We start from the raw sequence: 42,391 nt of genomic DNA on the forward strand, positions 1-42,391 counted from the left end.
CCGTTTCCATCTTTTCCTTTTCCGTCAAACATTTCAATGATACCAATACTCTGGTTTTTATGAATGTTCCCTATTCCAAACCACATCTCGGAAGGAATTTCAATGGAAATCACTTTCTCAGGATCATCACTACTTTGTGTATTGCGTTCAAAGTTGTCAATAGCAGCAAAGTAATACCAAGGAATTTGAGTTAATGCTTCTGTTTTTTTAAAAAGACTCATTCTTTTCTCATAAATCGTTTCTTCATCTTCTTTTTTCTCATCTGCATGCGTAATACCTATAGAAAGTATAAAGATGATGGAAATGATAGGGATGATCAGCTTTTTATTCAATGGATTCACCTCCCGGATTAACCATATATTTCGTAACATGAAATTTTTTATACTAGTGAATGGATACACCATTAAATTAAAAATAAGATGAACTCAAAGAATTTTATGTTTGATTATTATTGTTTATTCCTTGCGGTGTTTTTTCCATCTCTTTCTTTAACTGTTGAATCAGATTGTCATATTCACGATTGGTTGACGAATTATGCAAGCTTTGGATATCATACATTAATGATTCATTTTCCGATACATAAACGCTATAAAAACGTGGCATAGTAGATTCTGCTGTTTTCTTAGCGATGTCTGCCATTCTTTCTGAATCAGCATTTTCATCTTTTTGATAAGCGATGAAAACTTCTTTGTCTGTTACTAATGTTGCAGCTTCTTGAAATCCATCATTTCTTAAAATGAGCTTTGTAATCATTTCTGCCATTTCGGGGCGATCAATTTTTGCTTCATGATTATTTTCTCGATCAACATCTATTTCATCTTTTGAATATCTCACATAACCTAACTGTTGATTAATGTCTTGATTGGTTTTGGGTTCAACTTCATTTAATGGATTTACTTCATCAGCATTTTTTTCAATTTCAGGCATTGCTCCATCGTTCACTGTATTACATGCACTTACAATGAGAAAGCAACTTACTGTAATAATTAACATGACTAATTTTTTCATTTTTACCATCCTTTAATAAGTTTTATTGTATAGTGAGTGATATTCCGTTTGTTTTCCTTTTTATATTATGTTTTCTTTTCACTCTTAGTTTGTTGTGAAAAGAGGAAATAATGCACTGAAATTTCTGTTTCCAATGAGAAACATGTGGTAAAATAGATTCAGTCTTTAAGTGAGGTGTTTTCGGTTGATTGAAATACAGGGAAAGTATTATGAAATCATGGAGAACGTAAAAGATGGGTTTCAGGAAAGTGCATTAAAAGAACGTTATTCTGAAATATTAACTAAATATGATTATATCGTTGGGGATTGGGGGTATAACCAACTCCGACTAAAAGGATTTTATCAAGACAGACATGCCAAGGCTTCCTTTGATTCAAAAATAAGTGCATTAGATGACTATTTGTATGAATACTGTAACTTTGGATGTGCATATTTTGTAATAAAGAAGATTAAAAAATAGAAGCAGCAGTCTTATTGAACATACTGCTTCTATTTTACAAGGTAAGACTTTACGTGGAACGGAACACCTGTCATGGCTAGGGTGCAGTCCGTACGTCATTAAACGGTCGTTTACCCTTTGGCTCTTATTCATCATGGAGTGGATGTGCACCAGGGATTTGTCTTGGAAGATTATCATGTTGTTCTTCATCTGGAAAAACAAAGTTACTCATCCGTTTCTGACCTTTTTCCCATGGTGTTGATTTACTTCTAACACGTTCTTCTTTATTTATGGCTGAACCAAATGCTCCTTCAGGAAATTCTTCAGGAATTAGTTCGTTTTTCATTCTTTCTACATTAGAAAAGTTGGAAAACTTTTTATTGTGCTCTTTTGGCATCGTGTTTCCCCCTTTCCTTTCTAGTTTGAGCTAAATAGCTTTTTATATGATGCTCATTTTTTGGCGTACTTATAAAAATAATTATGGGTTTATTCCCAATTCGTAAGCATGTAAAAGGGAGGTGAATAAATTGGCTATATCGACTATTCTTAAATGGATAAGTGGCGGGTTAGAAGCTTTCTGGGGAATTCCACTAATTGGTGGAACCATCATTTTTGCCTATGCATGGTTGCCTTTGGTCTTTATGCTAGTCCTTCATATTATCACACTCATTTTTTCTGTAAAAGAACAAAAGAAAATTCATGGAAGCATTCTTGGAATTATTACCTCTAGTATAGGATGGATTCCCATTGTAGGAATGATCATGCATATCATTACGGCTGTATTCTTATTAGTGGATGCTTATAATCATTCGAAAAAAAATACAGGTTATATGCAGGATTAGATGAAGCCTCCAACTTCTATAGAAGTTGGAGGCTTCATCGAAATCTGTAGAAATAACCTACTTTCAGAATTTCTTCATATATAAGGAAACTAATCAATGGTTTTGCAACGGACATAACCACGGAACCTTTTCTCGAGGATCCTTCCTAACTGAAATATCGCATCCTCATTTCCTATAGAACACATCACTTGAATACCTATAGGCATATTATTGTAATCCGTACCAATAGGTATGGATAGGGAAGGCAACCCCCAAACATTTGCATAGGCTACATACGGCATAAATTTAAGGTAGGTTCTACGGATGGAAAATATTTCTTGATAAACACGACCATGTTTGGGGGCACTGCGATGGTATATTGGGAAGATGAGTAAACGATTTTGTAAATATTCGTTTAGTCTTTTATCTCCATCATTTAATTTTTCCTTTACACGAAGCAGTCGTGTTGCTGAAGGTTTAAATAATTTAGACCCAATAATCCCCCAGGATAGATATGGATGAATGGATGTACGTTGTGTCAATTTTTCCCTTAAAAAGGCATAATAGACCCCTGAACGATCATTACTAAATGCTTCCTTTTTTAATAGATTGCTTCCTTCACTAGAAAGGATATCTTGCCAGAGTCTAGCACTTTCATCAAAGAAAGGTGGTATACTACGTTTGACAAAGAAGAACTTTTCTAAGTAATCTTCCAACGAATCAAGGATATTCCTTATTTCCTTTGATAAAGGGTAATTTATATAATTTGGTAATATCTCTATTTTAAATTGCTGTAATGTACGTTTCGATAAAGTTTTACCTGATAAAATTTGATACAGTAATTTCATATCTCGAACAGATTTACCCATTGGTCCTGAAGTAAACATCCTCTTTTGAAGTGATGTTTGAGGTGATGGAAAATGACCATCATCAGAAACTTGGTTCATACCTGGCTTAAATCCAATAATGCCGTTAAAATGAGCAGGTATTCGAATAGAACCGCCAATATCTGAACCAATTCCAACAGCAGAGCCTCCAACAGCAATTAGTGCACCTTCACCACCACTAGAACCTCCTGCTGTTTTTGAAATGTCCCACGGATTATTTGTACGACCATACAATTTATTTTCTGTTTCTTGGCTAAAACATAATGTTGGTGTATTAGTTTTCCCTATGATAATGGCTCCGGCTTTCTTTAACCTTTTAACAATAAATGAATCCTGACGTGATATTAAATCCTGCCTATGCTCAAGTCCTCCCGTTGTTTTCATCCCTTTTACATGAAACGCTTCCTTAATACTAATTGGAACCCCAACTAATGGTCCATTTTTCTCTCCTAGGTTTTTATCAACCTCATTTGATTCTAGTAATGCTTCTTTAAAGCGATTTTCAACTAAAGCGTTGATACTTGGATTTATACTCTTTATTCGTTCTATGTAGCTCTGAACGACTTCAGTACTTGTAATATTTCCCTTTTTAATTGCTTCAGCAGTCATTGTTGCATCCAAGTCAATAATTGCCGTTGTAATCATTCCTTTCCCCAAAAATCATAATTTTTATGGTTTCTTTATCTTATCCTTATTTTATACGTATTATGATATGATAAAATGATAGTAAATGAATTCTAATGGGGGTATAACGATGTATTTTGTAGATAGAAGTAAAATAGAGGAAATTCTTATATATATGGAAACCATTTTAAGTGAAATGAAAGAGGGGCAGTTGGAAACTTTAACAGAAAAGTTAAGTCAAGAACGGATGACACATGTGCTTATTGAGTCTATTTTAGATGTCGGCAACATGATGATTGATGGATTTATAATGCGTGATCCGGGAAGTTATGAGGATATTATAGATATTTTAATTGATGAAAAGGTATTGCATATGGATGAAGAGAAAAATTATAAGGAATTTATTGGACTTCGTAAAATGTTAGTTAATGATTATCAAAATGTAAACCATTCCCATTTGCAGGTAGTTATTTCACGAAATAAGCCAGTATTATCGTCATTTAGTACTAAAATTAGAACATACCTAACCAATGAACTAGGAGTTGCAAACGCCTTTTCAAATGAATAATGGAGGAGAGGTACATGAGCAAACAAACACCACCCAAACAAAAGCTTTTACAAATCTTAAAAAGAAATCGCCCTTTGAAAATAGGCGAGATTATGAAATATTTTTCTATTTCAGAAATTGCTGTACGTAAGCATATCCATGAATTAGAAAAACAAGGTTTAATAAACAAGGTTTCCCATAAACAACCAATTGGTCGTCCGTTTCTTACGTACGAATTAACCAAAAAGGGACACGAGACCTTTCCAAACCAAAATGATCGATTACCTGCAGAGTTATTAAAGGATTTAGAGGAACTTCAGGGACCTGAAGCGGTATATGAATTATTGGAAAAACGTATGGAAAGAGAATTTGATTGCTACAAAAAGGCTATAAGCTCAAATGATAACCTAGAGAAACAAATAAATTATATCACGCACTTGCAAAATGAAAATGGTTATATGGCTGAAATAGAAAAGACAGATGAAGGGGATTTTATCATAAAAAATTATAATTGTCCCATCTCTAGTATTGCATCTACGTATCATCAAGTTTGTAAAAATGAGCATCGAATGTTAGAGAAGCTATTTTCTGAAAATGAAGTTACGGCGCAAGCCTTTATTACGAAGGGAGATCATTTTTGTAAGTGGGTAGTTAAAAATCCAAATATTAATGATTGAAATGAGGAAATAATTTGAAGCAATATAAAGGTTATTTAATTGATTTAGATGGAACCATGTATTTGGGAGAAGAGCCTATTGACGCTGCTAGTGAATTTATAGAAACGTTGTCTAAGAAAAATATTCCGTTTCTTTTTGTAACAAATAATTCAACCAAAACTGCAGCAGATGTTTCTGATAAGTTAAATAAAATGGGAATTAAATCCAAGCCGAGCCAGGTTGTGACGACTAGTCTAGCTACAGCTAACTATATAAAATCTCAAAAATCTGATGCAAGCTGTTACGTAATTGGGGAGCAAGGAATTATAGATGCATTAGAAGAAAGAGGTCTTACCGTCGTTGATGAAGAACAGGCTGATTATGTTATTGTAGGGTTAGACCGGCAAGTTAATTATGAAAAGCTTGCAAAGGCATGTTTGGCAGTTAGGAATGGCGCTACCTTTATTTCAACGAATGGTGACGTCGCCCTACCCACAGAACGGGGGTTGTTACCAGGGAATGGCTCCATTACTTCTGTCATTACAGTAAGTACTGGCGTAACTCCTATATTTATTGGAAAACCAGAAGCGATTATTATGGAAGAAGCGCTTAACACGATTGGTTTAGACAGGGACGAAGTATTAATGGTTGGAGATAATTATAATACGGATATTATGGCCGGTATTAATGCGAGAATGGATACATTAATGGTATTTACTGGGGTAACTGCATTTTCTGATTTTCCTCATCTTGAAGTTAAACCAACTTATCATGTGAGTAGTCTATATGAATGGATAGAAAAAATATAAAAATGAGCGGAAGAGCAGTATGCTCTTCCGCTTCTTAGTCGTCTTGATCTACTTGTTCGTAGGTGTGGGCTAATCGACTAGAGGCTGCTGCTGAGATTGCACCAACAATATCATCAAGAAATGTGTGAACCTCTCCAGAACTTTTATCATTCAGTTTCTTCAAAATTCCTGGTTTTTGTTTATCAATGTAACCATAATTTGTAAAGCCGATGGAACCATAAACATTAATGATTGAAAATGCTATAATTTCGTCAACCCCATATAACCCCTCATCCTTTTCAATGATTTCTTGTAAAGGATCATCTAGTTGTTTCTTTTCTGCTAATATATCTAGCTGAATTCCAGTAATGATGGCATTTTGTACCTCACGTTTCGTGAGTACTTTATTTACATTTTCCTTACATAAATCCATTGTTAAGTCATCATGGTATGCGGATTGCAGATAATAAACTAATTCTGCAATATTTTCAATCGTAACACCGCGTTCGGAAAGCAATTCTCTTGCCTTTTTTTCCAATTCACTTGTTTTAGCCAATAAAATCACCTTTTCCTTTTTAAAAGTTAAGTTATGCCTTGATCATACATATGATGTTATTAGAAGTTAAGTAAGTCTCCTTTTGTCTAATACTTGTCACAATGGAAAGGAGTTATGTCTTTGCCTTTAAGTGGATTTCTTTCTACGTATTATGGTATCCAAGTTGAAGAAAAATTATGGTTCGATAGTAAAGAAGCGTACAGAGATGGTAATTATTTCTATTTTATCACTTCTATTGACAACAGGGAAATAATTTTTATGGAACAGGCAAGTTTATCTTATTATTTGATGGATTATGAGGTGAAACATGTTACACTTCCAATTCCAAACCTTCAAGGGGAATGGATTACCCCATTTCACGATAAAAATTATTTAGTAATGAGGGTAAGTGAATTAAATCATGATCGCTATACATCAGATGGTATAGCACTAGCAAATTTTCATCACATCGGCTCAAACTATCAATATCAACCAAAGGAGATTTCAAGCTATGGTGCTTGGAAGACATTATGGATTAATAAGTTGACCATTTTTGAAACAAAGATTAAAGATGAGGCAAAAAATAACCCATGTGATTATTATAAACTTCTAATGGACTTATTGCCTTATTTAGTAGGCATAAGTGAAAATGCTATCCAATACATTCGTGAAACGGAAACAGAGAATAGGTTTCATGAGGTTGATCAAGGGTCTATTACATTTAATCGTTATAAAAATCAATTAATTCAACCTATTTTATGGTCTGAGGATCTCGTGTATGATCACCCTACAAGAGATATTGCCGAGTATATCCGTAGTTTCATGTTGGTAGAAGATGATGGGAATGATATATCTACATTTTTGCAAGATTACCAATACATTCGTCCTTTATCGATTTTTAGTTTGCGATTAATATATGCACGTTTACTTTTCCCGATACACTGGTTTGATTTAATTAACCGTGGATTTATGGAAGAAAATTTGGATCAATTATATCTTGATTTGAGGGAATTAGCTGATAAGCAAGTAACATATGAAAGAGCACTTAAGGAATTTTTTGAAATAAATGGGGTAAGAACTGAAGATTTAGATATTCCTGTGATAAACTGGCTATGATATGTAGTTCAAATAATAAGTGATATGCACAGGAAAGAGGGAAGAGTATATGAGAAAACCACTAATTTATATTTCTAGAAAGATTCCATCAGATGTATTGGAGCCTTATCAGAACCAATTTCAATTTCGTATGTGGCAAAAGGAAGATCCGGTTCCAAGATCAACCTTACTTCAAGAAATAGAAGAAGCGGAAGGACTCTTTTGTACACTAACTGAAAAGATAGACCGTGAATTACTTCAGAAAGCAACAAACTTAAAAGTTGTTGCAAATATGGCAGTTGGATTTGACAATATTAATGTAGAGTTAGCAAAGGAACATGGGGTAATAGTAACCAATACTCCAGATGTCTTAACAGAAACGACTGCAGATTTAGGATTTGCTTTATTAATGGCTACTGCGAGACGAGTAGTAGAGGCGAACAACTTCATAAAAAATAATCGATGGGATAATTGGGCACCGTTTTTACTTGCTGGTTCTGACATTCATCATAAAACAATCGGAATTGTTGGAATGGGAAGAATTGGTGAAGCAGTAGCCAAACGGGCGAAAGGCTTTGATATGCCTATTTTATATCATAATCGTACACGTAAATTAGAAGCGGAGAAGAAACTAGGGGCTACCTATGTGAGCTTTGATGATTTATTAGAAAAGTCCGATTTTGTTGTGTCTGTAGTTCCATTAACAGAGGAAACGAACCAATTATTTAATGAAGCTGCATTTCAAAAAATGAAGGATTCTGCTATCTTTGTTAATATCTCTAGAGGGAGAACCGTTGATGAGGAAGCTTTAATTCATGCACTGGAAACGAAACAACTTAAAGCGGCTGGATTAGATGTGTTTGTTAACGAACCAATTAAAGGCGAGCACCCATTGATGAAGTTAGATAACGTAGTATGTCTTCCGCATATTGGTTCGGCAAGTATGGAGACGCGTACAAAAATGATAGAATTATGCTTAGAAAACATTTCAGGCGTCTTACTAGGTACAGGACCAAAAACACCGATAAATTAAAATAGATGGTGCTGATTTTGATAGGTAAAATAAAAAAAGGCAGGTACGACTGATTCTCGTAACCTGTCTTCTTCTAAATGTGTTAAAATACTTGTTCTATTTCTTTTACACCGGGAACTTCAGAAGTCAATGCTCGTTCGATTCCGGCTTTTAAGGTGATGGTAGAACTTGGACAATTTCCGCAAGCTCCCATTAGTCGAAGAAGAACAATACCATCTTCATCAACATCAACTAATTCTACATCTCCGCCGTCACGCAATAGGAATGGACGCAATTTGTTTAATACCTCTTGTACTTGTTCATACATATCCATCTTCTCCTTTCCCTAATTTTATTATAAGATGTGTAAAGTGAAAAATCCATTGTATTTTAGCGATTTATCTTCTAAATAATTAGTTACTTTTATTTTATCTTTATATTAACATTTTGTAAAATAAAAGAAACTGAAAATGGGAGGATTCTAATTTTGAATGAAAAGAAAATAACAATTACAGTGTATGGGGCTGAACAAATTTGTGCAAGTTGTGTTGGAGCACCGGGTTCTGTAGATACGTATGAATGGATTCAGGCTGCGATTAGTAGAAAGTATGGACAAAAACCATATATAAATTATAAATATGTAGATATTAATCAGCCTCCGAATGAGAAAAAGCATCAGGAATTTATAAAACGCATTGTAGATGAGGATTTGTTTTGGCCGATTATCCTGATTAATGACGAAATCATTGCAGAAGGTATCCCACGTTTGAAATCAGTTTACAAAGCTTTGGAAAAACATGGGGTTGAACCATCATAGAGAAGTGGAAAATTTATAATAAACTAAGTATCTATAAAGTAAATTAGTTGAAGTTAAAGGGGTTAGTTTGTATACTTAATAGTAATAATGTGAATAGGGGAGGGTCCGTGATAATGATTATTAACTTAACTGACCAAGCAAGTGATCGCATTAAAGAAATGATGAAGGAAGAAAGTGAGAACGTACGTCTTCGTTTCGGTGTTAAGGGTGGTGGATGTAGCGGATTATCTTATTCCATTGGCTTCGATTATGAAGTAAATGAAGAGTTAGACTTAAAAGAGGAAATTAACGGAATTCCTGTCACTGTTAACTCACAGGATGTAGCGATCATAGAAGGAACAACCATTGATTACAAGGAAAATATGATGGGTGGAGGATTTACGATTGATAATCCGAAAGCGGTATATTCTTGTGGTTGTGGATCATCCTTCCGTACAAAAGATGTTGTAGGAACACCTGGCGATTGTTAAGATAAACTAGAATGCTCTACATAGAGTGTTCTAGTTTTTTTAGTTAGAACAAATGGTTATGAAATCCTCCTTATCATATAATGAATAAGTTATAATGAAGGAAAATGAAACAAGATGGAGGAGTAATTATATTGAGTGATGCTTGTAATCATGGACCGAGTATGAATCAACTATGTGTTTCAAAAGTACCCTTTTTTAATCACTTAACATACGACGAGATGCTAAAAATTGCTGAGATGAGCCGTCACTTGAATTTTAAGAAAGGGGAAATTATATACCATGATGGGGACCCATTAGAATCACTTTATATCGTACATAAAGGAACAGTGAAAATATATCAGCTGTTTGAGTCTGGTAAAGAACAGCTTTTACGTGTATTAGAATCTGGTGAATTTATGGGTGAGCTTGCCTTATTCACGAATAAAACGTTGGACAGTTATGCAGAGACAATGGAGAAAACCGAGATTTGTTCCATTCATCGTGATGATATGCAGGAACTGATGCATCAGCACCCAACAATTGCAGTGAAAATTCTGGAGCAATTTAGCAATCGTTTAGATGAAACCGAGAAATTAGTAGGAAATTTAAGTGCCAAAGATGTTGAAACAAGGATAGCAGATTATTTAGTGGAGCTTGTAAATAAGGCGGGGTCAATTGAGATTGAACTCCCGATGAGTAAGAAAGACCTTGCCTCGTATCTAGGAACAACCTCGGAGACAATTAGTAGGAGACTTTCCAATTTTCAAACCCACGGATGGATAGAGCAAAAGGGTCAGCGTAAAATTCGTATTCTAGACCAAGATGTTCTAGAGGAACTCTCTCATGGATAATGTATATTATATATTTTCAACTGAAAAAAGGCTACCTTACATGAAAATGTATGATAGCCTTTTTTGACTAGAAATATTTTTATGATTGGAATATCTCCATATCAGATGAGTGCTTCGGTTGCACTCTTGCTTTTGGATTGATATAGCGCATTGCATTATTAACTGCTGTTGGTCCCTCGCCAAAACCTGTTGCAATTAAGTTTACTTTTCCTTCATATGTACAAACATCTCCCGCAGCATAAATTCCTGGGATATTTGTTTCCATTTTTGTGTTGACAACAATGCTATTTTTTTCAATATTTAAGCCCCAGTCTTTAATTGGACCAAGTTTGGAAATGAATCCATAATTACAAATAATGGAGTCTGGTTCAAGCTCGATTGTTTTTTCCCCTTTTACTTCCTGGATGATCAAACGATCAATTTTGTCGGAAGTAGTAATATCAGCAGCTGCAAAAGGTGTTAATATCTCTGCAGATGACTCCTTAAGCTGTCTAACACTATGTTCATGTGCTCTAAATTGATCACGACGATGTACCAATGTAACTTTCTTTGCAATTGGTTCAAGCATAAGCGCCCAGTCTACAGCTGAGTCTCCACCACCTAAGAGGACAACATGCTGACCTTTGAATTGATTCATATCCCGTACATAATAATGAAGATTTTTACCTTCGAATTGTTCACTATCACCAATATTGAGACGGCGTGGTTGGAATGCTCCGTTTCCAGCCGTAATAATCATTGTTTTTGTAAGATGCACCTCACCAGTATTAGAAGTAAGCTTAAGTGTTTGATCCTCCAGCCGTTCTACCTTTTCAATTGATTGGTTTAGTACAATGGTTGGATCGAAAGCTCTTGCCTGTTTTTCTAAATTATCAACAAGTTCTTTAGCTCGAATCTTTGGAAATCCAGCAACATCATATATATATTTCTCTGGATACAGGGCCTCTAATTGTCCACCAGTGTGTGGTAAACTTTCAATTACTTTTACACTTGCTTGTCGCAACCCACCGTAAAAAGCAGTGAATAGTCCAGCAGGGCCTGCTCCAATTATGGTGACATCAAAAACTTTTTCAGACATGATAATACCCTCATTTCTTTATTGATTCCCTAGCTGTGCCAACATTATCGTACCACAAACCAGATTTGATTGGTATAAATATAAATGAAGTGTAAAATGTTGGGAGAACATATACGTTTACTAAGTTGATTGGGGGGAGGGTTAAAAATAATGTGTAGTAAATTGGTAAGACTGATGTTTGAGTAAATACCGCTAGGAAAATCAACAAGAGCCCATTTCTTGCACTTATAGATGAAGTCTCTTTGCTTTTTTGTCGAATTCATATAAAATAATACTAATGTAGATATCATGATACAAGCAAAGCAAGGGGGACCCTCCATGATTCAATTAATTGTTTCTATTCTTTTATATTTTGTTATGTTTTTCGGTGTTGCATTTATTATTAATATGCTTATTCGTAAAACCTGGCTTATGGCTGTTTTATATCCATTTATTGTTATTCTAATGATTGATAATTTATCAACATGGGAATATATTGCCAGTCCAGGACAGGCCTTTTCTTCGCTGGGAAATATATTAGGAAATCTAACCGCATATGATATCGTTCTATTTGTGTTTGGTTTTCTTGGGACGATAGTGGCGGGTTATGTAATGAAATTACTACGTAGAAGCGGTTATCAGATGTTTTAATGAAATAAGAATTCTATACCTATTATTTTTTAAGACGATACCATTAATATGGTATTGTCTTTTTGCTTTTATACCATAAATTTTATAGCAGAAATTTATGAATTTATGAAAAGGAAACTATAATTTGTATTACATTTTGTTTTAAATGTTTTTACTTATCTGAAATATAATAGTTGTTATGTATAAAACCAACTTTTTTGGAAACGCTGAACTGGTAGATAGAAAAAACCTTTGAATTTCAATATATTGGTATATTCCGATTTCAAATGCGCTCATCTGTTGTGGTTCTATTAGGTTTTGGCAATATACCAAACTAAAACAGCTTCAAAGGTAATTACCAGAGAGGTGTTAAAATGAAAGGAAAAGATATTTTTCGGAGAGTGACATTGTCATTTTTATTTTTAATAGCACTTTATGTGACAGTTGCCTCCATATCTAACTTAACCATTACAGATTTTAAGGTATGGGCAGTAAACTTGCAATCGAGTGCTTTTGATGATAATCATACTTCGAATTTACGTCCTATTGCTTTAAAAGAAAAAGAATTAAATGTTGCAGAATCGATAGAAAGATTAATTTCAAATAATGAAATAGAAGCGCCGGCTACATTAGAGGAAGCAGTAAATGTGGAACAATATCCTTCTAAGACAGTAGTTGCTACAGGCTATACAGCTGGTGTCGAGTCAACTGGAAAGACAAGCTCTCATCCTCAATATGGAATCACGTATTCTGGTGTAGAGGTTACGAGAGACCTATATTCCACCATTGCTGCTGATACAAGTGTATTCCCAATTGGAACCATTCTTTTTATCCCTGGTTATGGGTATGGTGTGGTAGCGGATACTGGTAGTGCGATAAAAGGAAACAAAATTGATTTATATTATCATACCGTTGAAGATGTCTATTCAGAGTGGGGTAAAAAAGAACTAGATGTATATGTTGTTAAACAAGGTGATGGATCATTAACAGAAGATGAGTTAGAACAATTGAATAAAAATGAAGCATTACAGGTTTTTAGACAACAGATTAACTCGAAAAGTGATAATGAGCAGGAAGACTCCTAAAAGGAAAAGGAGTCTTTTTTTATCGCTGGTTAAGGATAGTAAGGGATGAAAGAACCCCCCACTGATTGAGGATTCACTTTATAAAAAAAGTGGATAGAGCAGAAAAGCTACGATGACTCCGGTTACTCCCCCGAAAAAAACCTCACTTGGCTCATGTCCGAGTAGTTCCTTTAACTCCTTTCGCTTTTCATATTCTTCTTTTCGATTCCAGTCTTTCGCGTGTTCAAAGAATAATTGTAAATCATCTAACAGTCGATTAAGAACCACTGCATGCCTTCCCGCATGTCTACGAACCCCTGAAGCATCATACATGGTAATTACACTAAAGATTGCAGCAATAGCAAATAACGATGAGGAAACTCCCTCGATAATCCCAACTCCAGTCGTTAACGCTGAAACAGCTGCAGAATGACTACTAGGCATCCCACCTGTACTAAAGGCGATACTTGGTGTGAATTCTCTTGTAACAAAAAATTTGATTGGGATTTTTATAAATTGAGCGAAAATGATTGCTGATAATGCTGCCCATATCGGGAAGTTGTAAAATAATTCCATCTAATCCAAAACACCTTTCTGCTCAAAAATTTATTTTTAGATTATGTTTTAATTCATTTTTTAATATGGATTAATTTTGAGAGGAACATGAAATATCTTCCAGTATAGATGTTGTTATTTTACCACATGGACAATATGTGGTAAATAAAAGAAAAAACGGGGTTTCCCCCGTCTCCTCAATTATGCTTATTTAATAATTGCATCAAGTGCAATTTCCATCATTTCGTTAAATGTGGTTTGGCGCTCCTGTGCTGTGGTTTCTTCTCCGGTAAGAATGTGGTCGGATACTGTTAGAACCGATAATGCTTGTCGACCATATTTTGCAGCAAGGGTATATAGTGCGGTGGACTCCATTTCTATTCCAAGCACTTGGTAGCTTGCCAATAGTTCATTAATTTCTTTGGCATTTTCCCTATAGAATGAATCACTTGTGAAGACATTCCCTACTCGGAGATTTAATCCTTTTTGCGTTCCAATTTCATAGGCATTTCTTAAAAGCTTGAAGTCTGCTATTGGGGCGAAATCAATTCCGTTAAAGAGCATTCGATTCGTTTGTGAATCGGTTGTGGCACCTTGTGCTAGGATAACATCTCTTACTTTTACATCCTTTTGTAAAGCGCCACAGGTTCCAACACGAATCATTTTCTGAACATCATATTCACGGATTAACTCATTTACATAAATGGAAATGGAAGGAACTCCCATTCCAGTTCCTTGAACGGATACACGTTCTCCTTTATAAGTCCCTGTAAAACCAAGCATCCCACGAACCTCATTGTATTGGCTCACATTTTCTAAGAAGTTTTCAGCAATAAATTTTGCTCGTAATGGATCACCTGGTAATAATATTTTATCGGCAATTTCTCCTTTTTTTGCACCAATATGTACACTCATCCATAAAATCCTCCTTCAACTTTCCTTTTGTTCAAGGTAAACGGTACCATAATGTCAAATTAAAGACAAATTGTGGTACGATTTAAATCGTTTTGTTTTCAAAAATTGAATGGATTGTATATAATAATTATTGTTATACCGTACACACTATATATAGAAATTGTACGAGTACTTATTAGTAGTGGAAGGATGAATACAATGAAATCTCAAACATTTACAATCACAGCAGAAACTGGTGTCCATGCAAGACCAGCTACTTTGCTAGTAAACAAAGCAGGTCAATTTCAATCAGATATTAATGTGGTTTATAAAGGTAAAAGCGTTAATTTGAAATCCATTATGGGGGTTATGTCATTAGGAATCCCAAGTGGAGGAGAGATTGAAATAACTGCGGAAGGTAATGATGAAGAGGAAGCAATCGCAGCTCTATCAGAAGTAATTAAAGAACATTTAGGTGAATAAATAATGAAAAAATCGCTAGTGGTCTTCCTGGCAATTTAGATAATACCTAAGATTTTAAAAAGCTAGAGGGGAGTTCTCTAGCTTTTTATTTGATAGTATCGTTTTTCATAGTAATTTTTTTCAAGATCATTTAATTTTTGTAAAGCTGCTCGATTATACTCCGAAGGCTCCTTAGTAAGTTTCTCCTTATATATATTAACTGCTTTTCCTAAAGATTCCCCATAAGGAAGAACTGGTTCTTCGTATGGATGGACTGCTGCTTTTTTAACATTCATCTTTTCTTGGTAATATAGAGCCTTTCGTTCATGAAAAAAGACTCCTTCAACTTTTCCCATATTGTGTATATCCCCCTGTAATGGGTGTTTGTGAACAGCCATCACCTCAACGAGATAATGCATTCCTCTGTCTTCTTTGATTTTACCTATGTAAGTTCCTGAATTATAGTGAGCTTTAACTATGTCGCCAATATTTACTTCTGCCATCTATTATCACCTCTACTCGTATTGTGCCAAAAATGGAGTCAATAAGCTAATTTTTGAATTGAGTGATTTTCCATGTCTGATACTTCTGTTATAATTAAACTGGAAGGAAGTGATTCTAGAGTGTATATATTGATGCCTTTTCTATATTTTCCTGAGGATAAATCAGAATATATTCCGGCAGTTATATCATTAGTAATATTTATGACATTAGCCGGTGTTGCAATGTACTTATTTTACAAAAAGTCAAAAAGTGAAGAACAGGAATTTAAGCAAAAATACGAAAAGAGGTTGGACGAAACTGAAAATTCATCTTCATCAGAATCCCAAAAATAAAATCCTCTCCTAGTTGGAGGGGATTTTTTTATTAGAGATAGAGTGGTGAAGTACCCGAATAATTATGCCTGTTTGTTGGATAATAACAAAAAAGTGCTTAAAGGAGTTAGAGGCATGCGTTTATTTTTATTTGTTTTTTCTTTATTGTTCTTAGTAGCTTGTAATGGAAATGGAACAAATGATGAAACTACTCGTTCCGTTGATATGTATAATGGCGATGGGGATATGGTGGGATCGGCAACTTTGAATGAGATGCCTGACGGTGTGCAAATTAAATTGAAACTAGAGGGATTAGAACCAGGCTATCATGGTATCCATGTTCATGAATATGCAACCTGTGAAGGTCCCGATTTTAAAAGTGCTGGGAATCATTTGGATCCAGAAGGGAAAGAACATGGTTTAATGCATCCAGAAGGAGCACATCTGGGGGACTTACCAAACATAGAAGCAGATTCAGCTGGATTAGTGGATATAGAGTTGATGCTTGCTGGAGCCAAATTAACAGAAGGGAAAAAGTCCATTTTACGAGGAGAAGGGACATCTTTGATTGTACATGAAAAACAGGATGATGGGGTAAGTCAACCTGCTGGTGAATCTGGTGTTAGAATTATGTGTGGGGAAATTAAAGCAGATCCAAATGCAGATTCTGATTCAAATACAGAGAAATCACCAACTGATCCTACAGAGACGAATGAGAAGCAAAGTGAATAAAATTAAAAACCCGCATCATTTTTGCGGGTTTTTGATATTGATATTATTTATTTTTAACAGCATGAATAATACGATTTACTCCTTCTTCAACTGTTGCCTTAGGGCAAGCAATATTCATTCGCATGAATTGCTCACCTTCTTCACCGTAGTCAATCCCAGCATTAAGACCAATTTTCGCTTCTTGTACCATGAACTGTTTTAATTCTTTTGCACCTAAACCTAATGAACTGCAGTCAATCCAAACCAAATAGGTGCCCTCTGAACGAATAACTTTTAAATCTGTATGGCTTTCAATTTTCTCTGTTACATAATTTTTATTATCTTCTAAAACAGCTATTAATTCATCTAGCCAAGGTGCACCATACTTGTAAGCAGATTCCAATGCTGTATTAGCCATGGTATTAAGACCGTTTCCATGTCCTTGCTTGTTAAATTCTGCAATTAATTTTTTTTGTTTTTCTTTATTACTTGTAATGACATAGGATGCTTCTAATCCAGCTAGATTAAATGTTTTAGATGGTGCCATGCATGTAACCGTTTGCTCTGCAATATCCTCTGATAAAGAAGCAATCGGAATATGTTTCTCACTAGGGAATACAAGATCTGCATGAATTTCATCGGACAAAATGATGACATCGTATTTTAGACAAAGACGTGCCATTTCTTTTAATTCGTCATTTTTCCATACCCTACCTACTGGATTATGCGGAGAGCATAATATAAACGCTTTTACACCCGATTTTAATTTTTTCTCAAAATCTTCAAAATCAATGGTATAATAATTATCTTTTTTAATTAGTGGATTTTTAACAAGTTCTCGATCATGTGCGTCGATTACCTTATAAAAAGGAGAATAAACTGGTGTTTGGATAAGAACTTTATCTTTAGGTTCAGTAAATGCCTGTATAGCCATATGCAAGCTTGTTACAACACCTTTACTAAAGGAAAGCCAATCTCGATTAATTTTCCAATCATGACGTGATTTCATCCAATTAACTATCGTGTCCTTGACTTCATTATCAACAACGGTATAACCGTAAATGCCATGTTCCGCACGTTTTATTAATGCCTCATTCACTTCTTTGGGTGCCTTGAAATCCATGTCCGCAACCCACATTGGTAATACGTCCTCCGTTTGGAAAATCACTTTACGCATATCCCATTTCACAGAACGAGTGTTCAATCGATCATGTACTTCTTCAAAGATACTCATATGTAATTAATCCTCCTTACATCATTAGGAATTATTATATCAGAAAATAAACAGATTCATTAGAAAAAAGGCAAAAAAAAAAAGCAAAGCGTTTTAAACGCCTTGCATACAGGGGGAATACGAGAAAGTCTTACGTTAATAGTTATACCCACTGTGGAGAATTATAAACCTCATTTTTAAAAAATATATTTAAAGTTTTTAACTAGCTACATTTAATAGTGGATAATCATCAAAAAATTATGATTGGGAAAGAATATATGCCTAAAGAAAAAACATCTCAGCAAAAACTGAGATGTTTTTAATTTTTTATAAGCGTTTTTCTAATTCTTCTTTTTGATTTTCAAAGCCTGGTTTTCCAAGTAAAGCAAACATGTTTTTCTTGTATGCTTCCACACCTGGTTGATCGAATGGATTTACACCAAGAAGGTAGCCACTCATTCCACATGCCTTTTCAAAGAAATAAACAAGATAGCCAAATGTATAGGCATCAATCTTAGGGATTTCTACTATTAAATTTGGAACATCTCCATCGGTATGTGCAAGCATCGTACCTTGGAATGCTTTGTCATTGATTTCATGAATTGTTTTGCCTGCTAAATAATTCAGACCATCAGAGTTATTTTCTTCTGCTTCTAATGTTAAATCTTTTTTCGATTCATTTACATGAAGAACTGTTTCGAAAATGTTACGACGTCCTTCTTGAATGTATTGTCCTAATGAATGTAGGTCTGTGGTAAAGTTTGCAGATGAAGGATAAATTCCTTTTTGATCTTTCCCTTCACTTTCTCCAAATAATTGTTTCCACCATTCTGAAAAATATTGTAAGCTTGGCTCATAATTAATAAGGAGCTCGGTAACTTTCCCTTTGTTGTATAAAATGTTTCGTACAGCTGCGTATTGGTATGCTGGATTCCTATCAAGAGATGGTTCTCGGAAATCATTCATTGCATCCTTCGCACCTTGCATCATTTCGTCAGTTGAAACCCCACTAACGGCAATTGGAAGCAAACCAACAGCTGTTAGTACTGAGTAGCGTCCACCTACATCATCAGGGATTACAAATGTTTCATATCCAGCTTCATCTGCTGAGGTTTTTAATGCACCTTTTGATTTATCTGTTGTAGCAAAGATACGTGTTTTCGCTTCTTCTTGTCCATATTTCTCTTCTAATAGCTTTTTGAAAATACGAAAAGCAACAGCAGGTTCTGTTGTAGTACCGCTTTTAGAAATAACGTTGATTGAGAAATCCTTACCTTTTAGTATATCAAATAGTTCACTCATATATGTGGAACTTAAATGATGACCAACAAAGATGATTTGTGGAGCCTTTCTATCTTCCTTAGAAAGTAAATTTTGAAAAGAGTGATTCAGCATTTCTAAAGCAGCACGCGCACCTAAGTAAGAACCACCAATACCGATTACAAGTAAGACATCGGAGTTATTTCTAATTCTTTCAGCAGCCGCTTTGATGCGTCCATACTCTTCCTTGTCGTAGTTCTCAGGTAAATCAACCCATCCTAAAAAGTCACTTCCAGCACCTGTTTTATTATGTAGCATGTTATGTGCTGATTGAACAAAATTATTTAGGTTGTCTAACTCATGCTGACCAAAGAATGATAGTGCTTTATCATAATTAAATGATACATGTGTCATGTAATTTCCTCCTTTTAAAATTAATTACTATTTCTAGTATGTACATAGTTTACTTTATCGAAATCAATATGTGAAATCAAGAATGATTGTTCAATGAATAAATTAAGAGGGGAGAGGAGTTGATTTGTATGGGTTGGGAGAAAACTGATAAGTGGATATGCCAGTAAGTGGATGTGGAAGCCCAAGCTAGGTACTAAAAGAAAATAAATAAAAAGCATGCGCCATATTTTTGCACATGCTAAATAGAGGTTTTAGTTTTTAAACGTACCTTCACGCTCTTTAGATTGTTCAATCCATTCTTGTAGTTTATCTTTTAAGGTATTAAAGCCAGCTGTATCCGATTCTTGTTTTGGAGCTTGTTGTTTCTTAGCTGGTTTTGCTTGCTGTTTTGGTGCTTCTTCTGTTGCACGAATGGATAGAGAAACTTTATTTTTCTCTTCATCTACGTTTAACACTTTAACTTTTACTTCATCCCCAACTGTTAAATGATCGTTAATATCTTTAACAAATCCGTGAGTAATTTCAGAAATATGAACTAATCCCTGTGTTTCTTCATCTAAAGCAATAAACGCTCCATATGGCTGTATACCAGTTACTTTACCATCTAATACTTGACCAGCCTCAAATTTACTTGTCATGCTGAACATCTCCTATTCGATTCATTTCACACAATAAACTATTTTAGCATATAATAGGAATTCTCGCAAAGGTAAATAGAATCCCTCTTACCAATCTATTAAAGAGAGTAGAATATCTCCTTCCTTTAGTACAAAGCCCGGAGTTGGGTGAATTTTGTAGGAATTATCACGAATCACACCTAGTAAAAGATGACCTTGTTTAAGAAATATAGTGGAGGCTTCTAAAAAGTTTACGTCCATTAATTCCTTGGGACACTTTGTGTGAGAAAATTGTTTCTGGGTTAATAGGTGTATAATATCTTCAAATGGTTTGGACGTTTTCTTATGAGATAATTCATGGAAAAACAAAACACTCATGAAATCATTAGAACGAATAACCGTTGTGGCTCCTGCTCTTAGAGCGTTCTCCACCTGCGATTTTGATAATATTTCTGTAACAATCGGAATGTCTGGGTTATTTCCACGTACTGCTAATACGGAAAGAATGGTCCAGTTATCGGCATCCCGTTCATTTTTGTGAACATCCGCAGTGATAAGAACTTTGGAAGCATGATTAATGTTTGCCATTTTTAAGATTTCATCTTCTATTGCATCACCATGGATAAAATGGACAGGGAAATGGTGATAAAATATTTCTTTTTCCGTATGATCAATTATAACAATCTGTATTTCTGGAAATTTATCTACAACGGTTTTAATTAATTGCCTAGTTCGTTCATTCCATCCGATGATAATTAAGTGCTGGTTCCCTTTAAATTTTAATTTTCCATTTAGTAGATCTTGTTCTCTTTGAATGGTAGCAGAGGATATGGAGGAGATATAAAAAGCAATGATTCCTCCTCCAGTAAGGATCAAGGATATAGCAACGATTCGACCTGTGGTTGTTAAAGGTACATAGTCCCCATAACCAACCGTTGCAGCTGTTACTAATGCCCACCAAGTCCCTTCAAAAATCGTAGGAAATTGTGCTGGTTCCAAAAAATGTATAATGGTTCCAAAGAAAGTCATAAGGAGCACAGCTGCTATTAGTAATTTAACAATATTAGGTAATCGAAAATAAAGTTGTTTAACAAATTTTAAAGTCATTCCATTCACCTAGTCTAAGGGGATGAGTAGTTGTAGCATATATTATGCACAAAAACTGTTGCGAATTATACCTATAGGAAGGAAAGAGGAAGGATTGGCTGAATTGCATTAGGATGAAATCAAGCTATTGAGGTCGGGACAAGAGTATTTTCTCACCATGAAACCTTTACATGATTGATGCATAAAAAAACGCCCTTAGAAAGTGTCGTGTATTTCCAGAACGGTATTTACAATCCAACTACCGTATTACGTTATTGAACATAATTTAGAAACTACGAAGATAAATTTATAAAAAACCAAAAAAGAGGCCGGGACAAAAGTGTTTATATCAATATGAAATCCGAACATGGTCGTGCATATAATCCGCTACGAAAATACACTACGCGCACCTTAGGCCGCTGCTGAGCCTACTTCGAGCTATCGTTCTTCGTAGTCTCACCTAGGCTTTTCTTGCCGCAACTCTCCGTGTATTTCCTTCGCTAGTAAGCAATGTTCGGATTTGGGCTAAACACTTTAGTTATGTCCCAGACTCTCTTCCGTTTAAAGGCATTAGGATAGTCTCTCTTTTAAGCTTTCGTAAACATTGGTCCAAAAATCCGAATTTTCCTGGAAGGTTTTGTTTATGGAACCATACAGCTCTTTTGTTTTCTCTTGAAAATCGTCCGCATCTTTTGATGGTAGGGTATTTCGTGAATCGTCTACAAATTGTTGAACCTCTTTAGCACGCGGTCCCCATTTGGCAATTTCATTTCCGTTTTCATCAATAAAAATAAAAATTGGAATAGAGCGGGATTTTCCGTTAGTTAAATACTGATCCATTAATTCAAGGTTTTGGTCTCGTAATAGCATCCGTACTTCGATATTGGCCTTTTCCGATAGTTTTAAAAGAATAGGAACATTAAGCATAGCGTCTCCACACCAGTCTTCTGTTAGAACGATAGCTCTTAGATTTTTTGCTTTTACTTTTTCAAAAAATACTTCGTCATCCGGCAAAACGAATTGGTTATAGATGTACTGTAACCCTTCTTTATTAGTTTTCATGGATTTAATATATGTTTCTGCAGATATTGCCTTGTCAAACCATTGATTTAATTCCATCAAATCAACTCCTCCATTTTCTTTTTATTTTATCTATATCCATAAGTAAGGTAAATAAAAGTGCTTAACCTAAACTAAAGAGCTTTAAAAACACGGAATGATCTTCAAACGACACAATCTATAATCTATTTACTGGAATTTATATTTAATTCAGTGTAAAATGAGCTGGTATATTCATAAGAAAGTTCGTTTTGTAGATAGGGAATAAATCGTGTAGGAGGAAAGAGCTTTGAAAACATTTAATAAGGATTTCTTATTAGAATTATTGAATACACCGTCCCCATCAAGCATGGAAATGGAAATACAGAAGAAGTGGATAAATTATGTAAAGGATTTTGCTGATGAGATAAGAACGGATAATGCGGGAAATGCAATTGGTGTATTAAATCCAAATGCTCCTTTTAAAATTCTTCTAGCCGGTCACTGTGACGAAATTGCGCTAGTTGTTAATCGAATCGATGAAAACGGTTATTTGCATTTCGAAAAGATGGGTGGAATCAATCCCAAAGCAGCAGTAGGTATGCGTGTAACTGTTCTTGGATATAACGGTACAACTACTGGTGTGATCGGAGTAAATGCACAGCATCATGGTGGTTTGAAAAATGACTTTGACCTCCATGATTTGTTTATCGATTGTGGATACAAATCAAAAGCAGAGGCGGAAGAATTTGTACAAATTGGAGACCTTTGTGTATACAAGACAGAACCAGAAATTCTCATGAATCGATATGTTGCTGGTCGAGGCCTAGACAATCGAACTGGTGCCTTTATTGTAGCTGAAATATTAAAACGCTTGTCAGAAAGAGATATACAGGTTGGGGTTTACGCAGCTAGCACAGTGAATGAGGAGACAAACATGGGAGGAGCGTATTTTGCAGCAGCTGGAATTGAGCCGACTCTTGCAATAGCCTGTGATGTAACCTTTAGTACCGACTATCCTGGTGTCGATAAAAATAAGCATGGAGATGTCCGATTAGAAAAAGGCCCTGTTTTAGCTAAAGGAGCTCCTATTAATATTAAAGCCAATAAATTACTTGAAAAGACAGCTAAAAAATTGGAAATAGATTTACAGTATGAACTAACACCTAGAATGACAGGTACAGATGCAGACAAAATGCGTTTAACAGGAAAAGGTGTTCCAGTTTCCCTAGTATCTTTACCATTACGTTATATGCATTCACCAGTAGAAACAGCTAGTCTGAAGGATATGGAAGAAGAAATTGAATTACTTGTGACATTTATTTCAGATTTAACAGGAGAAGAAAGCTTAAAACCATTAGAAGACTAGTAATAATGAAAGGCTGTTTTTCGTATATTTTGTTGCTTCATGTGTCGTACTAGAAGGATGATGTGACGCAACTGATGAAATTTATTGGTACATGTCGATGTAACTTTACTAATTAGCTTAATACCAGTATGTGCGTAAATACCGATACGGGAATACACTGCGCTAGTATTGAGTTTTCTTACACTAAATCAATATTAATTAGCTGATAAAAGTATCCCACTATTAAGCTGGTTGATTGGAGCGAAGGGCAGTCGACTCCAGTGGGAATAGCACGTGTTTGAAGCCTCCGAAGTGGTGGTTTTCCGCTACGGTGGCTGAGGCTGTTTCCGTGGAAAGCGACTGTCCGTAGCGGAAATCAACGTTGCACCAATATGAAATAGAGTTAATACACATCATATCAATTATATGCATAAAACAAAACAACAATCTTTTAGAAAACTACCTAATGAAAAGAGTGGCTTAAAAAATTAAAAGAATTTTTTAACCCCCTTTTCAAATCTATTGATTTGTTGTATAATTATTTTGAAAATTAAATAATCGATTCTAATCTTCGGGGCAGGGTGTAACTCCCGACCGGCGGTAAATAGCTAATTGGCTTCAAGTCCGCGACCCACATTTTTATTTTAATGTGGCTGATCTGGTGGAATTCCAGAACCGACAGTTAAAGTCTGGATGAGAGAAGATGTCGAGCCTGATTGAGGTATAATTTCCCATACCTTCTTTTCTGAATATTACTGTACTACCCTAAAGCCCCGTTAAATGCTTTAGGGTTTTTTGTAATCAGTCCGATAATCAAACAAGGCTTCTCCTTCGCGACAAGAGTAGAATCGATAAATTGAAGGAGGAATCAAGTATGAAAAAAGGGAAAGGTCAATCATCAAATTTAGTTAAATTTATTATTTTATCACTACTTGGTACGATTTCTTTGGTATTATTTTTCTTGAATTTTCCATTACCATTTTTACCACCTTATTTAAAAATAGACTTTAGTGAAGTCCCAGCGTTAATGGCATCCTTAATCTTTTCACCTATTGCTGGTGTTATCGTTATTGCTATTAAGAATTTACTTTATTTAGCAGTTTCTGGTGCTGGGGATCCTATAGGGGTAGCGGCGAATTTCTTAGCCGGAATAATGTTTGTTGTTCCCGTCTCTATTTTTTATCATAGATTTAAAAAAGGCGTAAAAAGTGTTGTTTCTGGATTAGTGACTGGAACTATTGTCATGACTATTGGTATGAGTGTATTAAATTATTTCTTTATCCTACCAGCTTATGGTTGGTTTATGGGTTGGGGGGACATGACACCAGAGGTTATTTGGGCTTCTGTTATTGCAGCCGTATTACCATTCAATGTGATAAAGGGAATTATCGTGGGCTTTCTATTTGTACCACTATTTATAAAAATGCGAACTTGGATAGAGCAACAGCAAGCGAAATTAGCTTGATTATGTATACAAAAATAGGCCTCCCATAAAGGAGAGCCTATTTTTTCTTGGATATTATTCCAACTGTACTTCTAGAAATACATATTAATTGATCGTTTTCATCGGTAATTTTAATTTCCCAAACCATCGTTGATTTACCTATGTGAATTGGAGAGGCTTTTGCAGTAACCGTTCCATTTCGTATACTTTTTATATGGTTTGCATTGATTTCTATTCCGAAGATATTATTTTCTTTCAAATCAACATGTAAGGTTGCTCCGATGCTTGCTGCGGTTTCAGCAAGAGCAACCGATGCACCTCCATGTAAGTAGCCAAACGGCTGATGAGTTCGGTGATCAACAGGCATACTGATGACAACTAAATTTTTATCCTTTGAAATAATCTTCATCCCTAGAGAATCCATTAAGGTATGATTGAATTCCCCCACAAAACTCACCTTCTTTTTATCTGTTTATACTTCTTGCGCTATAGTAATTGAGTAATTAATAAGGATATTCCAAGGAATAATCCATAGATTGTATTTGTTTTACCGGTAGCTTTCATAGCAGGCATCATTTCTAAAGGATTCGTTTTTCCTCGAAAATTTTTAATTACATCTTTAGCAATAAATAAACTAATAAATGTAATAGTAGACCAGATTGGTAAAATGCCTAAAACAATATAAATTACGGTTAGTGTGTATACAATCGTAAACAGGACAGCCATAAAGGTGACTGCTTTTTCTCTTCCTAATAAAACAGGTATCGTTTTACGTCCACCTTTTTCGTCACCATCACGGTCTCGAATATTGTTAGCTAAATTAATACTGCCAATCAATATCATAATAGGAATAGATATCCAAATAACATCAGCTGTAACAGAACCTGTTTGAATAAAGTAGCTAATTCCTATAATACCAGTACCCATTACAAGACCTGATGCTAATTCTCCAAATGGTGTATAAGATATTGGTAATGGTCCACCAGTATAAAGATATCCGACAGCCATGCATCCTAATCCAATCACTATAATCCACCAGCTTGATTCCATGCAAATGTAGAGTCCAAGTAGCATAGAAACAATATATAAGGTGAAAGCCAGGTTTTTGATAGTTCTCGGCTTCATTCCATCACGTACAATGGAACCTCCAATACCAACAGATTCCTCTGTATCTAATCCACGCTTAAAATCGTAATATTCATTAAATAAGTTCGTTGCTGTTTGGATTAGTAAAGAAGCAATAAGCATGGCAGAAAATAAAATCCAATCTACTTTACCATCTATATAGGCTAGCATGGTCCCAATAAACACTGGGATAAAAGAAGCTGTTAAAGTATGTGGTCGTAGCATGCGCCACCAAACATGGAAGCCCCCCTTTTCATTAAGTGCTGACCTTATATCATTATTTCCAGTAGAGTGCATGTTTTTTCCTCCTGAATTATTCTGTTATCAAACGTTTAGAAAAACGGTTAAATAAAGCTGACTATAAGTCTCCATAACATGTTAAGTTTATGGGAATAGATAGGGGGTGTCAATGATTTCTAATATATGTGGTAGACTAATTTAGGAATCATAGTTGCTTTTCTTGAGAAACAGATAAAAAGAGCATAAAATGTATATGGATGTTTTGTCATTACTATCGGAGGTTTACACAATGGTTGAAATAGAAGCAGGTCAAATTGAATCTGTAATAGAAAAAGCAATAAAAAAGATAAAGAATGAAAAAGACTTTCAACTCGTAAGTATTACAAATAAAATCAAACATCATGATCCTCTTGCATTTTTTGAAGGGGGAAAAGAGATAAATAAATGCCGTACGTTCTGGACGAGTTCTCAAAAGGACTTTTATTTAGTTGGTATTGGACAAGCGTACGAAATGACCGCGGGTAATTCGCGTTTTAAGGATACAAAGTATGCGTGGCAACAGTTAATGCAAAACGCGACTATCTATAATCCATATGAGTCAGCTGGTACTGGAATGGTTGCTTTAGGTGGAATGGAATTTGACCCAATGAAAGAAAAGACTGAACAGTGGGGAAATTTTCCAGCTAGTCATTTTACTATTCCTGAATTTTTATTAACGATTTATAATAATGAATGCTATTATACGATTAATATTCTAGTAAGGAAAAATGATCATCCTCAACAATTAGCGAATGAAATGAAACAACAGGAAAATCTCCTGTTTGCTAAACGAACCATAAAGGATCAACGGTTAATTATAAAAGATAAGCAAGAAATAGGAGTAGTAAATTGGAAGAATGCTGTAAGAATGGCAACTGAGAAGATACGTGTAGGGGAAGCGGAAAAGGTAGTTTTAGCACGTGAAATGCGGTTAATGTTTCATCAAGAAGCTGATATTACCTCCATTATTCAAAAGTTAATTGCAACTCAGCCGAATAGTTATATCTTTGCCTTTGAAAGGGAAGGAGACTGTTTTGTTGGTGCTACCCCTGAAAGGTTAGTTAAACGGGAAAAAAATAGACTGTTATCCACCTGTTTAGCAGGAACGGCACCAAGAGGAATAACAGAAGAAGAGGATAAAAAGATTAGTCAAACACTGATGAATGATCAAAAGAATCGACAAGAGCATGATTTTGTTGTCCAAATGATCAAACAGGCGATGGTGGATTATTGTACGGATGTTGAAATCCCAGAAGAGCCTGTCATTTATCCATTAAAAAATCTCCAGCATTTGTATACACCTGTTACAGCCACATTAAAGCAAGGATATAGCATTTTTGATATTGTTGAAAAGCTTCACCCAACCCCTGCATTAGGTGGTACACCGAGGGAAGAGTCAATGGCTTTTATTAGAGAGCATGAACAACTTGACCGTGGTTGGTATGGAGCTCCCATAGGTTGGATTGATAGTAATATGCATGGAGAATTTGCTGTAGCTATTCGCTCCGCACTGATGCAGGGGAATGAGGCTTCGTTGTTTGCTGGATGTGGGGTTATAAGAGATTCCGATCCGGATGCTGAATATGAGGAAACAAATATTAAATTTTTACCGATGTTATCCGTTTTAGGGGGACAATAAATATGGACTATACAGAAGCACTAACAAGATATACAGCAAATTTTATAGATGAACTAGCTAAAAGTGGGATTACGGATGTTGTGATATCACCAGGATCACGTTCCACTCCACTTGCTTTAGTGGTCACAGAGCACCCAAATTTAAAAGAATGGATCCTTGTAGATGAGCGATCCGCAGCATTTTTTGCATTAGGAATGGCGAAGCAAACAGGACGTCCTGTTGCTATGGTTTGTACATCAGGTACTGCGACGGCCAATTATTTTCCAGCTATAATTGAAGCGTATTACAGTAGGGTTCCATTAGTTGTACTAACCGCAGACCGTCCACATGAATTACGTGATACAGGTGCACCACAGGCGATTGAACAAGTAAAAATGTATGGGGAATATGTGAAATGGTTCCATGAAATGGCTATTCCTGAAGCAACAACAGAAATGATTAATTATGTTCGAAATAAAGCAACTCGTGCAGTGTACATGTCTAAAGAGGGCAATGCGGGACCAGTTCATTTGAATTTTCCTTTTCGTGAGCCATTGACACCGGACTTTTCACTTAAGAATATTTGGGAACCGCTAGATTATAAGGAAGAACGTCCAATAAGTTTAACTTATGATGGCTCCAAGCAATTGAATGCATATCAGTTACAATTACTTATTAAAAAGTTAGAAAATCGTAGAAGAGGTTTAATAGTTTGTGGTCCACAAACGGATGAAAACCTAGCAGAAGCAGTAACAGAACTTGCATCTGAATGGGGCATTCCGATTTTAGCTGACCCATTATCACAAGTTCGTGCAGGTAGTCATCAATTGGATCAAGTGATAGAAGGGTATGATGCAATTCTGCGTAATAAGAAGGTCCGTGATCACCTCAAACCAGATTTTATTTTACGCTTTGGTGCAATGCCTGTTTCTAAACCCTATCTATTTTTTGTAAAGGAAAACCAAGAAACATTGCATTTTGTAGTAGAAAATCACATTGGTTATCGAGATCCTACAGGGAATATAACAGAGTATATTTTTGCTGATCCAGTTAACCTTTGTGAGGATTTACTTGCTGTTACGGAGTTTGAGGATCAATTTGATTCAGAGTGGTTGAAAACCTGGAAGGATATGAATAAGATTGCGAAAAGACATTTACTTGTTCAATCAGTGGATGAAGTAACAGAGGGTGGAGCAGTTCGGACAATGTTTGATGTTACGCCTGAATCTAGCTATGTTTACGCTGCAAATAGTATGCCAATTCGAGATGTTGATACCTTCTTTATGACAACGAATAAGAAGGTTACGATTTTAGCTAACCGAGGAGCGAATGGAATCGATGGTTTGCTTTCTAGTGGTATAGGGGCTGCAGCTTCAAGTAATCCAGTTACTATTATTGCAGGAGATCTTTCCTTTTATCATGATATGAATGGATTATTAGCAGCAAAAAAATTCAATCTAAATGTTACTATCTTGCTTATTAACAACAATGGTGGTGGAATATTTTCCTTTCTACCACAATCAAATGATAAAAAGCATTTTGAAGCCTTATTTGGAACGCCAATTGATATTGATTTCAGATATGCAACCTTTATGTATGGTGGGAAATATGCCCGTGCACGTACGGAAGGAGAGTTAAGGGAATTACTTCAAACCAGTTACCAGCAAGAAGGACTACATGTGATTGAAATAAAAACAGACCGTTCGGAAAATGTTGATTGGCATCGTCAAAAATGGAATGCTATTGAACAAGAAATTTTAGAACGCTGGAGCTGATGAGATGTATTTTTCCATAAATAAGGATGAAAAATATTGGTATGAAATTCATGGCGAAGGAGTCCCATTGGTTTTGCTCCACGGTTTTACTGGTAGCGGGAGGACGTGGGAATCATTAATCCAATCTTTTTTAGAAAAAGGAGATAACCTTCAACTCATCGTTGTCGATTTACCTGGCCATGGTCAGACTATTACACAAACTCCTCGAACAATGGAAGCATGCTGTGAAGATTTAAACAAGTTATTCACATTTATTGGTCTCCGTGAATTTCATTTACTGGGCTATTCGATGGGGGGGCGAACTGCTCTAGCGTATGCATTAAGATATCAGGAAAAAATCCTCACCCTAATTCTAGAAAGTGCTTCACCTGGGTTAGCATCAAAAGAAGAAAGGTTTTCTCGAATTCAACGTGATGAGGAATTAGCACAACGTATTGAGGATAATGGAGTTGAAGATTTCGTTAACTTTTGGGAAAACATCCCTTTATTTTCTACGCAAAAAAATCTACCAGCAAAAATACAGCAACGTATAAGAGAAGAGCGCCTGAATCAAACTGCGAATGGTTTAGCAATGTCTCTTCGGAATATGGGAACAGGTAAACAGCCATCGTTCTGGGAGGAATTGCGGTATTTTTCAAAACCTGTTTTGTTGTTAGTTGGTGAATGGGATGAAAAATTTATCCAAATTAACAAAAAGATGCAAGAATTGTTCGTTGATTGTAATCTACTTATATGTGAAAAAAGCGGTCATGCAATTCACGTGGAAAACTCTCAGGCTTTTGATATACTAGTACATGAATTTATTGGAAACTACATAAATTCCTATAATGAGGAGGATTAAGATGAAGGCCCAATGGGAAAATGTAAAAAATTATGAAGAAATTATTTACGAAAAATATAATGGAATTGCTAAAGTAACCATGAACCGTCCTGAAAAAAGAAATGCTTTTACACCACTAACAGTTAATGAAATGATTGATGCTTTTACGGATGCACGTGATGATTCAGAAATCGGTGTAATTATTCTAGCAGGAGAAGGAGAAAAAGCCTTTTGTTCTGGTGGAGATCAATCCGTGCGTGGTCATGGAGGGTATGTCGGAAGTGATCAGGTACCAAGGTTAAACGTGTTAGATTTACAACGCTTAATCCGTACTATTCCTAAACCAGTAATTGCAATGGTTTCAGGTTACGCAATTGGTGGTGGACATGTTCTTCATGTTGTTTGTGATTTAACGATTGCTGCAGATAATGCCATCTTTGGTCAAACTGGACCAAAAGTTGGTAGCTTTGATGCTGGATATGGTGCAGGCTATTTAGCTCGAATGGTTGGACATAAGCGTGCGCGAGAAATCTGGTATTTATGCCGTCAATACAATGCAGAAGAAGCATATGAAATGGGAATGGTGAATACAGTTGTCCCATTAGAAAAATTAGAAGAGGAAACATTGCAATGGTGTGAAGAGATTCTTGAAAAATCACCGACTGCCCTTCGTTTCTTGAAGGCCTCCTTTAATGCGGATACGGATGGTTTAGCAGGTCTTCAACAGATGGGTGGAGATGCTACATTGCTTTATTACACAACAGATGAAGCAAAAGAAGGAAGGGACGCGTTTAAAGAAAAAAGAAAACCAAACTTTAAAAAGTTCCCACGCTTCCCTTGATTTGTTAGGGAATACGATTTACGAGAAAGACCTTTGCTTGAGTTTATGAGCAAGGGTTTTTCGTTTATAAGCCTATTGTTTCATCCATCCAATTGTATTCAGAAAGGAGAGGTTAAATTGGGGGAAACTATTCCGCACTGGTTAACTAAACAAGCAGACCTTGCACCAACGAAGATTGCTATTGAACTTGATGATGGAAGTACGACTACTTTTCAAGAGTTAAAGGAAGAAAGCCAAATTTTTGCGCGAAAACTCGCACATATAGGGGTTAAAGAGGGAACACATGTTGGAATCTTATCCAATAATAGTGTCACGATGTTAACTGCAATTCATGCTTTAAGCTATCTGGGAGCTGTAGGAGTATTATTAAATACACGATTAACTTCCAATGAATTAAACTATCAACTAAGAGATGCGGAAGTAAACGTTTTATTAACTTCGGGATCATTTAAAAATCAGGAAATGCAACTAGATGTTCCTTTTATTTACCGCTTTAGTGAGATCCATAGTACAGTGGAGAAAGAAGTTATGCTTAAGTCAGAGCTAGTTCTAGATGATATCTTTACGATTATTTATACTTCTGGTACAACAGGATTTCCTAAGGGAGTTATACATACATATGGCAATCATTGGTGGAGTTCGATTGGTTCAGTGCTTAACCTTGGATTAAACCCAAATGACAAATGGCTTATTCCATTACCTATTTTTCATGTCAGTGGATTATCCACCTCCATTAAGAGTGTAATTTATGGGATGCCGATTTATTTATTAGAGAAATTTGATGTTGGAATCGTACATAATGCCTTAATGAAAAAGGGTATTACCATTGCTTCAGTTGTTTCAGTAATGGTTCAGAAATTGTTGGAACGGCTCGGAAATGATGGTTATCCTTGTTCATTAAGATGCCTACTGCTTGGAGGAGGACCAGCACCAAGACCTATGCTTGTACGTGCAAAAGAAAAGAACATCCCAATTTTTCAATCGTATGGAATGACAGAAACCTCTTCACAAATTGTTACCCTTAGTCCCCAGGATGCTCTAGAAAAAGTTGGTTCAGCAGGGAAGCCATTATTTCCAGCCCAATTAAAAATTACGGAATTAGACAATGACTCGGTTGGTGAAATTATGGTGAAGGGTCCAATGGTAACGAAAGGATATTATAAGAATGAAGAGGCTAATAAAAAGTCCTTTCATCAAGGGTGGTTAGCTACTGGAGATATGGGATATGTTGATGAAGACGGATTTTTATATGTGGTTGACAGGAGAAAGGATTTAATCATATCCGGTGGCGAAAATGTATATCCTTCTGAGATAGAAAGTGTATTATCAGGAATAAGACAAATAAGCGAAGTTGGTGTGACAGGGAAGACCGATGAAACATGGGGTCAAGTTCCTGTTGCCTACATCGTTAAAAAAGATACAATTTCTACGGAGGAAATTTTAGATTATGCAAAGGAACGGTTAGCAAAGTATAAATTACCGAAAGAAATTCATTTTGTTAAGGAACTTCCAAGGAATGCTTCTAACAAGCTAGTAAGAAGTAAACTTGCTGATTTAAAGCGCAATTAATGATTAAATGAAGAATAGATTCCATGCAAGAAGCCAAATTAGTAATAGGAGGTGTACTGCATGGAAAAACAAAAGTACTACATTAATGTTGCTAATGGGGAAATTTCTCACAGAAAACATGATAATAACGATTATTTAGTGATTAATGCAACAAATGGAGAGATAAGTTATCTAAGGAGAAAGTTAGAGAGCATGCATGAAGCAAGTTTCAGTTCCTTTATTCGTGCACATATTCCTATAGTTGAGTATCATAATGATTCTGCAAATGATGCTTATGATGATAATTTATTGGAAGTATATCAAATGCTATACGATTTAGGTAATAAACAAACACGGGAACATATAAAAAGTATGGGGATTTTGGATAATCATTCTATGTAAATGGATATTTATATGTTATCTTAAAGATAATATTCCTTGCAGCAATGTAAGTTTAACCCCTTAGACAAATAGGAATAGTATTAAACTAAGGGGGATTTTGAGTTATGAAGCAAACTTTTGCCATCTTAGGTATATTATTTGTTGGTATCATGTTTATTTTAGTATCCTTTACGAAGGAATTCGAGACACAAGAAAAACATCATCCATCTGCTTCTACAGTCCTTGATAAAAAGGATGCTGCTACACAAGAGAAAGAATTAAGGCATGAAGACATTATCTCCTTAACAAAAGAATTTATGGATATTCTAATTCAAGAGTCTGGAGAGAACTATAAAGTGAAGGGGTTTCAAACGGAAGAACAAATTCTCAAAGAGTTGGACAAGATAACCACTAGACAAGTTGCTGAAGCTTATGTACCATACTATTATGAGGAGAAGACGGATGGGCTCTATATCGTACCAACAGAGACTCCGCCTTGGTTCATTCCTAAAAATTCTTATGAGATGAAGCAGGTTAGTGATGTTCAAACGAAAATAACCCAACATAACAGAACAGAACTCGATGGAGATTACACCATTGAAATAGAATTTACGCATCAAAAAAACTGGAAAATAACAAATGTGATTTATCGTTAGTTGGCAGGAAAAAGGCAGTTGAAGTTTTTGAATACATTTAGAGATTATTATAACAATGAGGTAACACTATCTTTTAAAGACCATCCATTTTGTAAACAACCGAAGCATGTATGGATCATTTGCAAATATAAACATCAATGGTTGTTAACGAGACATAAGGAGCGGGGATTAGAATTTCCTGGTGGAAAGGTAGAAGAAGGAGAAACGGCTTTACAGGCGGCTGTTCGTGAAATAAAGGAAGAAACTGGCGGGATCGTGAGCAACATTAACTATATCGGTCAGTACTACGTGAACGGGAAAAGAGATGTTGTCATAAAGAATGTCTATTATGCCGTTATTCATGAATTAATCGAACAAGAATCCTATTTTGAAACAGATGGGCCGGTGTTACTAGAAGCGTTACCATCAAATATAAAAAATAATGGTGCTTATAGCTTTATCATGAAAGATAATGTTTTAGATTTTTGTTTAGAACATATAAAGTGTAAATCTTAAGGTCAGACCAGAAGTGGTTTGATCTTTTTCGCATTACGATAAAAAAGGATTAATAATGCCCTCATTATCAATCCTTTTATCATAAAGAAGTCGATGAGCCAGTTAACATTGATTCCTTATATTATATTAAGTTGAGTGCTTAATCAACCAACCTTCAAGTTTTTCAACTACTTTATACATAATTGCAGCAAGTACAGCAATAATAACAAGACTAGACATAACGAGTGTGAAGTCAAACACTTGGAAACCATAAATAATGAGGTAGCCTAAACCTTGTTTGGATACAAGATATTCTCCAACAATGACTCCTACCCATGATAACCCAACATTTACCTTTAAGGTGGATATCATCGTCGGCATGGTTGCTGGAAAAACAGCCTCTTTAAAGCATTGCCATCTCGTTGCACCAAAGCTTTTTAACACTTTCGAATAGTTTGGGTCAACTCCATTGAAGGCGGAATAAACAGTCAGTGTTGTAATGATGACAGAAACTAAGAATCCCATGGATATAATTGCCAAATACCCTGGTCCGAGAGCAACAATGAGTATAGGCCCAAGTGCCACTTTAGGCATGGCATTCATGACGACTAAAAAGGGATCCATAACCTTGGAAAAACGGGTAAAGGACCATAGTAAAGTTGCTAACAAAATTCCACCGATTGTACCAATGATGAAACCTAGGATTGTTTCAAAAAGGGTAACAGATAAATGACTATATATGGATCCATTTGCAAATCTTTCAATTAATAAATTCCAGATTCTACTCGGTGAGCTAAATAATAGTGGATCAATCCAATTCAGGCGACTAGCAATCTCCCAGATAGCAATGAATGTAACTAGGATAATGAATTGCCATGTTAGCACGATTTTTCGTTCCCTTTTTATACTTCTTATATGCCTCTGAAATAATTGTTGATCACTATTCATTGGATATCACCACCTTCGCGTTTATCAAGTTCATCCCAAATTCGGTCAAATAAAATTTGGTATTTTGAATGTTTTCGAACAGTTAATGGAGCGGATTGACGTAATTCAATTGGAACCTCAAAGGACTTTGCTATACTTCCTGGATTTGCATTCATAACTAGTATTCGATCACTCATCGCGATAGCCTCACCAATATCATGTGTTACTAGAACTGCTGTTTTATGGTAGTTCTTTAAAAGTCTACCAACTAAATCCTCTAGTTTTAATTTCGTTTGGTAATCTAAGGCAGAGAAAGGTTCATCTAAAAGTAATATTTTAGGATCATTGATGAGCGTTCTTACCAATGCAACCCGCTGCCGCATCCCACCAGATAAGGAGGTTGGATAACTATCTTCTACACCACTCAAACCAACCTCCTGTAAAAGTTGTATAGCTGTTTCTTTAAAATCTGATATTGGCTTCTTATTAATTTTTGGACCAATTAATACATTATCAAGAATGGTTTTCCATGGGAATAAATAATCCTGTTGAAGCATATACCCAATTGCAAGTTGAGATTGCTTAATTGGTTTATCCTCTAGCAATACATTACCTTCTGTGTTTTCTAAGATACCAGCTATGATAGATAATATTGTCGATTTACCGCATCCACTAGGACCAAGTAATGCAACAAACTCCCCTTTCTTTAAAGAAAAAGATATATTATCCAATGCTTTGGTATAATCCCTTTTTGAAAAGTAATGATGTGATACTTGGTCTAAGGTTAGAAATGTCAATGTATTTCCCTCCTTAGTTGTTGATGACTTCCTCTGCGAATTCTGTGTTTACCAATTCTTCGTAAGGTACGTCTTCAGGGAGTTCCCCAGCTTCATCCATAATAGATTTTAATTGCTCCCACTCTTCTTTATCCAAGACGGGATCCGATGCAAAAGAGTCCTGATTTTTGTAGCGTTCGATAGATGATGCTAAAAGCTCTACATCTGTATCTTCAAAGAATGGGCTAACTACTTCAGCGATAGTTTCTGGGTCATTTTCTTGAACCCATTGTTGTGCTTTATATATGGCTTTTGTAAATTTTGTTACTGCTTCCTTGTTTTCATCCATATAGCTTTGTTTTGCCATAAATCCCGTGTATGGAACCGTGCCAGATTCCTCACCGAATGATGCTACAATATGTCCAGTTCCTTCCCGTTCAAAAACACTAGCAGTTGGTTCGAATAATTGAACATAATCATAATCACCTGAAGCAAAAGCACCTGGGATATTTGCAAAGTCGATGATCTGATCTAAATTAACATCTTTGTGTGGATCAATATCATGCTGTTTTAAGACATATTCACCAACCATTTGTGGCATTCCACCAACACGTTGGCCTAGAAAATTACTTTCTTTTACATCCTCCCATTTAAAATCGTCATTTGGTTCTTTAGCAACTAAAAATGTTCCATCTGTTTGGGTTAGCTGTGCAAAATTGATGGCATAGTCTTTTGAATCTTGTGCGTAAACATAGATGGAGGTTTCCGCACCAACAAGAGCAATATCAACTCCATCAGATAACAGTGTTGTCATCGTTGTGTCGCCACCCCAGGTTGTTTGCAGTTCAACTTCCAATCCTTCTTCTTCAAAAAAGTTTTTCTCTAAAGCTACATACATTGGTGTATAGAATACCGATCTTGTTACTTCTGCTAAACTAATTTTTGTTGATGTATTTGAACCGCATGCGGAAAGTAAGATAAGTAAACCAATAGCAAATAAAGCGATATATTTCGTCTTTCTCATTTCTTTTGACTCCTTTCCTCTTAAATTCATCCCATGTCAACATAGTGTATGTTTTGGTGGAAAATGTGTGAATGCCTATATGAAAAAAGTAATTTTGTGTCAGACACAATAATCTGGTAGTAAACAATATAAATGGAAGTTAAAAAAAGCCGACCTCAAAGTAAGGTCGGCTGTTCGAATAGGACGAACAATGATTTGCTTGTATAATGAAATCCTTTTGGGATGAGGAATTTATTTTAAATTACCCTTTATACAAAGGTCCTGCTAGCTTAATTTCATCGGATGCTTGTGTGAATTTTGTGAAATTATTATGGAATTTAAGTGCAAGATCTTTTGCTGTATGGTCGTAAGCTTCTTTGTCGCTCCAAGTTTGCTTCGGAATTAATACTTCATCAGGAACTCCTGGAATATGAAGTGGAATTTCTAAACCGAAAATCTCGTCTTGAACGGTTTCTACATTGTTTAGTTCTCCTTCTAATGCAGAATGGACCATTGCACGAGTGTAAGAGAGCTTCATACGGTTCCCAACACCATAGGATCCACCAGTCCAACCAGTGTTAACTAGAAACACATTAGCGTTGTATTGATCAATTTTTTCACCGAGCATTTCCGCATATTTAGATGGAGCTAGTGGAAGGAATGGTGAACCGAAGCAAGCAGAGAATGTTGCTTGTGGTTCAGTTACTCCACGTTCCGTACCAGCTAATTTACTCGTATATCCACTTAAGAAATGATACATAGCCTGTTCTTTTGATAATTTACTAATTGGTGGTAATGTTCCAGATGCATCGGCAGTAAGGAAAATAATCGCATTTGGATGTCCTGCCACACTAGGTTTTATGATATTATCTATATTTTCAAGTGAATAAGCTGCTCGTGTATTTTCCGTTAAGGATGTATCATCATAATCCGGTACTCTCGTTTCATCATCTAATATGACATTTTCCAATACAGAGCCAAATCGAATAGCATTGAAAATTTGTGGCTCCTTCTCCTCTGATAGATTAATGCATTTTGCATAGCAACCACCTTCAATGTTAAATACACCATTCGGACCCCAACCATGCTCATCATCGCCAATAAGACGACGATATGGATCCGCTGAAAGAGTAGTTTTTCCGGTACCAGAAAGTCCGAAGAAAAGTGCTACATCTCCCTCTTGACCTACATTAGCCGAGCAATGCATCGATAAAATGTCTTGTTGTGGTAATAGGTAGTTCATGACGGAGAAAATAGACTTTTTAATTTCACCGGCATATTCCGTTCCACCAATAAGAATGACACGTTTTTTAAACGAGACGATGATAAAAGTTTCCGAATTTGTACCGTCAACCGCTGGATCTGCCTTAAAGTTTGGTGCAGAAATAACGGTAAATTCAGATTGATGATTCTCTAATTCTTCCTCAGTAGGTGTAATGAATAATTGGCGAGAAAATAGATTATGCCAAGCATATTCATTGAAAACTTGAATTGGTAAACGATATTTTTTATCCGCTCCAGCAAAGCCTTTAAAAGAGTATAACTCTTCTTTATTCTTTAAATAATCCACAACTTTTTGGTATAAGTTGTCAAAATATTTTTCTTCGATTGGCTGATTCACAGAACCCCAATCAATATATTTTTCACAAACTTCATCTTTAACGATAAATTTATCTTTCGGTGATCTACCAGTATATGTTCCTGTCGTTGCACGTACAGCTCCCGATTCAGATAATCTGGCTTCGTTTCTTTCAAGAATACGTTCCACTAATTTTGGTACAGATAAATTCTCTTTTAGGTTTTTGTGAGAGTATAGGTCTTTTAATACTGTTCTTTCCACCATTTTCATTCGTTTCTCCTACCTTTTTAATGGTTTTTTTTACCCTTAAATGAATAAAATATCATTTGTGTTTCCTAATCTGCCATTAGTATAACACATTTAAAAAAATAGTCCATACTATTCAAAGGGAAATTTTGTAAAGATTTAATAATCAGCATATGCCTAACAAAAAATTGTTGACATACCGTATCTGTTTCGATAGGATAAACCATGGACGGATACTCTCTTATTCAGAGTTGGTGGAGGGACAGACCCTAAGAAGCCCAGCAACCATCACTTCAAGTGAAAAGGTGCTAACCTGAAGCAAGGAAAATTCCTTGGACAATAAGAGTGAAAGGACCGGAACCCTTTCCTCATGTTATAGAAGGAAGGGATTTTTTTATTTTATACAGGAAATTCTTTCAGTATTTTGTATAAAAATAGTTGCTTCCCAATGCTTAACATTATTTGTATCAGAAAGTTAATACGTCTAAGGTGTACTTTGAATAGTAATTATCTATATGTGATTTGAAAGAATATGAACATCAATAATGTAGAGATCCGTAACATCATAAAAAGGAGAGAAAAGCCACATGGCTGCAAATCGTCGTTTATTCACGTCTGAATCAGTAACAGAAGGGCATCCAGATAAAATGTCAGATCAAATCTCTGATGCCATACTTGATGAAATATTATCGAAGGATCCCAATGCTCGTGTAGCATGTGAAACTACCGTAACCACCGGACTAGTTTTAGTTGCTGGAGAGATTTCAACGAGTACATATGTTGATATACCAGCAATTGTAAGAAATACGGTTAAGGAAATAGGTTATACGAGAGCGAAATATGGTTTTGATGCGGAAACATGTGCCGTATTAACTGCCATTGATGAACAGTCACCTGACATAGCGATGGGGGTTGACCAAGCACTTGAAGCGAGAAATGGGAAAATGAGTGATGAGGAAATTGCTGCTATTGGTGCAGGAGATCAAGGTCTCATGTTTGGTTATGCGTGTAATGAGACAGAAGAATTAATGCCATTACCTATTTCCTTAGCACATAAATTATCGAAGCGACTAGCTGATGTACGAAAAGAAAATGTAGTGGATTATCTGCGTCCAGATGGAAAAACGCAGGTAACGATTGAGTATGATGAGGATAATAATCCGAAACGAGTTGACACCATTGTTATTTCAACTCAACACCACCCAGAAGTCGAAAAAGATCAAATCGAAAAGGATATCAAAAAATACGTTATTGAACCAGTTGTTCCTGCTGCATTATTAGATGGAGAAACGAAATACTTTATCAATCCAACAGGTCGCTTTGTGGTTGGAGGACCACAAGGGGATGTTGGATTAACAGGAAGAAAAATTATTGTTGATACGTATGGTGGATATGCTAGACATGGTGGTGGTGCTTTTAGTGGAAAGGATTCTACAAAGGTAGACCGTTCTGCAACATATGCGGCAAGGTATGTAGCTAAAAATATTGTTGCGGCAGGTCTGGCTAAGTCTTGTGAAGTCCAATTAGCCTATGCAATCGGAGTAGCTGAACCTGTTTCTATCTCTATTGATACTTTTGGAACTGGAAAGGTAGCTGAAATTGATTTAGTAAATGCTGTTCGTGAAATCTTTGATTTACGACCTGCTGGAATTATTAACATGCTTGACTTACGAAGACCAATTTTTAGAGATACAGCAGCATATGGACATTTTGGTAGAACGGATATCCAATTCCCGTGGGAAAGAACAGACAAAGTTGAAGAATTAAAAGCTCTTGTTAAATAGAAATACGATAAAAGCCATTTAACCTAATGTTAAATGGCTTTATTTTTGGCTCTAAAATATATGTTGGGGTTTTAATAAAATTTAAGCATAAAAAAACACGCAAGCTCCTATATCCTTTAAACTTGAATTGACGAGAAACAAGTGGATAGGAGTTGCGTGTATATGTATTTTAACATGAAATTACCTGGATTAGAAGAAATGAAAATAACGAAAACAGAGGAGATAGAGGGATCCTTTCATATTCATGTTCAGTTGCCAAAAAAACCTCATAAATGCCCTTCTTGTGGGGAGATAACAGAGCGTATTCATGATTATCGAGTGCAAAAAATTCAGCATTTAAAATTGTTTGAACGTAGAACCTATATTTTTTATCGTAAGCGTCGTTATAGGTGTGAGTGTGGAAAGAGGTTTGTAGAAAACAATAATATTGTCTATCGTTATCAGCGACATACGGTGGAATGGAATCAGGCGTTAGGTTTTCGAGTGATAAAGGGGAAGAATTTCAAGGATACTGCTGCCCAATTTCATACGTCATCCAATACAGCTATGCGACGTTTTGATAACGTATCAGCTGGTAAATTACGTGAGGTTAAAGCTCTGCCACGGGTAATAGCGATCGATGAATATAAGGGCGATACAAATAAAGGTAAATATCAAACCATTATCGGTAATGGTGAGACAGGTGAGCCTTTGGATATTCTTCCTGATCGGTCCGTAAAAACGGTGAAAAAGTATCTACAGGAAAAGGGAGAAAAAGTAGAAATAGTCATTATGGATATGAGTCATAGCTTTAAATCAGCTGTTCAACAAGCATTGGGGAATCCTATTATTATAGCGGATCGATTTCATTTCTGTCGTTATATTTATTGGGCACTCGAACGTGTGCGAAGACGAGTTCAAAAAGAATTCCACCCTTATGATCGTAAAAAGTGCAAGCGAATGAAGCATGTATTTTATAAGCATTATGAAGCCCTTAGCGCAAAACAACATTGGTACTTAGAAAGATATTTAGGGTTATCAGAAGATTTGAGAACAGCTTATGGGTTAAAAGAATCTTATCGAACTTGGTTTGAAGAAGCAAAGAAAATAGGAAAAGATAATATGAAAGAGGTTAAAGAAGGGCTGTATCAGTTTTATACGCAAGTAAAAGATGCGGGTTTAGAGGAATTTGAAAAAGCGATACAGACGCTACAAAATTGGCAACCTGAAATATTGAACAGCTTTGCCTTTGGGTATAGTAATGGGTTTATTGAAGGATTGAATAATCAAACAAAGGTTATCAAGAGAAATGCCTTTGGATTCAAGAGATATGATCGATTGAGATTAAGGGTATTATTACACCATCAATTTAAATCCGTAGCCAATTCAATAGGTTAAAGGGGTAGGAGCTAATAGCCCCACCCCAACATTTGACTTAGAACC

The 42,391-nt window shown here is 35.7% G+C and carries 48 protein-coding genes and 2 riboswitches (1 of these 50 running past the window's edge); of the genes, 27 read left to right on the forward strand and 21 right to left on the reverse strand.

Annotation, left to right across the window (positions count from 1 at the left end):
* A protein-coding gene (locus CAO17_RS03640) for a M23 family metallopeptidase (protein ID WP_245831754.1) crosses the window boundary here: on the reverse strand, positions 1-332 show its start. 640 nt of this gene lie to the left of the window's left edge; 332 of the gene's 972 nt are visible here — the first part of the coding sequence; the start codon lies at positions 330-332; its stop codon lies beyond the left edge, outside the window.
* A 103-nt stretch (positions 333-435) separates the two neighbouring features.
* A complete protein-coding gene (locus CAO17_RS03645; protein WP_085991466.1) occupies positions 436-1,008 on the reverse strand; it encodes a YhcN/YlaJ family sporulation lipoprotein in 573 nt (190 codons plus the stop codon).
* A 184-nt stretch (positions 1,009-1,192) separates the two neighbouring features.
* Between CAO17_RS03645 and CAO17_RS03650 the strand changes: the two genes are divergently transcribed.
* A complete protein-coding gene (locus CAO17_RS03650) occupies positions 1,193-1,468 on the forward strand; it encodes a YutD family protein (RefSeq protein WP_085991467.1) in 276 nt (91 codons plus the stop codon).
* Between the two features lie 124 nt (positions 1,469-1,592).
* Here CAO17_RS03650 and CAO17_RS03655 read toward each other — a convergent pair whose 3' ends face one another.
* Entirely contained in the window at positions 1,593-1,844 is a 252-nt protein-coding gene (locus tag CAO17_RS03655) for a hypothetical protein (RefSeq protein ID WP_085991468.1), read from the reverse strand.
* Positions 1,845-1,974: 130 nt separating this feature from the next.
* Here CAO17_RS03655 and CAO17_RS03660 point away from each other — a divergent pair, with 130 nt between their 5' ends.
* A complete protein-coding gene (locus CAO17_RS03660) occupies positions 1,975-2,289 on the forward strand; it encodes a hypothetical protein (RefSeq protein ID WP_085991469.1) in 315 nt (104 codons plus the stop codon).
* Between the two features lie 89 nt (positions 2,290-2,378).
* On the opposite strand, the gene CAO17_RS03665 is transcribed toward CAO17_RS03660, so the two are convergent.
* Positions 2,379-3,800, reverse strand: a complete 1,422-nt coding sequence (locus tag CAO17_RS03665; protein ID WP_085991470.1) for an amidase — start codon at positions 3,798-3,800, stop codon at positions 2,379-2,381.
* Between the two features lie 109 nt (positions 3,801-3,909).
* On the opposite strand from CAO17_RS03665, the gene CAO17_RS03670 reads away from it, so the two are divergent.
* The 3 genes from CAO17_RS03670 to CAO17_RS03680 are packed head-to-tail and all read left to right on the forward strand — an operon-like array spanning position 3,910 to position 5,791.
* Positions 3,910-4,347 carry a DUF86 domain-containing protein gene (locus CAO17_RS03670; protein ID WP_085991471.1) on the forward strand — a complete coding sequence of 146 codons (438 nt, stop codon included), beginning with the start codon at positions 3,910-3,912 and terminating at the stop codon, positions 4,345-4,347.
* Positions 4,348-4,361: 14 nt separating this feature from the next.
* On the forward strand, positions 4,362-5,003 hold the full coding sequence (locus tag CAO17_RS03675) for a helix-turn-helix transcriptional regulator (protein ID WP_179151882.1): 642 nt from the start codon (positions 4,362-4,364) through the stop codon (positions 5,001-5,003).
* A gap of 14 nt (positions 5,004-5,017) precedes the next feature.
* Positions 5,018-5,791: a TIGR01457 family HAD-type hydrolase gene (locus tag CAO17_RS03680; protein WP_085991473.1), complete on the forward strand. Its 774-nt coding sequence runs from the start codon at positions 5,018-5,020 to the stop codon at positions 5,789-5,791.
* Between the two features lie 34 nt (positions 5,792-5,825).
* Here CAO17_RS03680 and CAO17_RS03685 read toward each other — a convergent pair whose 3' ends face one another.
* Positions 5,826-6,326 carry a phosphatidylglycerophosphatase A family protein gene (locus CAO17_RS03685; RefSeq protein WP_245831755.1) on the reverse strand — a complete coding sequence of 167 codons (501 nt, stop codon included), beginning with the start codon at positions 6,324-6,326 and terminating at the stop codon, positions 5,826-5,828.
* Positions 6,327-6,440: 114 nt separating this feature from the next.
* Between CAO17_RS03685 and CAO17_RS03690 the strand changes: the two genes are divergently transcribed.
* Positions 6,441-7,421, forward strand: coding sequence for a protein kinase family protein (locus CAO17_RS03690; protein ID WP_085991474.1), 981 nt, complete (start codon positions 6,441-6,443; stop codon positions 7,419-7,421).
* A 49-nt stretch (positions 7,422-7,470) separates the two neighbouring features.
* Entirely contained in the window at positions 7,471-8,433 is a 963-nt protein-coding gene (locus tag CAO17_RS03695) for a 2-hydroxyacid dehydrogenase (protein WP_085991475.1), read from the forward strand.
* Positions 8,434-8,515: 82 nt separating this feature from the next.
* Here CAO17_RS03695 and CAO17_RS03700 read toward each other — a convergent pair whose 3' ends face one another.
* Positions 8,516-8,740: a NifU family protein gene (locus tag CAO17_RS03700; RefSeq protein ID WP_085991476.1), complete on the reverse strand. Its 225-nt coding sequence runs from the start codon at positions 8,738-8,740 to the stop codon at positions 8,516-8,518.
* Positions 8,741-8,899: 159 nt separating this feature from the next.
* On the opposite strand from CAO17_RS03700, the gene CAO17_RS03705 reads away from it, so the two are divergent.
* The 3 genes from CAO17_RS03705 to CAO17_RS03715 all read left to right on the forward strand — a co-directional run bounded on the left by CAO17_RS03705 (position 8,900) and on the right by CAO17_RS03715 (position 10,529).
* Positions 8,900-9,229, forward strand: a complete 330-nt coding sequence (locus tag CAO17_RS03705; RefSeq protein ID WP_085991477.1) for a YuzD family protein — start codon at positions 8,900-8,902, stop codon at positions 9,227-9,229.
* Positions 9,230-9,342: 113 nt separating this feature from the next.
* A complete protein-coding gene (locus CAO17_RS03710; RefSeq protein ID WP_085991478.1) occupies positions 9,343-9,699 on the forward strand; it encodes a HesB/IscA family protein in 357 nt (118 codons plus the stop codon).
* 131 nt (positions 9,700-9,830) lie between these two features.
* Positions 9,831-10,529, forward strand: a complete 699-nt coding sequence (locus CAO17_RS03715; RefSeq protein ID WP_245831756.1) for a Crp/Fnr family transcriptional regulator — start codon at positions 9,831-9,833, stop codon at positions 10,527-10,529.
* A 79-nt stretch (positions 10,530-10,608) separates the two neighbouring features.
* Here CAO17_RS03715 and CAO17_RS03720 read toward each other — a convergent pair whose 3' ends face one another.
* Positions 10,609-11,607 (reverse strand): NAD(P)/FAD-dependent oxidoreductase, encoded by a 999-nt coding sequence (locus tag CAO17_RS03720; RefSeq protein ID WP_085991480.1) that lies wholly within the window; start codon positions 11,605-11,607, stop codon positions 10,609-10,611.
* Positions 11,608-11,925: 318 nt separating this feature from the next.
* Between CAO17_RS03720 and CAO17_RS03725 the strand changes: the two genes are divergently transcribed.
* Positions 11,926-12,237 (forward strand): YuiB family protein, encoded by a 312-nt coding sequence (locus tag CAO17_RS03725; RefSeq protein WP_085991481.1) that lies wholly within the window; start codon positions 11,926-11,928, stop codon positions 12,235-12,237.
* A gap of 353 nt (positions 12,238-12,590) precedes the next feature.
* Entirely contained in the window at positions 12,591-13,301 is a 711-nt protein-coding gene (locus CAO17_RS03730) for a 3D domain-containing protein (RefSeq protein ID WP_085991482.1), read from the forward strand.
* Between the two features lie 78 nt (positions 13,302-13,379).
* Here the strand turns inward: CAO17_RS03730 and CAO17_RS03735 are convergent, their stop codons facing one another.
* Both CAO17_RS03735 and deoD read right to left on the reverse strand, forming a co-directional pair.
* Entirely contained in the window at positions 13,380-13,856 is a 477-nt protein-coding gene (locus CAO17_RS03735; RefSeq protein WP_085991483.1) for a divergent PAP2 family protein, read from the reverse strand.
* A gap of 186 nt (positions 13,857-14,042) precedes the next feature.
* Positions 14,043-14,750, reverse strand: a complete 708-nt coding sequence (gene deoD / locus CAO17_RS03740) for a purine-nucleoside phosphorylase (RefSeq protein WP_085991484.1) — start codon at positions 14,748-14,750, stop codon at positions 14,043-14,045.
* Between the two features lie 198 nt (positions 14,751-14,948).
* Here deoD and CAO17_RS03745 point away from each other — a divergent pair, with 198 nt between their 5' ends.
* Positions 14,949-15,212: a phosphocarrier protein HPr gene (locus CAO17_RS03745; protein ID WP_085991485.1), complete on the forward strand. Its 264-nt coding sequence runs from the start codon at positions 14,949-14,951 to the stop codon at positions 15,210-15,212.
* A gap of 77 nt (positions 15,213-15,289) precedes the next feature.
* Here CAO17_RS03745 and kapB read toward each other — a convergent pair whose 3' ends face one another.
* The gene (gene kapB / locus CAO17_RS03750; RefSeq protein WP_085991486.1) at positions 15,290-15,694 is read right to left on the reverse strand and encodes a kinase-associated lipoprotein KapB; all 405 of its coding nucleotides are present in this window, start codon (positions 15,692-15,694) and stop codon (positions 15,290-15,292) included.
* Between the two features lie 72 nt (positions 15,695-15,766).
* On the opposite strand from kapB, the gene CAO17_RS03755 reads away from it, so the two are divergent.
* Positions 15,767-16,027 carry a hypothetical protein gene (locus tag CAO17_RS03755; RefSeq protein WP_245831757.1) on the forward strand — a complete coding sequence of 87 codons (261 nt, stop codon included), beginning with the start codon at positions 15,767-15,769 and terminating at the stop codon, positions 16,025-16,027.
* A gap of 114 nt (positions 16,028-16,141) precedes the next feature.
* Positions 16,142-16,738 (forward strand): superoxide dismutase family protein, encoded by a 597-nt coding sequence (locus CAO17_RS03760; RefSeq protein WP_085991487.1) that lies wholly within the window; start codon positions 16,142-16,144, stop codon positions 16,736-16,738.
* A gap of 43 nt (positions 16,739-16,781) precedes the next feature.
* On the opposite strand, the gene CAO17_RS03765 is transcribed toward CAO17_RS03760, so the two are convergent.
* The 5 genes from CAO17_RS03765 to CAO17_RS03785 all read right to left on the reverse strand — a co-directional run bounded on the left by CAO17_RS03765 (position 16,782) and on the right by CAO17_RS03785 (position 22,426).
* Positions 16,782-17,951 (reverse strand): MalY/PatB family protein, encoded by a 1,170-nt coding sequence (locus tag CAO17_RS03765; RefSeq protein WP_085991488.1) that lies wholly within the window; start codon positions 17,949-17,951, stop codon positions 16,782-16,784.
* A gap of 306 nt (positions 17,952-18,257) precedes the next feature.
* Entirely contained in the window at positions 18,258-19,604 is a 1,347-nt protein-coding gene (locus CAO17_RS03770; protein ID WP_085991489.1) for a glucose-6-phosphate isomerase, read from the reverse strand.
* A gap of 251 nt (positions 19,605-19,855) precedes the next feature.
* A complete protein-coding gene (yugI, locus tag CAO17_RS03775; protein WP_085991490.1) occupies positions 19,856-20,242 on the reverse strand; it encodes a S1 domain-containing post-transcriptional regulator GSP13 in 387 nt (128 codons plus the stop codon).
* 87 nt (positions 20,243-20,329) lie between these two features.
* Positions 20,330-21,328, reverse strand: a complete 999-nt coding sequence (locus tag CAO17_RS03780) for a potassium channel family protein (RefSeq protein WP_085991491.1) — start codon at positions 21,326-21,328, stop codon at positions 20,330-20,332.
* A gap of 549 nt (positions 21,329-21,877) precedes the next feature.
* On the reverse strand, positions 21,878-22,426 hold the full coding sequence (locus tag CAO17_RS03785; RefSeq protein ID WP_085991492.1) for a thioredoxin family protein: 549 nt from the start codon (positions 22,424-22,426) through the stop codon (positions 21,878-21,880).
* A 289-nt stretch (positions 22,427-22,715) separates the two neighbouring features.
* On the opposite strand from CAO17_RS03785, the gene CAO17_RS03790 reads away from it, so the two are divergent.
* On the forward strand, positions 22,716-23,714 hold the full coding sequence (locus CAO17_RS03790; RefSeq protein WP_085994396.1) for a M20/M25/M40 family metallo-hydrolase: 999 nt from the start codon (positions 22,716-22,718) through the stop codon (positions 23,712-23,714).
* A gap of 542 nt (positions 23,715-24,256) precedes the next feature.
* A riboswitch (FMN riboswitch) is annotated at positions 24,257-24,402 on the forward strand.
* 165 nt (positions 24,403-24,567) lie between these two features.
* Positions 24,568-25,158: an ECF transporter S component gene (locus CAO17_RS03795; protein ID WP_085991493.1), complete on the forward strand. Its 591-nt coding sequence runs from the start codon at positions 24,568-24,570 to the stop codon at positions 25,156-25,158.
* Between the two features lie 37 nt (positions 25,159-25,195).
* Here CAO17_RS03795 and CAO17_RS03800 read toward each other — a convergent pair whose 3' ends face one another.
* Both CAO17_RS03800 and CAO17_RS03805 read right to left on the reverse strand, forming a co-directional pair.
* Positions 25,196-25,561: a hotdog fold thioesterase gene (locus CAO17_RS03800; RefSeq protein ID WP_085994397.1), complete on the reverse strand. Its 366-nt coding sequence runs from the start codon at positions 25,559-25,561 to the stop codon at positions 25,196-25,198.
* Positions 25,562-25,623: 62 nt separating this feature from the next.
* Positions 25,624-26,559: a 1,4-dihydroxy-2-naphthoate polyprenyltransferase gene (locus CAO17_RS03805; RefSeq protein WP_085991494.1), complete on the reverse strand. Its 936-nt coding sequence runs from the start codon at positions 26,557-26,559 to the stop codon at positions 25,624-25,626.
* A gap of 232 nt (positions 26,560-26,791) precedes the next feature.
* On the opposite strand from CAO17_RS03805, the gene CAO17_RS03810 reads away from it, so the two are divergent.
* From CAO17_RS03810 to ytkD, 8 genes are all read left to right on the forward strand, one after another.
* Positions 26,792-28,180: an isochorismate synthase gene (locus CAO17_RS03810; RefSeq protein ID WP_085991495.1), complete on the forward strand. Its 1,389-nt coding sequence runs from the start codon at positions 26,792-26,794 to the stop codon at positions 28,178-28,180.
* 2 nt (positions 28,181-28,182) lie between these two features.
* The gene (gene menD, locus CAO17_RS03815) at positions 28,183-29,934 is read left to right on the forward strand and encodes a 2-succinyl-5-enolpyruvyl-6-hydroxy-3-cyclohexene-1-carboxylic-acid synthase (RefSeq protein WP_085991496.1); all 1,752 of its coding nucleotides are present in this window, start codon (positions 28,183-28,185) and stop codon (positions 29,932-29,934) included.
* A gap of 4 nt (positions 29,935-29,938) precedes the next feature.
* Positions 29,939-30,775, forward strand: coding sequence for a 2-succinyl-6-hydroxy-2,4-cyclohexadiene-1-carboxylate synthase (gene menH / locus CAO17_RS03820; RefSeq protein ID WP_085991497.1), 837 nt, complete (start codon positions 29,939-29,941; stop codon positions 30,773-30,775).
* 1 nt (position 30,776) lies between these two features.
* A complete protein-coding gene (gene menB, locus CAO17_RS03825) occupies positions 30,777-31,595 on the forward strand; it encodes a 1,4-dihydroxy-2-naphthoyl-CoA synthase (RefSeq protein ID WP_085991498.1) in 819 nt (272 codons plus the stop codon).
* A gap of 117 nt (positions 31,596-31,712) precedes the next feature.
* Positions 31,713-33,164 (forward strand): o-succinylbenzoate--CoA ligase, encoded by a 1,452-nt coding sequence (locus CAO17_RS03830; protein ID WP_245831758.1) that lies wholly within the window; start codon positions 31,713-31,715, stop codon positions 33,162-33,164.
* 60 nt (positions 33,165-33,224) lie between these two features.
* On the forward strand, positions 33,225-33,545 hold the full coding sequence (locus CAO17_RS03835; RefSeq protein ID WP_085991499.1) for a hydrolase: 321 nt from the start codon (positions 33,225-33,227) through the stop codon (positions 33,543-33,545).
* Positions 33,546-33,649: 104 nt separating this feature from the next.
* Positions 33,650-34,180 (forward strand): hypothetical protein, encoded by a 531-nt coding sequence (locus tag CAO17_RS03840; RefSeq protein ID WP_085991500.1) that lies wholly within the window; start codon positions 33,650-33,652, stop codon positions 34,178-34,180.
* 27 nt (positions 34,181-34,207) lie between these two features.
* The gene (ytkD, locus tag CAO17_RS03845; RefSeq protein WP_085994399.1) at positions 34,208-34,675 is read left to right on the forward strand and encodes an RNA deprotection pyrophosphohydrolase; all 468 of its coding nucleotides are present in this window, start codon (positions 34,208-34,210) and stop codon (positions 34,673-34,675) included.
* Between the two features lie 126 nt (positions 34,676-34,801).
* Here the strand turns inward: ytkD and CAO17_RS03850 are convergent, their stop codons facing one another.
* From CAO17_RS03850 to pckA, 4 genes are all read right to left on the reverse strand, one after another.
* Positions 34,802-35,602, reverse strand: coding sequence for an ABC transporter permease (locus CAO17_RS03850; protein ID WP_085991501.1), 801 nt, complete (start codon positions 35,600-35,602; stop codon positions 34,802-34,804).
* The gene (locus CAO17_RS03855; protein WP_085991502.1) at positions 35,599-36,378 is read right to left on the reverse strand and encodes an ABC transporter ATP-binding protein; all 780 of its coding nucleotides are present in this window, start codon (positions 36,376-36,378) and stop codon (positions 35,599-35,601) included. Before CAO17_RS03855 ends, CAO17_RS03850 begins: the two co-directional genes overlap by 4 nt.
* A 13-nt stretch (positions 36,379-36,391) precedes the next feature.
* Positions 36,392-37,381: an ABC transporter substrate-binding protein gene (locus CAO17_RS03860; protein ID WP_085991503.1), complete on the reverse strand. Its 990-nt coding sequence runs from the start codon at positions 37,379-37,381 to the stop codon at positions 36,392-36,394.
* Between the two features lie 241 nt (positions 37,382-37,622).
* Positions 37,623-39,209, reverse strand: a complete 1,587-nt coding sequence (pckA, locus tag CAO17_RS03865; protein WP_085991504.1) for a phosphoenolpyruvate carboxykinase (ATP) — start codon at positions 39,207-39,209, stop codon at positions 37,623-37,625.
* Positions 39,210-39,423: 214 nt separating this feature from the next.
* Positions 39,424-39,531: riboswitch (SAM riboswitch) on the forward strand.
* A gap of 241 nt (positions 39,532-39,772) precedes the next feature.
* Between pckA and metK the strand changes: the two genes are divergently transcribed.
* Together metK and CAO17_RS03875 are read left to right on the forward strand one after the other, a co-directional pair.
* A complete protein-coding gene (metK, locus tag CAO17_RS03870; RefSeq protein WP_085991505.1) occupies positions 39,773-40,969 on the forward strand; it encodes a methionine adenosyltransferase in 1,197 nt (398 codons plus the stop codon).
* A 156-nt stretch (positions 40,970-41,125) separates the two neighbouring features.
* Complete coding sequence (locus tag CAO17_RS03875; RefSeq protein ID WP_085991018.1) at positions 41,126-42,346, forward strand: ISL3 family transposase; 1,221 nt, start codon at positions 41,126-41,128, stop codon at positions 42,344-42,346.
* The last annotated feature ends 45 nt before the right edge of the window (positions 42,347-42,391 follow it).

Origin of the sequence: Oceanobacillus senegalensis, assembly GCF_900176885.1 — a bacterium.
Lineage (GTDB): Bacteria > Bacillota > Bacilli > Bacillales > Amphibacillaceae > Oceanobacillus > Oceanobacillus senegalensis.

Excerpts from the sequence above, each read along its gene's own strand:
- CAO17_RS03645 (WP_085991466.1), bottom strand. The coding sequence starts at position 1,008 with ATGAAAAAATTAGTCATGTTAATTATTACAGTAAGTTGCTTTCTCATT.
- CAO17_RS03655 (WP_085991468.1), bottom strand. The coding sequence starts at position 1,844 with ATGCCAAAAGAGCACAATAAAAAGTTTTCCAACTTTTCTAATGTAGAA.
- CAO17_RS03665 (WP_085991470.1), bottom strand. The coding sequence starts at position 3,800 with ATGATTACAACGGCAATTATTGACTTGGATGCAACAATGACTGCTGAA.
- CAO17_RS03670 (WP_085991471.1), top strand. The coding sequence starts at position 3,910 with ATGTATTTTGTAGATAGAAGTAAAATAGAGGAAATTCTTATATATATG.
- CAO17_RS03675 (WP_179151882.1), top strand. The coding sequence starts at position 4,362 with ATGAGCAAACAAACACCACCCAAACAAAAGCTTTTACAAATCTTAAAA.
- CAO17_RS03690 (WP_085991474.1), top strand. The coding sequence starts at position 6,441 with ATGTCTTTGCCTTTAAGTGGATTTCTTTCTACGTATTATGGTATCCAA.
- CAO17_RS03695 (WP_085991475.1), top strand. The coding sequence starts at position 7,471 with ATGAGAAAACCACTAATTTATATTTCTAGAAAGATTCCATCAGATGTA.
- CAO17_RS03700 (WP_085991476.1), bottom strand. The coding sequence starts at position 8,740 with ATGTATGAACAAGTACAAGAGGTATTAAACAAATTGCGTCCATTCCTA.
- CAO17_RS03710 (WP_085991478.1), top strand. The coding sequence starts at position 9,343 with ATGATTATTAACTTAACTGACCAAGCAAGTGATCGCATTAAAGAAATG.
- CAO17_RS03720 (WP_085991480.1), bottom strand. The coding sequence starts at position 11,607 with ATGTCTGAAAAAGTTTTTGATGTCACCATAATTGGAGCAGGCCCTGCT.
- CAO17_RS03725 (WP_085991481.1), top strand. The coding sequence starts at position 11,926 with ATGATTCAATTAATTGTTTCTATTCTTTTATATTTTGTTATGTTTTTC.
- CAO17_RS03730 (WP_085991482.1), top strand. The coding sequence starts at position 12,591 with ATGAAAGGAAAAGATATTTTTCGGAGAGTGACATTGTCATTTTTATTT.
- CAO17_RS03735 (WP_085991483.1), bottom strand. The coding sequence starts at position 13,856 with ATGGAATTATTTTACAACTTCCCGATATGGGCAGCATTATCAGCAATC.
- deoD (WP_085991484.1), bottom strand. The coding sequence starts at position 14,750 with ATGAGTGTACATATTGGTGCAAAAAAAGGAGAAATTGCCGATAAAATA.
- CAO17_RS03745 (WP_085991485.1), top strand. The coding sequence starts at position 14,949 with ATGAAATCTCAAACATTTACAATCACAGCAGAAACTGGTGTCCATGCA.
- kapB (WP_085991486.1), bottom strand. The coding sequence starts at position 15,694 with ATGGCAGAAGTAAATATTGGCGACATAGTTAAAGCTCACTATAATTCA.
- CAO17_RS03755 (WP_245831757.1), top strand. The coding sequence starts at position 15,767 with ATGTCTGATACTTCTGTTATAATTAAACTGGAAGGAAGTGATTCTAGA.
- CAO17_RS03760 (WP_085991487.1), top strand. The coding sequence starts at position 16,142 with ATGCGTTTATTTTTATTTGTTTTTTCTTTATTGTTCTTAGTAGCTTGT.
- CAO17_RS03765 (WP_085991488.1), bottom strand. The coding sequence starts at position 17,951 with ATGAGTATCTTTGAAGAAGTACATGATCGATTGAACACTCGTTCTGTG.
- CAO17_RS03770 (WP_085991489.1), bottom strand. The coding sequence starts at position 19,604 with ATGACACATGTATCATTTAATTATGATAAAGCACTATCATTCTTTGGT.
- yugI (WP_085991490.1), bottom strand. The coding sequence starts at position 20,242 with ATGACAAGTAAATTTGAGGCTGGTCAAGTATTAGATGGTAAAGTAACT.
- CAO17_RS03780 (WP_085991491.1), bottom strand. The coding sequence starts at position 21,328 with ATGACTTTAAAATTTGTTAAACAACTTTATTTTCGATTACCTAATATT.
- CAO17_RS03785 (WP_085991492.1), bottom strand. The coding sequence starts at position 22,426 with ATGGAATTAAATCAATGGTTTGACAAGGCAATATCTGCAGAAACATAT.
- CAO17_RS03790 (WP_085994396.1), top strand. The coding sequence starts at position 22,716 with ATGGAAATGGAAATACAGAAGAAGTGGATAAATTATGTAAAGGATTTT.
- CAO17_RS03795 (WP_085991493.1), top strand. The coding sequence starts at position 24,568 with ATGAAAAAAGGGAAAGGTCAATCATCAAATTTAGTTAAATTTATTATT.
- CAO17_RS03800 (WP_085994397.1), bottom strand. The coding sequence starts at position 25,561 with ATGGATTCTCTAGGGATGAAGATTATTTCAAAGGATAAAAATTTAGTT.
- CAO17_RS03805 (WP_085991494.1), bottom strand. The coding sequence starts at position 26,559 with ATGCACTCTACTGGAAATAATGATATAAGGTCAGCACTTAATGAAAAG.
- CAO17_RS03810 (WP_085991495.1), top strand. The coding sequence starts at position 26,792 with ATGGTTGAAATAGAAGCAGGTCAAATTGAATCTGTAATAGAAAAAGCA.
- menD (WP_085991496.1), top strand. The coding sequence starts at position 28,183 with ATGGACTATACAGAAGCACTAACAAGATATACAGCAAATTTTATAGAT.
- menH (WP_085991497.1), top strand. The coding sequence starts at position 29,939 with ATGTATTTTTCCATAAATAAGGATGAAAAATATTGGTATGAAATTCAT.
- menB (WP_085991498.1), top strand. The coding sequence starts at position 30,777 with ATGAAGGCCCAATGGGAAAATGTAAAAAATTATGAAGAAATTATTTAC.
- CAO17_RS03835 (WP_085991499.1), top strand. The coding sequence starts at position 33,225 with ATGGAAAAACAAAAGTACTACATTAATGTTGCTAATGGGGAAATTTCT.
- CAO17_RS03840 (WP_085991500.1), top strand. The coding sequence starts at position 33,650 with ATGAAGCAAACTTTTGCCATCTTAGGTATATTATTTGTTGGTATCATG.
- CAO17_RS03850 (WP_085991501.1), bottom strand. The coding sequence starts at position 35,602 with ATGAATAGTGATCAACAATTATTTCAGAGGCATATAAGAAGTATAAAA.
- CAO17_RS03860 (WP_085991503.1), bottom strand. The coding sequence starts at position 37,381 with ATGAGAAAGACGAAATATATCGCTTTATTTGCTATTGGTTTACTTATC.
- pckA (WP_085991504.1), bottom strand. The coding sequence starts at position 39,209 with ATGAAAATGGTGGAAAGAACAGTATTAAAAGACCTATACTCTCACAAA.
- metK (WP_085991505.1), top strand. The coding sequence starts at position 39,773 with ATGGCTGCAAATCGTCGTTTATTCACGTCTGAATCAGTAACAGAAGGG.